We start from the raw sequence: 57,671 nt of genomic DNA, 5'->3' as shown, positions 1-57,671 counted from the left end.
ACCGTGCGGACGTGCATGCCCTCGAGGACGTTGCGGCTGGGCACGCCGTCGCCGTAGACACCGTAGAGCGAGCCGGAGGCGCCGCCGTGGAAGGCGCCGGTGTCGTCGGCCAGGTCGATCGTGAGGTGCTCGGGCCTGGCCGCTTGGGCCGAGCCGACGGTGGGTGCGGCGAGTAGGGCCGCCAGGGCCGCGACGGTGGTGGCACCGGCGCCGGCTCTTCTTCTGCTGCGTCTGGATCGCACTGAGGTCTCCGTGGGGTGATCCGTGCCGTCCGGGATTCGAACCGGTTCGATGGATATCGAGCCGGGCGGGCCTGGTGCCATGCCGTCAGACTCGGGGTGGCGCAGGGAAGATGTGGTGGCTGCGTCGAACCGGTTCGCCGGAAGCTAGCACCGGTGGAAATGGGCCAGCAATACCTCCGACGCGGACTGGCTGCCGTTTTCCCGAAGTGTGCGCCAAGTATTGACAGGCGACCCGCCCCCTCCTAACTTCCCTTCACGCGAACCGGTTCGACAACTGGCTCGCCATCGAACCGGTTCGAAGAAGGAGTCCCGTGAACATCGGTGAGATCGCCCGGCGGGCCGGTGTCTCGCGGAGCACCGTCTCGTACGCGCTCAGCGGTAAGCGTCCGGTGTCCGACGACACCCGGCAGAAGATCCAGCGGGTCATCGACGAACTGGGCTACCGGCCCAACGCCAGCGCCCGTGCCCTGGCCAACGGCCGGACCAGCACCCTCGGTCTGGTCTTCCCTCCCGCCGGCACCCACTACACCGGCATGCAGCTCGACTTCATCGGCAGCGTGGTGGAGGCCGCGGCGGCCTACGACTACGACGTGCTGCTCTCCCCGAGCGGCGCGGACAGTGACCGTTCGTTCCAGCGGCTGCTGGGCGAGCGGCGGGTCGACGGCGCGATCCTGATGGAGATCAGGCTCCAGGACGACCGGATCGATCACCTCGTCGCCGAGAACTTCCCGGCCGTCTGCATCGGCCGCACCGCGCAGCCGGACGGCGACTGGTGGGTGGGCCTGGACCACACCGCGCTGGCGGCGGCCTGTGTCGACCACCTCGCCGACCTGGGCCACCGCCGGATCGCCCTCGTGAACCGGCCCGAGCGCATGCTGCGCGCCGGCTACGAGTCGGCTCACCGAGGCCTGGACGGCTTCACCAAGGCTGCTGCCGAGCGGGGGCTTACCGCACGGACGTACAACTGCGGCGACGACGCACCCTCCGGCCAAGTGTGCGTGGAGCAGATCCTGCATGACGACCCGGCCACTACAGCGCTGGTCACGCTCAACGAGGCCGCGCTGGGCGGTATTTACCGCGGCCTGGCCGCGGCGGGCCGCCATGTGCCGCGCGACTTCTCCGTCACCGGGGTCGTGGCCGGCCGGTGGGCGGAGACGGTGACCCCGCAGCTCACCGCGGCGGACGTACCCTCGGAGCAGATGGGACGCCTCGCCGTCGAGTTGCTCGTCGAGCGGCTGGACCATCCCGAAGCGGCGCCGCGCCACCACCTGCTCGCCCCGCCCATCTCGCTGCGAGCGAGCACTGGCCCCGCCCACACCCAGCCAGCTGCCGGGGCCTGACCGTCACCCACTTCCCCCCACGTCCATAGCTCCGCTTCTTCACCGGCCGTGCTCGGCCGGCTGCTTCCCGACCCGCATCTTCGGCATGCCCTTGCCGAAAACACGAAGGAACGCGCCATGAACGGATCCACCGGACGGCGGCTCACCGCCGCGGCCCTGACCGTCGTCGCCATCGCCACAGGCACCACCGCATGTTCGTCCGGCGGCAGCTCGTCCGCGAAAGGGGAGAGCGGCGCCACCTACACCCTCTGGGACCCCTACCCTCAGTTCGCCAAGGACTCGGCCTGGGCGAAGCTGCTCGACGGCTGCGGCACCAAGGCCGGCGTGAAGATCAAGCGGACCGCGTTCGACACCAGCGACCTGGCGAACAAGGCGCTGTTGGCGGCCCAGCAGGACAACTCCCCGGACGTGCTCATCGTCGACAACCCCGTGGTCTCGACCTTGGCGGAGGCGGGGGTGCTGACCACCACGGCCGACAACAAGGTGGACACCTCGAAGGTCGACCCCAACCTCCTCGCGGCAGGCCAGTCGGGCGGGAAGACGTACGGAACACCCATCGGCGCCAACACCCTTGCCCTTTACTACAACAAAAAGGTTCTCAAGGCCGCGGGCGTCGACATTGCTTCGGTCAAGGACTGGCCGTCGCTGACGGCGGCCCTGGAGAAGGTCAAGAAAGCGGGCAAGAAGGGCATCACCTTCTCCGCGATCGGCACCGAGGAGGGCAGCTTCCAGTTCCTGCCGTGGTTCTGGGGCGCGGGCGCGAAGCTGACCCAACTCAACTCCTCGCAGGGTGAGTCGGCGCTGTCTCTGTGGAACGGCTGGCTGAAGAAGGACTACGCCCCCAACTCGGTGCTCAACAACACCCAGACCACCAGCTGGCAGGAGTTCGCCACCGGCGACTACGCCTTCGCCGAGAACGGCACCTGGCAGCTCGCCAACGCCGAGAAGACCGGAATCGAATACGGCGTACTCCCGATACCCGGCGCTTCCGGTGGCAACGCCGCGGCCCCGACCGGCGGCGAGTTCGTCACCGTCCCCGTCCAGGGCGACACCGGCCGCTACGCCACCACACGCAAACTGGTCTCCTGCCTGACCAGCACCGACAACCTCTACGCCACCGACACCACCCTGTCCTACGTGGCCCCCACCAGCGTGGTGCAGGACAAGCAGGTGGCGTCCGACGCCAAATTGAAGCCGTGGGTCGAGGCGGTCAAGGCGGCCCAGGGACGCACCAGCGACGACCTCGGCACCAAGTACCCCAAGATATCGGAGCAGATGTGGAAGGCGGTTCAGACAGCCCTCAGCGGGTCCAAGTCCCCGAAGGACGCGCTCGCTGCGGCCCAGAGCGCCGTCAAGTAACCGGAACACAAGGGTCGTTGATGAACCACACGACACATCTGGCGGACCGTGGGCCCCTGCTCGACCGGAACGGGGCGGCTACTACGGCCCCGTCCCCGGCCCGCACGGCGCCCCGCCGCCGTCTCACCTCCCAGCAGTGGGCCGCCTGGGCTTTCCTCGCCCCGGTCACCCTCTACCTCGGCCTGTTCTACGCCTATCCGCTGTACCGCAACCTCGACCTGAGCCTGCGCCATTACACCGTCCGCTCCTTCGTCCAGGGCAACGCCCCCTTCGCCGGCCTCGCCAACTACCGCACCGTCTTCGACGACCCCACCTTCGGCCCGGCACTCACCCACACCGTGGTGTTCACCGCCGTCTGCCTGTTCTTCCAGTACGCCATCGGCCTGGCCCTCGCGGTCTTCTTCAACCAGCACTTCCGGCTCTCCGCGACCCTGCGCGCGCTGTTCCTCGTACCGTGGCTGCTGCCGCTGATCGTGTCGGCCTCCACATGGTCGTGGATGCTCAACAGCGATTCCGGCATCGTCAATGCCGCCCTGCACGCCGTGGGCATCGGTCCGGTCAACTGGCTGACGTCACCGTCGTGGTCACTGACCTCGGTGATCATCGCCAACGTCTGGATCGGGATCCCGTTCAACCTGGTCGTGCTGTACAGCGGTCTGCAGGCGATCCCCGTGAGCCTGTACGAGGCGGCCGCTCTTGACGGCGCGAATGCCTGGCGGCGCTTCTGGCACATCACCTTCCCCCTGCTGCGCCCGGTCTCCGCCATCACCCTGCTGCTGGGCCTGGTCTACACGCTCAAGGTCTTCGACATCATCTGGATCATGACCAAGGGCGGCCCGGCCGACTCGTCCACCACCTTCGCCACCTGGTCCTACCGGCTCGGCTTCGGCAACCTCCTGCCCGCCTTCGGCCCCGGAGCGGCCGTCGGCAACCTGCTCGTCGTCGCCGCCCTGGTCTTCGGCTTGGTGTATCTCAGGGTTCAGCGAAAGCAGTACGCCTCATGACGACCATCGCGACAGCACTCCGCCCGCGCCGGGCCCGCCGGACCACCTGGTGGAAGACCGCCACCGGCCTCGCCCTCACCGCGATCATGCTGTTCCCGGTCTACTGGATGCTCAACGCGTCCTTCACCCGCGACCAGGACATGCGCAAGAGTCCGCCCGCCCTGTTTCCCGTGCACGGCACGCTGGAGGGCTACCGGAGTGTCCTGGACGACCAGTTGCCCTACCTCGGCACCAGCCTCGTCATCGGTCTGGGTACGGTCGTACTGACGGTGGCGCTGGCCGCACCCGCCGGCTACGCACTGGCCAAACTCCGCCCGCGCGGCGGCGGTGTACTCAGCTTCCTCTTCCTGGTCGCCCAGATGATCCCCGGCATCATCACGGCGATGGGCTTCTACGCCATCTACCTCAGCCTCGGACTGCTCCAGTCGGTGCCCGGACTGATCGTCGCGGACTCCACCCTGGCCGTCCCCTTCGCCGTACTGATCTTCACCGCGTTCATGTCCGGCATCCCCGACGAGCTGCTCCAGGCCGCGAAGACGGACGGAGCCGGACCCCTGCGCACCTTCTGGTCGATCGTCCTGCCCATGAGCCGCAACGCCGTCGTCACGGTGTCCCTGTTCGCGTTCCTGTGGTCCTGGTCCGACTTCGTCTTCGCCAGCACCCTCGCGGGCGGCGGCGCACACGAACCGATCACCCTCGGCATCTACCACTACATCGGCAACAACAACCAGCAGTGGAACGCGATCATGGCCACCGCCGTCGTGGCCTCGCTGCCCGCGACGGTGATCCTCGTCCTCGCCCAGCGGTACGTCGCCGCCGGCGTGAGTGCCGGAGCGGTGAAGGACTGACCCCGTCCGCTCAGCGCCGGTGACCCTGCTGAAGAAACGAGTACTGCTTGATGACCGCCGCCCCATCTGGCCCGGCCTTCTCCATCCACGACATACCGTTCAGCACGCACGGCTCCTGGTTCGGTATCTCGCCCGTGCTGGGCGAGAAGACGCGTGCCGACGATCTCCACCTCGTGTCCCACCAGAACGGCATGCACGCCGTCCTGCGCCTCGTCCCCGTCGATGCCACGACGGGCTTGCGGGTCGAGACCCGCATCACGGCGACACCGAGTCAGCTCAGCTGGACCCACGAGAGCGGGCACATCGACCTCGCCTACGAGTCACCGGACACGATCCGCCTGCGCGGCAAGAAGGCGGGCCTGTGCATCACCGCAGCGGCGCAGACGCTGACGCCCTTCACAGGCGCGTACTTCTACCGCGACCCGGTGGACGGAGCTCATGTCTTCACCTCGTACGAGACCGGCCGACGCTACCGGGTCACCATACTGTCCGGCCTCGTAAGCGAGGTCTCCGGCAGCCAGGCCCTGGGCGGCGCCGAACGTGGCCTTACCGTCACCGCGGAGGCGGGCGCCGTCTGGGAGGCGGCCGTCCAGGAACTCGACAGCGCACGCCGACCGTACACCGCATCGGCGACGTTCGACGAGGTCCTGGCCGCGGCGCAGCGAGCAGTCGGCGCCTTCACCGACGCGGTCGCCCCGTGGCGATCGCCCGGCACCCCGGCCGCCGAACTCGCCGCCTACGTCCTGTGGTCGGCCACCGTCGCCCCGGCGGGCCTCGTCACCCGGCCCGCCGTGCTGATGTCCAAGCACTGGATGGACAAGGTCTGGAGCTGGGACCACTGCTTCAACGCCCTCGCCCTGGCCCCCGGAGCCCCCGCGCTGGCCTGGAACCAGTTCGCTCTGCCCTTCGACCACCAAGACGAAAGCGGCGCCCTGCCCGACTCCGTGACCCACTCGGAAGTCCTCCGCAACTTCGTCAAACCGCCCATCCACGGCTGGACCCTGGCCCACCTGCGCCGACGGCTCTCCGAACCCCTGAGTGGCGCGCAACTCGCCGCCGCCTACGACATGTTGCGGCGCTGGACGGACTTCTGGCTCACCGCGCGCCGCGCACCTGGCGCCATCCTGCCCCACTACCAGCACGGCAACGACAGCGGCTGGGACAACTCCACCACCTTCGACTCCGAGCGCGTGGTCGTCACCGCCGACCTGGCCGCGTTCCTCGCCCTCCAACTGCGCGAACTCGCCGCAATGGCCACGGAACTCAGCCTCCCTGATGCGGCCCGTGACTGGTTGCGAGCCGCAGAGGCGACCCAGACCGCGATGCTTGACGAGCTGTGGACAGGAGAGCAGTTCCTCGCTCGGGGCGCCGACAGCGGCGACGCCTGGAGCAGCTCCAGCCTGCTCGACCTCATGCCGATCGTGCTGGGCGAGCACCTGCCCGAGAACCTGAGCAAGGCCCTGGCCGTCCGGGTCGAGGCACACCTCACCCCATATGGCCTGGCCTCCGAACTGCCCACCTCACCGCACTACCGCCCCGACGGCTACTGGCGTGGCCCGATCTGGGCGCCCGCCACCATCCTCATCGAGGACGGCCTGCGCCGCGCCGGCCACCACCGCCTCGCGGATGAGATCAGCGCCCGATTCCGCAGACTGTGCGAAACCCACGGGTTCGCGGAGAACTTCGACGCCCTGACCGGTACGGGCCTGCGCGACCGGGCATACACATGGACCGCCAGTAGCTACCTCCTCCTTGCCGAAGCCCATGAACTCCGGAACATGACACCCGTACAGAACGGCAGATAGAAGAGACAGCAGGGGGTGGATTCGCTCAGCTACTGCTGGGTTCCTCAAACGGTGTACACGTATCGGCGGCGTAAACGCCTGGTGGGCGGTGCGGGTCTGCCCCAGATCCAGGGTCGGGCGCGGGTGTTGAGCTGGGCTGTGGCCACTTCGGTGGCGTGGGTGTTGTGGTCGCGGTCGCCGAAGGAGCGTCCGGCCAGGGCGGTTTTGCGGAAGATGCGCCACCAGCCCTCTTGGAGGTTGAGCCAGCAGGCGCCGACCGGTATGAACACGTGCTGGATACGGGGATGTTCCTCGAGCCAGGTCCGGGTGGACATGCTGTTGTGGGAGGACAGATTGTCGGTGATCACTTAGATGTCTCCGACGGGGTTGGCGTCCTCGACCAGCTGGAGGAACTGCTGGTAGAAGCCACTGTTATGGGAGGTGGCCGTCATCGTGACCTCGTGGCCGTCCCGGACGCGTAAGGCGCCGTAGACCCAGGTTTTCTCCGGTCCGCGGGAGTACGGGTCCACGAGCGCGTGCGCCGCCGGCGCACCCCCTCGGCCAGCAGGATCCGACGTACCTGGGAGCGGCTGATCTCGATGCCCAGGTCCCGGGCCGCGGCGGCCAGTGCGTCCAAAGTCCACTCCGAGGGCCGTGGCTCGTCCGCGGCCCACATCTCGTTCGACGGCTGCACCTCCAGCCGACCCGGCGGCGTCAGCCTGACCAGGCCGACGATCCTCGAGCGCTCGGCCTCGGTGATCCTTCGCTTGCGTCCCTGTCCGCCCAGATCCTCCAGTCCCTCCAGCCCCGAGCGGTTGAAGCGGTGCAGCCAGCGGCGCACCGTCTTCTGACCGCACCGCAGCTCGTCGGCTATCTGCGGAACCAGCCACCGTCCCAGCTCAGCTCCACCATCCGGCAGCGCTCCACCACAACCTTCGGCGCCTTTCCGGCCGACGCCAGGCGGTGGACCACCGCTTGCTCACCCTCGTCACCGCCCGGCCGTGCCCTCAGCACCACTACCCAGCACCCGCCCCCGAGCACCCGCAACTGCCCCGCTACCAGCAGCTATACCCACCGAAAGAGGAATCCAGCAGTAGCCGACCCCAGCATGGTGGTCGACGCCCAGAGCCTGCACGCGGCCGCCGGAACGAGAGGACGAATTGGCTGCGGCTGGCATGACTACGGTGACTTGTCTAGCCCACTAATGTCAGGTTCCAAGCGGATAACACGGAGTGGTAGCCACATTCGCTCGCGGCGCGTAGCCGCGACCTCCGAGACTGCCGCTGAGCGACCACGCGGCGCGCAGACATGATCCGAGTTATCGGGTGGACTCTGTCAGCCACTGAACTGCGTCGATCACGCTGTCCACCACCTCGATCACCGGCTTGGATGCATCGATGATCGTCGCGCCACGGCTTTCGTAGATCGCTCGCATCCGAGGATTCCACCTCAGGGCCGCTGCGAGCTCTTCGGGATGTTGACCGAATGTGTTCGTAGAGCGGGTCACGAGCCGGTGGCGGAGGGTGTCCTCGTCGATCACCAGGCACACGATGAGGTCGAAAAGATCGCGGACGTCTGCCTCGTTCTCCGCCGACCCACACAAGAACGCGATTCGGAAACGAGACTCCTCGACGAGGGTCTCAACACGCTCACGGACGATCGCCCACCCGTATCGGTCGAGCCAGCCCCCAGGAACCGGATACGGAGGATCCACCACAACCTCGCCCTTACCCCGGTCGATCCAGCCACTGAAACCGTCCTCGTCGGCGTCGAGCGCAACGTAGCCACGCGCTCGCAACACCCCGCAGACCGTGGACTTACCAGCACCTGAATTGCCCGTCACCCACACCAATGTCACGCCGCCAGCGTAGACATGATCACCCCGGAATAGTGCTGTGACCGCGCAGGTTCGCCGGGTTGCGGTCAGGCTGCGGCTTTGAGAGGGCGTCCGCCCCAGCGGATGCCTTTCTCGCTTCGGATGCGGGCGCGTTCCTTGCGTTCGGCGGCCAGGACGTCGCGGTGACGGGCGGTGGCGTTGCGCCAGCGGAGGTAGGTGTGCAGGGCCCGGGTCTGTATGATGTGGTTGGGGTGGTGGGAGTTGGCGATGGTGAACTGCCGCAGCGGCCCGAAGTGCGCCTCGATCGCCTTGGTCCACGAGGCGTAGGCCGGGGTGAAGCACAACTCGACCTTGTTCTTCTCCGCCCAGCGGCGGATGTCGGCGCCTTTGTGGGCGGACAGATTGTCCAGGATCACGTAGACCGGAGCGCCGTCGGGACGGGCGGCGCGGATCGACTTCAGCGCTGCCAGTGTGTCCCCGGTGCCCTTCCCCCGGCGGTTGACGCCCGACAGACGGTCGTCGCCGACCGAGTAACAGCCGTGGAAGTAGCGCACCCCGTGGGTGCGGTGGTAGGTGGCCGACAGCCGGTCGGGGTGCCCTTGTTCGGCCCAGCCGGCGCCCGCGGTGGGGCGGATTCCGAGCGGGCCGAACTCGTCGAAGGCGAAGACCCGGTCGGGGAAGCGGTCCAGGACCTCGCCGCGCACCTCGCCTACGGAACCATCATCGGAGGCTTCTTCGCGTGGCCAGGCTGACCTCCCCCAGCCGACACCGTTGACGGTCTGCTACGCCGATCGGCCAGCAGGAGGCGGGCCGGGTAGCGTGGAATCCGGCCCAGGAAACCGGAGAAGAGCCCTCGTACCACAGTCGAGGCGGAAGGGTCCCCCATGACGCACCCGCAGGAAGCGCCCGCTGGCCCGCACAGCGCACCGGTCCCGGCGGATTCGGGGTCGGCCGGTGGGGGACCGGATATGCGAGGGCCGCGGCTGGCCTCGGTCGTGGTGTTCGTCCACGACCACGACGCATCTGCGGACTTCTACCAGGAGCTGCTGAACATGGAGGTCACAGTACGCACCGCCACTGCCGCCCTCCTCGTGGGCCACAATGGTTTCCAGGTGTATCTGCGCGCCGTCGGGCCGCACGCGCCCCACCCGGCAGGCCATGTCGGCGCGCAGTACGTGATCTGGACGGCGGACGGCCTCGACGACTTCCAGCGGTGCGAGCGCGTGCTCAGAGCCCGGTCCGGCCATGTGTACACAAGGCAGGCTGAGGGATTCACCCTTCTCGAGGGCATGGACCCCAGCGGTCTGCCGGTGCTGGTGGCCTATCCGGGGCCGGACGAGGTGGCACGGCTTGAGATCATCGCCCGCTACTACGTGTGACGCCGAAAGAAGCGGAGTACCCAGCTCACCAGGAGGTTCCTCCATGGCACGCAAGAAGACCGTGCACGTCCGCAGGGTCTACGAGGCTCCGGAGCAGGCCGACGGCACCAGAGTGCTGGTCGACCGCATCTGGCCACGGGGAATGACCAAGGAGAAGGCCCACCTCGACGAGTGGTGCAAACAGGTTGCCCCGTCCACGGAACTGCGCAAGTGGTACAGCCACGACCCGGAACGCTTCACGGAGTTCAGCCATCGCTACCGGGCCGAACTCGAAGATCCCGAGCATACAGACGCGCTGGCTCACCTGCGCGACCTCGCCAAAGACCGGACTTTGACGCTCCTCACCGCGACCAAGCAGCCCGAGATCAGCGAAGCCGAGGTGCTGGCCGAGCTGCTCCGAGGGTGACCACGGGTCCAAAGCGCACCGTTGTGTCAACGGAAACTTTGATCCCCCAGTGTCACAAGTGCGCGGCCACGGGCAAATGACCCGCTCAAAGTGCGGCCGGAGATGTTCAGCCAACTGCGCTGAACGTCCGCCGGTGTTCAACTGGCCCGGTCGGACTCGCTGAGCAGGTCGCCCAGGGGCACATCACTGTCGGCGAGATCCTTCGTGTCGGCGGCCGAAGGTCATCAGGGTGCGGATCGGGTCGGTGACGTCCCAGACATTGCTTGCGCGCTCGGTTGGTCGTCACAACGACTCCCTGTCCCGGTCACGTCGCCCACGCCTGCGACCGGCTGAGAGTGCCGTCTCTTGATTGCGTGATTCGAAGAACCTTGGCCGCGGCGCCGACTGGCGTGGGCAGTTCGGCAGGGCACCGGCAGACGCTGACCTGCTGCTCTGGAGCGTAGCCGACACCACGAGGCAGTTTCATTCACCCGCGCGGGTGATTCGACATGATTGCAGATCTTCTGAGGGTTGGTCATAGGTCTGTGACCAGCAGGTTCGTCGTTGGTGGTTGATCGGGGAGGGCTCGCGCCCTGTCATTTCGGCACCGGAACGTCCGAGCTGTGCTGACGAGTCGGGCCGACCAACGCGGACGCCGCCTGCGCGAGGCGCCCCACAGGACAGACGGATGTATGACTGCGCAGGTCACGCCGGTCTTGTACGCACCCTCAGAAGATCTGCACCCGTCACAGATGTAGGTCTCGGCCGTGCGGTGGCCCGAGTTCTTTGACGGCTGAGGCCGCTTCGTTCGGGCGGGCTCAGGCAGTGGCAGCGAAAGCGCCTTGCGCCCAGTCGGCGAAGCTGGTCCAGGGGATCTCCGGGTGGGCCGCGTGCAGGGCGGGGATGTCGACGCGGTAGCCCGGTCCGTTGAGGAACGTCCACATGGCGTGCATGTCCGGGTTGCCGATGGCCTCCAGCGGTACCTGCTCGTGCCGCACCTGCCGCCCCAGCGTCGCACCCAGCGCAGTGGCCATCTGCGCGGGGGTGGGCGCATCGCTCGCCAGCTCGATGCGCTGCCCGACGTAGCGGGCCGGATCGAGCATGACCCCGGCCGCGAAGGCGCCGTGGTCGTTGCGGTGCAGTTGCTGCAAGGGCCGGTCGGACGGCAGCGGCAGGTCGAGCACCCCGCCGGCGATCCGCCGCGCCCCGCCGAGGGCGTTGTCGAAGAAGTATGTCGGTCCCAGGATCGTGTACGGCACGTCGCCGGACGCCAGCTCGGTCTCGATGCGGGCCTTGCTGTCGAAGTGGGGCACACCGCTGTGCTGGTCGGCCCCCGCCACCGAGCTGAACACCAGGTGCGGGACGCGCTTCTCACCAGCCGCGGCCAGGATCGCCCGGCCCTGCGCCACCTCGGCGTCCACACCGGTCTCGAAGGGAGTGGTGAAGGCGAACACCGCGGCTGCCCCGTCCATCGCCGCGGCCATGGACTCTCGATCACTGAGCGAACCGGCGACCAACTCGACCCCCCGGTCGGCCAGCCGGCGTGCGGACGCCTTCTGCGGGTCGCGGACCATCCCCCTCACCCGCGCCCCACGAGCCAGCAGCGCGCCGGTCACGGCCCCGCCCTGCCCACCAGTCGCGCCCAGCACCAGAATCGGCTGATCAACCATCGAGAAACTCCTTCACAACAGGCACACCGGGCACCGTCGCGACCCGGTCACCTAGGACAATGACTTCAGTAAAGACATGATCCAGACCTCAGACGTGACACGAGGGCACCACACGCGGACCGCAGACCCGACGCGCGTGTCCACGCCCGACGGCAGCGGCCGGAACCGATCCAACGCGTGGCTGTGCTTCGCGGATGAGTCGGGCCGGTATCGGATGCCCGTCCAGTCGCCGTGGGGTCGCCATAAGGGGCGCCTGGGGTCGTGTAAATGAGCTTCTTGTTGATGTCGTACATCTTGGCTTTGGTGCCGGTGGACTGGTTCCTGTACCAGGATCCGCCGGTCCTAGCCGCGATCGGCTGCATGTAGCAGTCCGTAAACTTGAAAGCCAGGTTGGTGTAGTTCGCGCCCGCGTAGCCGCAGAAGAGTACTTCGGACAGTCGCCCGGCGCCGCCATGATGTGGGCGCCCGAACCCTGCTGCCCGCAGCCGAGGTGGTGGCCTCGGCTGTGCCGGCGGCCGAGGCCATGGCGAGTAGGGCGCCCGCCACAAGGGCGGTGCGACGGATCCGGGTGCGGCTCGTTGTGGGCCTGGTTGTGTGCCTCATCGGTCTCTCTGCCTTCCAGAGGTTCATCCGGTGCGCTCCTGATGCGTTACCGGGCTCACCCAGTCTCAGGGCACACAACACGCATCACCTTAGCGATACGTGCCAAATCGTTAGCGCGGAGTGCCAGAAACGAAAGATCATTCAGAGAAGGGCGGGAAAAAAGGAAAGGTCATTCACGCGAGGTCTTCCACGCACTTGAGTACTGCAGGGCCTGGTGTCGATAGTCGACAGGCGCAACACCGTAGGCAGAGCGGAAGGCGCGAGTGAAATCAGCGGGGCGGAGATGGCCCCAGCGGGCGGCAATGGCCCTGATGGGCACGTGACGCTGCACCGGATCGAATAGATCGCGGCGGCAGCGTTCCAGGCGCTGCTCGCGTATCGAAGCGCGGACGCTCGCGCCGTGTGCTTGGAAGAGCCGATGCAGTGAGCGGTCGGAGATGTGGTGGGCTGCCGCTATGCCGTCGACGCTGAGCATGGGGTCGCCGAGATGATCTTGGATGAACGAGGTGACGCGGGTGTACAGGGCTCGTTGCCGACTGTCGGCCGGAATCTCGTCTTCACGCTCCAAATGATGGGCGAGAACGGCAGCGGCCAGATCGAGACCGATCGTGCCGAGCCGAGGCGTGTCTGCGGGCGTGTAGCACGTGTGGTTGTCCGTCACACGGCCCAAGTAGTCGACCAACAACTGACCGATCCCTTTGTCGCCAGGCAACCGACAGGTGACCAGCTGGTCAACATGGCGAGCACTCACCGGTAGCAGGGCGATCGGGAACTGCATGAGCATTGCTTCGCCGATGGCGTACGACTCGAACGGCCGGGAACTGCCTAATAGCACCAGCTCCCCGGGCCGGACGAGAGTGCTGCGTCGATTCTGCTCAATGAAATGAGGGCCGGAACGGGGCACAACAATCTGCAGGCACTCCGGGTCGGAGACGCGGATAGACTTCGGTGTCCGTGATGTGGCTATCGATGGGTAAGCCACCGAAGAAACCTGCACCGGCCCCAATGACATTTCATCGGACCAGCCGCGGAACACGTCACTGTCCACAGCACGGAACGTTTTCGGCATGACTTCCCGCTGAGCCATCTCTGTCCAGGCGGCCAGAGCCTCTTGCCCAGGGAAGTTCTTGCTGTCGAAAACCCGTTCCATGATCCTCCCTCCGGTTTTGACGAGTAACGTGCACCGGCTTACCGGTCGGCGTCCCTTATCGACAGGGCCGAATCAGGCAACGTCATGGGTATCCACTATTTCTGGTCACCGGACAGGCTTTGGATCGATCCGACGGTGAGGGTGGTCAAAGCCGCCGAGGCACTGCGGCCCGGTGGCGCCCTCGCCGTGGTCGCCACGCAGCATGTGGCGGGCGGCAGCGAGGAGTTCTTCGTAGAGGTCCAGGACCGCTACGAGCGTTTCGATCCGGCCACCCCTGCGGGGCTGCGGCCTCCTGCCGTACAGGATGTCGACACCTCGGACCACGTGGACGAGGTCGCACGCAGCGGCCGGTTCGGCCCTGTTGTCTTCCGGCGCTACGAGTGGGACCTGATGTACACCACGGCGGAGTACCTGGAGGTGCTGCGGACCTACTCCGGTCATCGGGCACTGCCGCCGCAGGCCCGGGAAGGGCTGCTGGGGTGCATCGCCGGGCTGATCGACGGGCGGTACGCAGGCCGGGTCACCAAGCGGTATCTCATGGAGCTGCGGGTGTCACGAACAGTCCCACGTTGACGACCTCCACGATCAGCTCCTGATCGGGCCCAGGCAGAGTCCGCAGCATCAACTCGCTTCTGCGGCGGCTGGATGACGAGAACCGCCCCGAGATGACAGGCACGGCGTCTGCTTTGGACAGCGGTGAGGCCGGCCCCCTGCCTTGGGAGGGGGTGACGGCCCCTCAGGGGAAAAGGCGTGGGTGTTTGTCGTACCGGTGATCTAAGGTCGCGTTGTTCTCTGGGGAGGGGATGACGCGTGGTGCGTGGGGGACGGTGGGCTGTGCTGTGCGCGGCCGCGGTGCTGATGCTGGCGGGGTGCGGGCAGCGGGCGACGCAGGCCAAGCCCGGGTTCGAGAGCGCGGAGAAACTGCCGGAGAAGCTCGGAAAGGACGGCACCACCATCCTGGTGGGCGATCCGGACGCGAAGATGACCGTGCACCTGTATGAGGATCCGCGCTGTCCGTACTGCGAGAAGTTCGAGACCACCGGCGGTTCCTCGCAGTTGCGGGAAGCGATGCTCGACCGCCGGACGAGAACTGAGTACACCCTGGCCTCCTTCCTGGATGACCGGGTCGGCGGCAGCGGGTCGAAGAAGGCGGTCAACGCACTGCGCGCCGCGCTGGAGCAGGGCAAGTTCGTGGAGTACCACGAGGTGCTCTACGCCCACCAGCCCGAGGAGAGCACCGACGGCTACACCGACGCCTATCTGCTGGAACTGGCCGGCAAGGTCGAGGGCCTGCGCGGCCCGGAGTTCAACACGGCCGTGAAGAACATGAAGTACCGCTCCTTCGTCACCGCCTCCCAGAAAGCGTATGAACGGGCCGGGGGAGCGAAGGACCCCGAAGGACCGGGAACGCCCACCGCTGCGATCAACGGCAAGCAGATCCCGACGGAGTACAACGGCCTGCTCTACGACAGCGATGCCTTCGCTGAACTGCTGCAGAAGATCTACGCCAAGCCCTGGGAGTGGGAAGAGACCTCCTTGTGAACCATCGCGTCACCACCGGGGTGTGGTGTGGCCGCGCGAGCGGCTTACTGATGCGGTGCTCCAGCCGCATCCGCGAAGGAGACGGGCGGATGACCCACTGAACCGACCGGGCGGGACTCCAGCCTCCGGCCGCACCACGCTGACCGCCGGTCGGCGGTCTGCGTAAAGCCCCCTCAAACGTAAGGATGTTGATGAGACGCAATTCCCTCACCGGTTTAGCTGCAGTGTTCGTCTCGGCTGCGGGTCTGGCCGCATCGCTGCTGGGCGTCGGCCCAGCCGGTGCTGTTGCTGCTTCCGGGCGGCCGGTGATCACTCTTGACGCGCCGACACCGGCGGCCTTGCCGGCTGCTCCTGCCACGGCAGGCGTGTATTTCGACTTCCACACCAAGACCAAGAACCTGACGGCTGACGATGCGACTCTGACCGTGGATGCCCGGGGGCTGTCGAAGGTCGCCAAGGTGGCGTTCTCGAGCAACTGCACCGCCCATGGCCTGGTCGCCACGTGCTCGGAGTCGTTCGAGTCGGGCTCCAACCCGAACATCGGCCTCGGATCCATGACCCAGTTGACCCTGACCGCACTGAGGGGCAGCCGGTTGGGCGCTACGGGAACGTACAAGATCACCGGCCGGTCCGCGCATGCGCAGATCACGGGGGGCACGGGATCGGTCACCGTGGGAGGGCCGTCCTTCGGCCTCGACCACCTCGCCGACCACACCAACCTGAAGGTCGGCAGCAACGTCGCCGAACCGGTCCGGTTCACCAACGTGGGCAACCGTCCGGCCCGCGGCGTGCAGACCGTCCTGGCGGCCTCACCCGGCCTGGACTTCGCCGACCACTACTCCAACTGCAAGTACGGGTTCAACGGAGCGATCCACTTCGCGGAGTGCTACCCCAAGGGCGCCATCAACATCGGCGAGACTGCCGCCCTGGCCGCCCCGGTCCGTCTGCACGTGGGCTCCACTGCCCTCAACACCTACCTCGACGCACTCACCGCGCCTCTCGGGCAGCCGGGCTGGCCGGACGGCCAGGGCATCAAGTGGACGTGGGGCAAAGCGTCCGCGCCCGCGCTCAAACTGAAGGTGATCAAGGCGGGCCGGCGGTCCTCGGTCCCGGCAGGCTCCGTCTCCCTGCCGCAGACGGGCAGCGTCACCGACTACTGGATCGCCACCCTGAGGGCCCGCAACACGGCCGACTTCGCCGTCTCCGGCGCGAGTGCTCAAGCCGCGGTGGGCAAGAGCGCGACCCTCGCCTTCCACCTGACCGCCAACGGTCCGGCGACCCTGTACGACCGCAGCGGCGGTGAGGGAGTGCCCACCGCCTGGGTGACGCTCCCGCCCGGCACCACAGCCGTCGGCCATTCGGCCAACTGCGCCCCGTGGCAGGAGAACAACCCGACCGCCGAGGCCAAGGGACCGTACGTCTGCACCCTGCCGGGCATCATCGTGCCCAAGGGACAGGTCACCAACTTCTCCTTGACCGTCCGGGTCGACGACGTGGTCACGCACGCCAAGGGCGGCGTCCAGCTGGTCTGGGGCCCGGACCCGGCCGACTCCCACCGGCCCGCTTTCGATCCGAACAGCCGCAACGACTCCGCCGTCCTCACCATGAACTGAGCCACGGCCCACGGGCGGTGCCGGGCTGCTTCACCCCGTCATGGCCGAACGACCCCTGTGCGAGCCGGGGAAGCTGCCCGACTGTCCCCAGAGCCGCCGCATAGGTCACCTGGGCCTGTCGAACCGAACACCCGGGTCGGGGGCAGCAACAACTCGGGTGGCGCCCGGAGTCCACCGCCCCGGTCCGTGACGTCAAGACGCCCCCCCAGAACCACCTGTTCTGGGGGGGTGCCTCTATGTTCTTCGTCAAGCGTCTGGGCAGCCTCTGCCCGGGGTTCGATCTTCTCTGTGGGGCGTGAGACTGTCTGGTCGTGCCAGAGATGACGAGTGGGTTGGAGGCAGCCTTGGCTGAGGCGTCGTCTCCTTCGTGGACCCAGCGTGTTCGTGCCGGGCGTGACCTTGCTTCCTTCGCTGATGTTTCTGAGGCTGCGGAAGCGTTGGTGGGGCTGCTGCTGGACGTCGAGGACACGGCGGTGACCCGGCAGACGGCAGAGGCTTTGACCCGGGTGGGGACGGTGGCCGCCATAAGGCTTATCGCTCTCGCGGTTGCCGAGGCTGACGACAACCAGGCCGAGTGGCTGCAGACCGGGGTGCATGACGCGCTCGTGGGACCGGGCGGTGTGCCGGACGTCGCAGCGGCCTGCGGGAAGCTCGCCCGGGACCCGGAAGAAGCTGTCCGTCGGGGGGCCGCAGATATCTCGGCATGGGCAGACGACCCATGGTGTTGATCTGCGTCAGCCTTCCTGTGGACTGGTTCATGCAGCCGTCGCCTGGGGGACGCGGGGTTCGTAGAAGGTGCCGTCGCGGAGCATGGCGAACAGGACGCTGATGCGTTGGCGGGCGAGGCGGAGGAGGGCTTGGGTGTGGGTCTTTCCGCGGGCCCGGCATCGGTCGTAGTAGGTGCGGGAGGCGGGATCGGCGTTCATGCAGGCGAAGGCGGAGAGGAACATGGCGCGTTTGAGCTGCCGGTTTCCGCCTCGTGGTGCGTGTTCGCCGTGGATCGAGGTGCCCGACGACTTCGTGGTCGGGGCAAGTCCGGCGTAGGAGGCGAGGTGGGCTGCGGTGGGGAAGCTGGTGCCGTCGCCGACGGTGACCAGCAGGACGGCGGCGGTCCTGACGCCGACGCCGGGCATCGATGTCAGGACCGGGGAAAGAGGGTGTGCCTCCAGCAGGGCGTTGATCTGGGCTTCCAGGGCCCGGCGTTGTTCGTGGACCGCGGCGAGCGAGCGGGCCAGGGAGGGCACGACGATGTCGAGGGTGCCGGTCCCCGGGACCACGACGGTCTGTTCGTCCAACGCGTCGAAGACGTCGTCGATCAGCCGGGCGGCCATGCGCGGGGCCTTGGGCCGGATGAGCTCGACGAGCCTGCGGCGGCCGGCTTTGCGCAGGGCGGTCGGGGAGCCGTAGCGCTCCAGCAGCCAGGTGACGGCCTGGTGGTCCAGACGCGGGCCCAGGACGCGTTCCAGCGACGGGTGGAACTGGGTGAGCAGGCCGCGTATCCGGTTGGAAGTGCGGGTGGCCTCGGCGGCAAGGTCCTGGTCGAAGCCCACGAGCACGGTCAGTTCGGCGGTGATCTCGTCGGTGAGTTCCAGCGAGCGCAGGGTGTGCGGCAGGGTGCGGGCGGCGTCCGCGATGACCGCGGCATCCTTCGCGTCGGTCTTGGCCTCGCCCGGGTAGAGGTCGGCGATCCGGCGCATGGCCAGTCCGGGCAGGTAGGCGACCTTGCAGCCCGCGTCCCGGGCCACGGTGAGCGGGAGGGCGCCGATGGAGGCGGGCTGGTCCACGATCACCAGGACGGTGCCGAACTTGGCCTTGAGCTTGTCGAAGACGGCCCGCAGCTTCGGCTCGCTGTTGGGCAGCTGCTTGTCGAGGACCTTCTTCCCGGCCGGGGTGAGCCCGTGGCCGTGATGAGCACTCTTGCCGACGTCCAGGCCGAGGAACACGCCCACGTCTTCGGGGTCGAACATCGCGCCCTTCCCAGGGTGTTGAACGTGCCGGCCTCGGCGGTGGTGTCGTACGCGCGCATCCACGTTATGCAGACCTGCCGCCCGCGAGCTGTCCGGCATTGCGCCGGACCGGGCGGTGGCCGGACCTCTCATCAGCGTCTCCGACGGCACCTCCCAGGCCCGGCGACACCACCCCCCAGGTCATGCCTTCGACAGGGGGCAAAAGTCATACCGGGCCCGGAGGCCAGCGGCCCTCTTGCAGGACCGCGAAAAACATAACGGGGCGTGCTTGGTGCTCTATTTCTTGGCGAGGCGGAGCTGGTTGACGCACCGCAGGTCCTGCCGGTATTTCACCGAACCTTGCCGGTACCAGAACCGGCATTGCGACGTGTCACCCGTCACCGGACCGGTCACCCTGAACCAGACCATGTGAAAACTGTTAGCCGGTTTGTGGGCTTTCACGGTGAAAGTGCTCGACCGCTCCGGCAGGCCGGTGATGTCATCGCTCGGTGACTTCACCAGGCGCACACCGATTCCGTATCCGCCGGTGTCGTAGACGCTCACCACTTTGTAGCCGATCAGCTCCAGCCCCTTCGGCAGGTTGACGAACTGGGCCTTGGTTATGGTCACCGGTTCACCGCTGGCGTTGGTCGCTTGGGGCAGGTTCAGCCAGTACTCCTTGCCGCTCCGCAGCTGGTCGTACTCCAGGTCGGCCTGCTCGAGCAGTCCTGCACCCAGCGCGTGACCCTTCCGTGCACCTGTGTCATCTGGTCGCTGCGGGACCAGCCAGGCTGCCAGGGCCGCCGCCACGATCAGGGATGCGGTTCCGGCGATCAGCCAGCCGCGCCTACTTGGAGTAGAAGACACCAGCGTGCCCACTGCTGAGCGACCCGTTCTTGCCCCAGATCCGGTGCTTGCCGGGCTGGTTTCCGAACGTGATCCTCTGCCTGTGGTTGCTGTCGTAGCCGGTCTTCGCACCGAGCGAGATACCGAAGGCGCTCACCGCGCCGCCGAACTTCACGGAACTGCCGTGAGCAAGCGAAAGGGTGCCACCACCCCCCTCAAGGTAGGTCCGGTTAGCCTTCGGGGCCTTATTGAAGTTCGCCGACCCGTCCTTCGACGACACGTCCTTGCCGAACTTGCCCGCCGCGCCGTCGGCCGGAATGTGGTATCCGCTTGCCTCGATCTTGTACCAGGTGGCGCGCACCGAGCCGGAGCACCAGTGTTGGTACTTCCACTTCTTGTAGAGGATCGGCACCTGGTACTGGTGCGAGTACTTGGACTTGTTGGACCAGCCTACGGTCATGTCGTTGCTCTGCGACAGTTCCTTGGACGCACCTGTAGTCCAGTTGCCGCTGCTCTTGACCGCGGTGTCGATGCTGCTGGACATCGAGGATTCGTATTCGAACGTTGACTTCGCGTCCCAGTTGGCGTGCGCTTCGCCGACGACCGTGTACTTCGTCGAGCTGTCGATCTTGGTTTTGGTGTCCCAGCAGTTGCCGGAACCCATGGGCACGATGGGCGGGCGCACCGCTTCGGCGCTGACGTCGTGGCCGTTGACCAGGTACGGATTGTAGTCGGCGGCGAGGGTGCTGTTGTCGCTCTGCCACATAGGGACCGTGTCCGGGGCCGGAGCCGGGTCGGCTTCGATCTTCGCGGCGAGGGTGCTGCTGTCCGTGGACCCCGCGTAGGTGTCCTGCGTCGTGCCGGACAGGGTGTTCGGGGCGAGCAGCGTGCTGTGCCCGTCGTCGCTCTGCCCGGACACCGTCGCGCTCTGCTGGACCGGGCGGTGGAGAGGGTGTCCACACCGAGCACCGGGGTGTTTCGTGGTGGTGGTGACGCCTTCGGCGGTGGCTTGCAGGTTGAGGATGCCGCCGTTGTCGTCCGCCTGCTGCACGTCGGCCGGGAGCGTGCCCGGGAGCGTGATGGACCAGGTGCCGTCAGCTGCGGTCGTCGCCATGCCGAGGAACGGCACCTGGGTCTCGCCGGTGGCGTCGTCGCCGAGGTCGTTGGCGGTCAGGGTGACTGGAAGGCCCGCGGCGGGCTGCCCGTTGCCGAGGGTGAACTTGCCGGTGACCGTGTTCGACGGGGTCTGGGCGGCCTCCTCGGGTGCGTCGACAGCCTCCGCCCCTCCGGTCTCGTCCGGCGGGGTGGCGAAGTAGGGTTGCACAGAGGGGGCTGGGTCCGCGAGGCATGGTCCAGCGTCCGCCATGATCGTGCCGACGATTCCGGTGCGGACCTCTGGATCGAGCTGAGTCCACGGTCCGGTGGAGTATTTGGCGATCTGACTGGTGGTGTCGGGATCGCTGGTGGTGGTCTGCGTGTCGACGACCCCGCTGCCCGGGCTCCAGGCCTGACTGACGTCGGTCAGACCAGTGGCCACCACGCCCGCGCTCTGAAGGCGTGCAGCGACGGTGCCGATAATCGGGGTTTCGGTGTAGCTGTACTGGTTGATGGTGCCCGTGCTGGTGAGCGCGTAGACGGTGGAGTTCACCATCCACACGTTCGTGGCATCGAACAGGGCCGCGGTCGAGGTCGCGGTTTCGGAGATCTTGGTGAGGGTGCCGTTGCCCGTCGTCGGAGCGGACTGCTCGTAGACCTCGAGCGAGTCCGCGGCGTTGAGTACGAACACCCGGCTGCCGTTGGTCCAGATCCGCTTGGCGTTCTGCCACGCCAGGCTGTAGGTCTTCACCGGAGTCAGCAGAGCCCCGCCGGTGGCGGTGTTGTCCTTGTAGGACTTGACCTGGCCGCCAGAGGTGGCCTCGTAGATGATGCCGTTGCCGCCGCCGGTGAATATCTTGCTGGGGGTCGGCAGGTTCGCCGTGTATAGGGTGTCGATCAGCGTGTCCGTGGTGCCGCTCTGGGGTCCCCAGTCCATGTACTTGTGCAGCACGCGCGGGGCCGCGATGTTTCTGGTGGCGTTCGGCTCCCACACGTAGGTCGGTACGGAGGTGAGACAGTCGGCGGCCGCAGTCGGCTGTGCGCCGGCCAGCGGAACCACGATATTCCCGGCAAGGGCAGCGGCGATCATGACCGCGTGCGCGCGGCGGGATATCCGGACTCTCATGGAGTCCCTTTCTGCGGTGCATGAAGATGGACGCCCAGCAGGGCTCTGACCTGCTGGAACACCCGGATTTGATCACATGTGAAGAACCTGTGTCACTGAAGTCTTTGCCGAGTCGGATCTCCTGGAGGGCGGATCCGGTAAGGCGGCGATCGTGGCACGCAGACAACTTACCGACAGGTAAGGGCAGTTGATCGATCGCTCTGGGTGAATGGGCGAGTGCGTTCCGTTACCAGAATGTGTCCCCGGCGTGTGCCCGCCGGAACAGGTCTGCCTGCTCGGTCTGCATCGGCGACAGGACGGGCGCCTGCAATTTCGCGTTGCCCATCGCCGCACTCTGCACCAGGCGTTGATCCCGGGGCACGCCACCTCCCGCGCGACCTGCTCGTGGCCTTCCGCCGTCCCCGCGCGCGGGGACGGCGGAAGCGTACGGCCGCGCTTGTGGTAGCCGTGGTTGCGCATGGCGGCGCGCCAGCTCCAGACCGAGAGTGAACAGCAGCACGTTGAGGCTGGCTGGGTGGACAGGACCACCGGGGAAGAAGCCAGCCCGTTCACGAGCTGGCCCGCCTATGGCGCGAATCGCGGACATGCGTCTGCGACCCGCAGCCTGAACACAGGCCCTGACCGCGAGCCCACCACGCCCCGACGCACCATCAGACAGTCACGTACTCAACAACGTGACAACGCCCTCCTCCGGCCTCGCGTCCTTCGCGTTCGACCCCGACTCGGGACGGTTGAGCCTGCTGGACCAGGTGTCCACTGTCGCAGCGGGACATGAGGGTCTGAACGAACCGGCCGAGGTGAGGGTCCACCCGGGCGGCGAATTCGTCTACGTCAACAACCGCGGGGAGGACTCGCTCGCCTGGTTCCGAGTCGCTGACGACGGCAGGCTGACCAGGCTGGGGCACGTCCGCCTCGCCCCATCGGTGCACCCGGGCGTCGCGGCCCGCAGCTTCGCCTTCGACCCGTCGGGCTCGTTCCTGCTGGTCGCCGACCGGTCGGCCGACCTCGTGCGAGCGTACGCGGTCGACGGGGCCGACGGGGTACTGTCGCCGCTGGCAGAGGCACATGTTCCACAGCCCGCGTTCGTCGCGTTCGCTGAATTGCCCGGCTGATCCGCGGTCACCGATCGAGGTCGACCGGCGCTTTTGTTTCGTGGTCGATGCGCCCGCGTCGGCCGGTTCCCGGGCTCATGCCCGGGAACCGGCCCGTGTTCGTCAGCGCGTGCCGTGCCCCTTACTGGCCGAAGCCGTAGGCGAACAGGTGGCCGGTGCCCGTCGAGCCCGTCACCGGCAGCGTGATCGACGCCACCTGCTTGGACGCGTCGAGCGGGACCTTCGTGGCGAAGACGTAGGTCTTCACGGTGTCCCGACTTCCGTTACCGGTGTTCCGGTAGGCCGTCGTGACCGCCGTCGTGTCACTCGGGAGCGGCTTGCTCGCCCCGCCGTTGAGCGTCCAGTCCGAGAAGCCGATCGTCGCCTGCGAGGTGGTCCCGTCGGTGTAGGTGACGGTCAGCGTCCCCGTGGTCCCGCTGCCGTCGGTCGGGGCGTTGGCCGCCGCGCCCAGCAGGCCCAGCGACGCGCCCGATGTGCCGGCCGGCATCGGAATGGTCTGACCGGTCATCTCCATGTTGTCCGGCTGGCCGGATGTCACCGTCGGCCAGGTGTAGGAGATGCCGTCGGCCGTCACGGTGGAGCCGCTCGGGACGCCCGCCGCCGACAGCGCGTCCTGCGAGTACGCCCAACTGCCGCCGTCGAAACCAACCGAGAAGTGGGCACCGTCGGGGTAGATGCCCTCGTTGGTGGCGTACGGCCACAGCGCACCGGTCTTGGCCACGGCCACGCGGAGCTTCGCCTCGCCCAGTGCCGCACCACTGCTGTGGTCGGTCAGCGCGAAGGCGACGGGGTACGTCCCCTCGCTCGTGCCCGCCGTCACATGGACCTTCGCCTCGGCGCTGCCCGAGGCGGGCACCGTCACCGAGCCGGATGCGGTGTCCAGCGTGACGCTGGAGGGCGCCGTCGCCTTCCAGTCGACCGTCACGGCCTTGCTGCCGAGATTGGTCAGGACGAGCGTGCCGTCACCGGACGCGCTCGGCTGGAGCACCAGACCGTCGCTGGAGGGACCGGTTGCCGCCAGCACCCGGTCGCCGCCCGTGGTGTCCGACGGTGGCGCCGCCGACGGGTCGGACGCCCAGGACTTGTCGGGCTCGGTGCCCAGCGTGAAGTCGACCGTGCTCGCGCCCTGGAACTGCTGGTAGGTGAGCCAGGAGGTGTTCCACGTCTTGCCCTTGACGTTGAGTGACTGGACATATGGCGCGTGGGTCCCGGCCTGCGGAGCGTTGATCTGCACCGTCTTGCCGTTGCCGAAGGTCACCTTGGCCACCGGGAACACCGGGCTGCCGAGCACCAGGGTGTCCGTGCCCGGGGTCTCCGGGTACATGCCGAGCTCGGACCAGACGTACCAGGAACTCATCGCGCCGAGGTCGTCGTTGCCGAACGAGCCGACCGGAGCGTTGAAGTACAGCTTCTGCTGGGCGTCGCGGACGGCTGCCTGGGTCTTCCACGGCTGTCCCGTGTAGTTGTACTCCCAGGGGATCTCCACGCTCGGCTCGTTGCTCAGGTCGGCGTCGGTGGCGCTGGGGTGTGCGATGTTGTCGAGCAGACTGTCCAGGTAGGACGAGTACGCCTTGGCACCGCCGCGCGCCTGGATGAGCTGCTTCAGGTTGAACGGGATCATCGGCGTGTACTGGGCCGACGAACCCTCCACGAAACCGTTGGAGGTGCCGGGGGTGAAGCCGGCCGCGAACTGGCCGTCCTTGTTCTTGCCCTGGATGTAGCCGGTCTGCGGGTTGAAGATGTTCATCCAGTCCTGGGCCCGCGTGGCGAACTTCTCGTAGATGTCCGTCTTGCCCAGCGACTTCGCGAAGGCGGCGATGGCGTAGTCGGCGGAGTCGTACTCCAGCTGCGTGGAGACCGGGCCGTAGAAGTTGCAGCAGCCGTAGCTCTCGTCCAGCGGGAGATAGCCCTTCGCGTCCCGTACTGACTGGCCGGGCCGGTTGTTGTTCGTGACGGTGGCCTCGTGCTGCAGGGCGGCGAGCGCCTTCCCGGTGTCGAAGCTCCTGGCGCCGAAGGCGTACGCGTCGGCGATGATGGCGGCGCTCGGGTCACCGACCATCACATAGCTCTCGCCGTTGTTCGAGGCCCACTTGGGCAGCAGGCCCGTCTCGTCGTAGCCGTTGAGCATCGAGGTGACGATGTCACTGGTGACCTTGGGCTCGACCATCGCCATCAGCTGGGTCTGGGAGCGGTAGGTGTCCCAGGCCGAGTAGTTGGCGTACTGGGCCTGCTGACCCTTGGCCAGCTTGTGGACCTGGTTGTCCATGCCCATGTACTCGCCGTTGTGGTCCGAGAAGACGTTGGGGTGCAGCAGCGCGTGGTAGAGCGCGGTGTAGAACTGCACCTGCTGGTCCGAGGACCCGCCGCCGATCTGGATCTTTTTCAGCACCGCGTTCCAGGCGTCGTGGTTCGCCTGCTGAACGGCGTCGAAGTTCCAGTTCTTGATCTCGGTGGTGAGGTTGTCCGCCGCGTTGGCGTCGTTCGTGTACGAGATGCCGACCTTCGCGCCCACCGTCGTGTTCGAGGAGGTGTCGAAGGTGAGGTACATGCCGTTCGCGCCTGTCGTGGGGGGATCGACGGCAGCCTTGCTCGTGGAGGACGCTCCCGACCTCGCGTCGGTGCTCGGGGCAGGGGACGGAGTGCTCGAGGAGGTGCTGCCGCTCTCGTGCACGGTCGGGGACGGCCGTGCGGGAACGGTGAAGTGCTTCTCCTTGAGCGCTTTCGACGAGTGCGTCCCCAGGGACTGCTGGACCTTGCCCGCCTTCAGCGACTTGGCACCGGGGTTGATGGTGCTGCCGACCCAGGTGCCGCTCGCGGTGAACGCCTGGTCGAACTTGATGTCGAAGTGCAGCGTGTACCTGTTGCTCGCGCCGCAGAAGTGACCGCTGTCGATCGAGCCGCGGATCTCCTTGCTGTTCACGACCTGGACTCGGGTTCCGTCCACCGGGGTGGCGCCTCCGCTGAGCTTGAACAGCAGGTTCGCCTGCCGGCCCGCGGGGAAGGTGAAGGTGCCCAGGCCGGCACGGGTGGTGTCGGTCAGCTGGGTCTTCACGCCGTTGGCGTCGGTGACCTTGTAGGACCCGATGCCTGCCTGCTCGTCGTCGTGGCTGAAGCCGACGGACGCATCGCCGAGGTTGCCCGTCAGCGCTCCCGTCACCGGCAGGATGGGCAGGTCGCCCGCGACGGAACAGCCGGGTCCCGAGATGTGGGTGAGGCTGAAGCCGGAGATCTTGCTGTCGTTGTACTCGTAGCCGCCGCCGTAGGCGCGGCTGGGCGTTGTGTCCGGACCCCACTGCACCATGCCGAACGGCATGTCGGGGCCAGGGAAGGTGTCCACCAGACCGGACGTGCCGATGAGGGGGTTGACGAGGGACGCGGCGTCCTTCACCAAGGCCGGCGTCGCGGCGCTCGCGGCGTGGGCGCCGCCGATCGCCGGGAGTGGGAGTGCGACGATGCCCAGGACGGACACCACCGCCAGGCGTTGGCGGAATCTCATTCGGTCTCGTGGCACCGTAGAACGTCGAGGTCTGACCATCGGTTGCCTCCGCAGCGGTGGGCGCTTCGCACATCGGAGCTGACGTCCTCGGGGAACGGAAAACGTCAGCGGCGGGCAACGGCGCCGGTCGCTCCGACGGCCTGACAACGTTGCCATGTACGAGAGTTGAGTGAAACGCGAGTGCTTGCGGCCTGTCAACGAGGCCAACAGGACTTTCTGCGTGCGAAGTTCACCAGTGGGTGCTTTGAGTGTCGTGATACTGGAGCACGCCAGTGGTCACGCTCTCCGGGCTGGGGAGCGGCCCCGGGCTCCCGGCGGATCCGGCGGTCAGCCACGACAGGCCTGCACACGCGGGTCCCGGCGGCCGAGGACGCGGACCTGCCCCCTTCGCCGGACCAGCCAGGAGCAGGGCCGAGCCTTGAGGGAGTTGCCGTCCCTCGGCGAAGGCTCCTTGCGCCCGCAGCCACGAGTACGCCACCAAAGACGCGGGCAAACACGGTTGTTCCCGTCGCGACGGGCGTCATCCAGGGCCTGTCCCGCCCTGCCCTGCCCGACGCACGCCCGCCCTCCAGCGTTTCACTCCTTCGCAAACGCGTCGGGTGGACGGCGCCTTGCCCAGGACGGTCGCAAGGGGGCGTGGACGATCAAACGGTACGAACGTGGTCGTCCATGTTCCGTGCATCGTCCAAAGCGCTGGAGTCACGGAGGCGAAGTCGGCGCACGGGTTGCCGGCGGTGTCCCGCCGCGCACTGCTGCGTCCACCGCCGGGATCAGTGAGCGTGTGGTCGGGCAGTCGTCGGTGAAGCCGCCGGTGCAGGCATCGCCGTCCCGGTCGCCTACCAGGCCCGCCGACACGGGCCACATCGAGCACCAGATCCTCAACCTCGGTGATCACGTCCTGTCCGGTCTTCTCGGCGACGACTTCGGTGCGACCGCGTTACAACGCGTCCCGGCCGCCCGGGCCCAGCGCTTTAGACCCGGGGAACATCAGCGCCGGTTGAGTTCTCCTCGGGTTGGAGATCCGGCCCTGTGGACTGGCCGCGGATGCCGCGGCTGGAGAGGAGCGCTTCGGCCGTTATCGCCCACTTACTACTCGACGTCACCACCAACTACGGGCCAGAGCCGAACGATTTACAGGTGGGCGGGATCGCTGCGCTGATCACCTCGCATACGAGGAAATGGGGACGGGCGCCCCGGTCAGCCGATGGGCCTGCGATGCGAGCGAACTCGTCTTACAGGATGGCGATGGGGGCCGACCAGGGGACCACGGACTGTTGCCAGGGCATCGGTATCCGCTGCCGGGAGCACGCGTGTCAGACTCCGCCTTCTCCCTTGGCCCCTCCGGGACGTCCGCGAGCACGGACGCATCGGGAGGGAGACGAGGATGCCACGTCATCAAGGCGTGAAGGACGACATCATCCATCTGCACTCTGCGGGGGTGGACTTGGGCAAGCGGTTCCTGCTCGCCTGCGTACGTACCCCGTCTGCGAAGCGGGCCGGCAGCTGGTCGTTGGAGACCGAACGGTTCGGCACCACCGCTGGCGAGATACGGCGCCTGCTGTCCTGGCTGGTGGATCGTCAGGTCGAGGTGGTGGTGATGGAGGCGACCTCGGACTACTGGCGAGGCGTCTACTACCGGCTGCAGCCGCACCTGAACCTGATGCTGGTCAACCCCGCCCACCTGAAAGGCATCCGGGGCCGCCAGACCGATCCCAACGACGCGGCCTTCCTCGCCCGGCCCGGGGCCTCGGGGATGGTGATGGCCTCCTTCGTGCCGCAGCGGGACATCCGGCAATTACGTGATCTGACCCGGCGCCGCACGGAACTCGTCCGGGCCGCTGGCTGGGAGGCACAGCGGCTGGAGAAGAAACTCGAGGATACCGGGATGAAGCTCTCGGCGGTCCTCAGCGATGTCGCCGGCACCAGTGGCCGGGCCATCTTGGAAGCCCTCATCGTTGGGCAGCGTAATCCCGGTCGCCTGGCCGACCTTGCGGTCGGCCGGGCCCGCAACAAGATCCCCGCCCTCATCGAGGCACTGGACGGAGAATTCACCGACCACCACGCGTTCATGGTCCGGCACTACCTGGACGAGATCGACCGCTGGAAGCAGGTCATCACCGGGTTCGACGCCCGGATCGCCCGGCTGCTGGCCGACCGCGAGCAGGACCTGGCGAGCCTCGTCACCATCCCCGGGATCGGCCGCCTGGGAGCTGAGATCATCATCGCCGAGACAGGCGGCGACATGACCCAGTTCGCTTCCGCGCACCACCTGGCCTCCTGGATCGGAGTCTGCCCAGGCCAGAACGAGTCGGCTGGGGTGAGCCGGTCTGGCCGCACCCGCCCCGGCAACAGCAACCTCAAACGGCTGCTCGGAATCGCGGAAGCCAACAGCCTGGGCCTGACCATCCGCTTCGAACCCATCACGGCCTGACCGACTGACCCACCCACTAGCCATGAGGCCCACAGCGGCTACGTCGGGCCGACTGTGAGAACGGCGGAGCCCTATCCCAACGTCCCCCGTAATCATGGGTTTCACACGACGGCAGCTATCCGAAGATCATTTCTTCCTGGGGCAAACTCAACTGGCATACGCCGGGTCCGGGGATTGGGGTCAGCTCTGCGGGTGGCCGGCGCTCGGGCAATCAAGATCCTTGATGAATCGTGGACGATCATCCCCAGTCACGGACGGGCTGCGCTAGACTGCCGGTTATGTCCCGTGCTGACTCGGCGTTATTCGCTGCTGGCCATGGATTTTATCAATTTGCGATATCGCGTAGCTCCTTTGATCGAAGCCTCTACTATAATCTGTTGCTGCAGCCGTCGCTCGCGATCCCAGACCATTATTTTTTGCAGGGCCGCTGGCTTGGTGATCACCTTGCCGAATACTCTTCTCGGGACTCGTGGATAGAAATCGGCCTTCGAAACGGGTTCGTCACGCCGTACTTCCGTCGGGAAGGAAGCAGCCTGTCCGAGCTGCTCGCTTTCATGGAGGGCTCCGACCGCCGCGGCTTCAGTGTCGAGGCGCAACGCATCGCGGAACGAATTGATAGGACACCCTTCACAGCGAGCCATTGGTCCTCTGTGGACAACTCGGCGTTATTCGGGGCCGCGTTGACGAGCTATCTTAACGCAGAACAGGCGCCCATGTTGGAGACGGGACTGGACCCGGACGACTTCGTCGGGTTCTGGAACCGCAGTCGCGAGTGGATCGGCCAAGAACTCGCGATTACGTCGGAGCGGTCGAGTACCCTGCTCGGCTCGGAGGGAATTCTGCTCAGTCAGCTGATCCAGGTCTCCGGTGAGCGACTTCTGGGCGATGACTTAGGGCGGATCGAAAGCGTCAGCGAACTTCTGTTCCGGGTGAAAACCCAGGTCGGCGCGACCGCCGAACGCGACTTGCGGGTCTATTACACCTGCGCGTGTGAACTCTACAATCGAAGTTTGGCGAACACCATTCTCACGGCTGGCAACAGCCCACGATGGGAGCCGTTCGTCGCTGCCATGGATCTGTGGCGCAACAACCTGTTGTCAGGAGAGGCGGATGCGGGCGGGGTCGTCGGCCACCCGGACGAACTGATCGATGTGTCCATTCGCCTTCCTCGGCCCGCTCATCTGCGGTTGGTGAGCGGTGATGTTTTGCTCACTATTCGACGCTCGCCTGCCTGTGAGCGCTACTTCGAAGCCCTCTCTCACTGGAGGAGAGCACCCACCGACCAAATACTGCGTGATGAACTCGTCAATTCCCTCCGCAGGTATTCGGGTGAGATCACGAAGCACGTCGGCAAGGAGGTCGGAGTTCTGGGTTTTCGCCCGCATTTCATCTCGAAGGTCTCGGACGTCAGCGAAATAGTGGAGAAAGTCCCGGGCGTTGTGCAGGGGTTTCTGGCGGTGGGCGCAACGGCAGGAGCGGCAGCGGCCGGCACTTCGTCGCCCCTCATTCCGGCCGGGTTGTTTTCGCTGTTCTGTCTCCAGATGGCCACAAAATACGTCTCGCCCTCCGAATCGGCAAAAGTTTTGATCTCTCCTCGCCTGGGTGCACGAATGCGTGCCGACATCACCATCAGTCACCGATAGTAAGCAACTCATTTCCTCCGCACGCGGAAGCGCTGCTGTAAGCAAAGAAACCTCGAGGTCGATGGATCTAGTTCTCGTACGGCACGCAACCAGCACGCGTTCGAGGGTGGGCGTTTGGGGCAGGCTGTACGATGCTCCCTTGGTCGAGGGGTTTGAAGAGCAACTCGCGGAGACTCGAGCTGCGTTGGAATCCCTGGAAAAATCGAAAGTATACTCTTCACCACTCTTGAGATGCCTGGAGAGTGCGGCCTTCATATTTCCTCAGAAGGCCGTTCAAATCGTCGAGGAGTTCCGTGCTTACCATTCGGGCTTCTTCGAGGAGAAGACTGAGGACTTCATTCGTGAGCATAACCTCGAATATATGAGCCTGTCCCATCGGGACCGATTCCTGCGGCCGCATTTCGACGAGGAGAGCATGGAGGCGCAAGCATCGCGAGTCGAAAGAGGAATACTTAGGGTGCTTGGTGAGGGCGCCCCGATTTCAGTGATCGTAGCGCATTACAGCACGATCAACATAATCGCCCACATCGGTTCACTGAACTGGGAAGCCGATACGTATGCGGATGGTACCTACGACGTTTCGGAGGGTGCGTTCATCCGGAAGACGGTGGACCCTCTGGTTGTTCTGGCGGGTATCAGGGATCGAATCGGCCGAAAGAAGTCGGGTCCTCCCGGCGTGTGAAAGGAGAGCTGGAAATGCCTGAGGGAGGGCGTTCGCTCGGAGATTTTGTCACCTTCGAAGGCTACGACGGCGCGGGGAAATCTTCCCTGATCAGCGGTGTCCGCGAAATGCTGGCGCATAAGAGCATTCATGTCGTTGGCCGCAAGACCGAACCTGAACTGGTCGAGATATCCAGGGTGGTGGAGCGTGAGGACCTTCGACACCGCGGGAACGTGGAGGTGTTGTTGAGGATTGCGCTGGAAATCGAAAGAGAGAGCATCATCACTCGATCGCGCCTCAATAACGACATGACCGTCTGTGACCGTGGTGTGATCAGCCTGATCTCGTGGTTCGACTACCTCGGAGTGCCGAGAGATCCATGTGAAAGGCTGCTGCAAGGTCTCATGGACTATCACAGCAATGCGCTCACGGTCGTCTGCGCCGCCGACTTCGACACATGCTGGAAGCGCATCTCGAGCAGGAGCGAGCAATCGCGGAAGGAAAAGCTCGGGAAGGATGTGAACAGTAAGTACTTCGCCATGTACGAGGCGAATGTCCTGCGCTATGCCGAGACGGCAGCGGACGTCGTGTTCGTCGATACCGTTGGTTTGGACCTCGCTGAATCAACGTCGCAAGTCGTGCAGGCGCTTCAAAGCCGTGGTCTGACTCGGCAGCTGTAGTTCTTGATCGTTGACGGATTCGTGCTGGTGAGCGGCCTGATGGGGTGCCCGCGGGAACGAGTACGGCCACCGCGATGATGATCGTCTGTGACAACAGATCAGGACGCGGTGGCCGTGGGCGCCACGATAGCCGGTGGGGTGTGGAGCGAGTGTTTCAGGGCGGCGATGGCGGCGGTGGCCGCCTGCTTCCCGCGACGGGAGTCGCGGCTGCTGGCCAGGGACATGGCCGAGGCGATGCTGACGGGGCTCGAGACCCGCAACTGCTGGACGCTCGCTGAGGCGTTGGGGCACGCGTCGCCGTCCCGGCTGCAGCACTTCTTGTCCCGCGGCGTGTGGGATCACGACGCCGTGCGCGACCGGACGGCCACCTGGGCGGCCGGTGAACTCGCGGATGACGACGCCGTGTTGATCGTGGACGAGACGGGGGACGAGAAGTCCTCCACCGACGCCGTCGGGGCGGCAAGGCAATACTCCGGTGCGCTGGGCGGGATCGGTCTGTGCCAGGTCGCCGTCCATCTCACCTACGCCTCCGCACGTGGCCATGCCCCGATCGACCGGGCCCTGTACCTGGGCGCCGACTGGGCCGCCGACGAAGAACGCCGCCTGCTCACCCACGTCCCCGACGACGTGGACTTCGCCACCAAGCCCGAACTTGCTGCCGCCATGCTCACCCGGGCCCGACAGCTGGGCCTGCGTGCACGCTGGTTCGCCGGCGACGAGGTCTACGGCGGGCGCGAACTGCGCCGCAGTGCTCGCCGGCTCGGCTTCGACTACGCCCTGTCGGTCCGCGCCGATCACCAGGTCACCACCCCGGGTGGCCGCTTCACCGCGACCACCCTGGCCGCACGGCTGCCCCGGCGGGCATGGATGCGGATGCTCACCGGTCACGGCCTGAAGGGCGACCGCCACTACGACTGGACCTGGACCGACATCCAGAGCGACGACGCCCCCGACACCGAGGACGACGGGACATCCGTCCTGGTCGTGCGCCGACACCGCTTCACCGGCGAACTCTCCTTCTACCGCTGCTACTCCACCCGACCCGTCACCCTTGCCGGCCTCATACACATCATCTGCACCAGATGGCAGGTCGAAGAGGACTTCCAGCTGGCCAAGGGCGTCACCGGACTCGACCAGGGCCAGACGACCTGCTGGAACTCCTGGATGCGTTGGACCCTGATCAGCATCCTGGCCACCGCCGTCCTGGCCGTCACCCGCGCCCGCACCGCGACCACCACCATGGCCGTCGGCCTCATCCCGGTCAGCGCACGCGAGCTGCTGACCATCCTGCGGGCAACCACCCTGCCCCCGCTCCGCCACGACATCGGCCATGTCCTGCACTGGTCCGCCTGGCGACGCCGTCACCAGGCCATCGCGCAAGCCTGCCACCGGCGCTGGAACAACGTCACCGCCGCCGCGACCACATGACACCACCATGACGATCAAGAACTACAGCTGCCGGGTCTGAGCCACCCTTGACGTGGCTGAGGTCGGTAGGGGGGGCATTGTCGGGGTCCGGGTGTGAGTAGTCGGCGTCCAGAAAGTGCCGCTGAGATTGATCTTGGTGGAGTTGGTCTACTTCTCCGGCGCTTCGAGCTGACGGGGCACGGCGCCGACGCGCAGTGTCAGCGGTCATGCAATTCCCCGGGATCTCCATGATCAGCGTCACGTAATTCCCCACCTGGGCTGGGGCCGTGACGGGCCGCCCGACGGCTGAGTGTGCGGCTGGTCCGGTCGGTCAAGGGCGCCTTCGGCGGCGCTACGCGCTGGCCTCGCGGCCACCCTGGACAGCCCTGACCAGCCTGAACGACGGTCTGGCTATCGAGCGCGCTGGGCCCCGGTTCTCCGGATGACAGAGCCGCACTCCGCGATGGTCTGCCCGACCCCTTCGGGATGAATGGGTCCGGTCTGGTAGGGGCTGACAAGCAGCACACTCTCACCGCTGTCTCCGAAGGTCGGCTGGTGGCTTCCGCGGGATGGCTGCTGCGGGACATGGCCTTTGATGGATTGCCGCGACGCGTCGCGGGGTTGGGCGATGTGGTGGTGCACCTCGCCTATCGAGGCCAGGGCGTCGCCCGGACGGTGATCAGTGTGGCGGTCGAACACGCACGAGCGGCCGGCGCCGAGACGATGATTCTGCTCTGCCGCCCGGACCTGATCCCGCTCTACACACAGCTGGGATGGCGCCGGCTCTCCGTGCCCGTCACCGTCCAACAGCCCGACGGCGAAAGGACCTCGCGACTGACCACCATGATCTACGACCTGGCCAGCCTGCCTCATCCAACCATCAGTGTGGACCTGCGGGGCCTGCCCTTCTGATGTGCTGAGCAGGATTCACCGTGTGGTCCGGCTGCTTCGGCAAAGGGGCGTCCGCCCCGGCGGATGCCCCCCCTTGCTGCGGATGCGGGCGCGCTCGCGGCGTCGGGCAGCCAGCACGTCGGGGTGGCGGGCATTGGCGTTGGGCTCAGGTGGAGCCAATAGACTCGTTCACAGCAGGCCCCGAAGATCGCTAATCGGGGCCAGAAAATTCGTTCCTCTGGGGCCAGAAGACTCGTTCGAAGCCATCCCTCCCTGCTGCGGGGCCCGCGCGGATGCCGCAGGAGCACGCTGACGTTCAGACCTTTAGCGCCACGCCGCCCAGCTGGGGTACGACCTCGGGCTCGGTTCCGGGCCCGGGCCGCCACAACGAGCAGGACACGAGCTTGGGCTCCACGAGCGTGAGCCCGTCGAAGTACTGGGCGATCTCCTTGCTGCTGCGCGCGGTGACCGGCGGTGTGGCGTTGGCGTTCCAGAACTCCATCGCCTCGAGTTGAAGGGCGCCGCCGAGTTCGGGCTCCGTGGTGGGGTGGGTCAGGATGAGAATGCTGCCGGGGGCGAGCGCCTGAACGAGCCGACGGGTGATGGACTGCGCCTCGGCACCGTCGAGGACGAAGTTCAGGATGCCGAGCAGCATCAGCGCGCACGGCTTGCCGAAGTCGAGTGTCTGCCCGGCGATACGCAGGATGGCGTCCGGGTCGTGCGTGTCTGCGTCGATGTAGTCGGTGGCGCCGTTTGGGGCGCTGGTCAGCAGGGCGCGGGCGTGCGCGAGTACGAGGGGGTCGTTGTCGACATACACGATCCGCGACTCGGGCGCGATGCGCTGGGCGATCTCGTGGGTGTTCTCCAGGGCCGGCAAGCCGGTGCCGATGTCGAGGAACTGGCGTATACCGTGCTCCTGGGCTGCAAAGCGCACCGCGCGGCTCAGGAACTCCCGGTCGGCACGGGCGATGTCGCGGATGACGGGGATCATCTGGGCGACGTGATCACCCACCCGCCGGTCGACCTCGTAGTTGTCCTTGCCGCCCTGCCAGTAGTTCCAGACACGGGCGTTGTGCGCCGTCCCTGTATCGAGTCGCGCCCCGGTGGCGTCGGCGGCCTGGTCCTTGCTCACGTCTATCTCTCCTCACCCGCCCAACAATCAAATAGGCCTGGGCAGTTGCGGCAACGGCCGCAGTACGTCGTGTCGTCGTGCCGGTCGGCGTCATTCTGCCGACGCCGCCATCACCACGTCCCGGAAACCGGCCGAACAGGGGACCTGCCCGCCCACGTCGTCGCACGACGCGCGTGACCTCTACGATGCGCGGGTGGTTTCGTATGCAAAAGATCCCCGCCGCATCGCCATGGCGGATGCCCTGGTCCCGCTGCTGCGCCGATCACTTGACCGCACGGCGGCCCCGTCGACCCGCTCCGGGCGGCCCTCCCCGCGATCTTGGTGGCAACACCCCTGCCTTTGCGGACAGCTATCGTGCTTCGTCTCAAGACGCGCGTGTGGTCGGCATTCGATTTGGCGAGTTGAGCAGGGTAGGCGCCGGCTTCGCCATCGCCCCCACAGCGAGGTAGCCGTCTCTGCCGGCACAGCTACCACGCTGACGGGTGCTGTCAGACCCCGCGCTTAGCATCCGCTCGTGAACCTCGAATCCCGCCCGCCCTACGGAGTGGCTTTGCCGCCCGGACGCATGATCGCCTCGGATGAAGGTGATGGCGACGCGCAGCCACTGTGGCTGAGCGACAGCCCAGCCTCCGCCGACCTGTGGTCGCAGTTGCGCGCCGAACACGCCACCTCCGGGCTTTGGCCGCTTCTGCTCGACTCCCTGGACCCGCGCGACCCCGCGTTCCGGCCCTGGGCCTGCGGCGAACTGTCCCCCGAGCGCATGTCCTCCCCAGCGGACCACGACCCCGAGGCACTCCTCGCCCGCTGGTGGCACGACTACACCGCCACGGACGGGGACGACGACCTGCTCACTGCCAAGGAGCGCATAGCTGTCACCGCCCCCTTCGGTCAGACCTGGCCCGGAACCGCACCCAGCCGGGCACTCTTCGCGGACCCCGATGGAATGGCCGAGCAATACACGCGAGCCTTCCTGGTCCAGAACCCGCACGTACGCCTCGGCCTTGTCTCAGCACCGCGCGGAGCAGACGCTCTCACCGCCTGCGGATGGGACGGCCCCCTCAACTACGACAACGACACGGCCACGTTCTCCGCCGTCGTACGCGACTGGGAAGAGCGCTTCGGCGCACGTGTCGTCGGCCTCGGATTCAGCACCCTCCACCTCAGTGTCGCCGCACCCCCGAACGGACTCGACGACGCCCTGACCATTGCCGCCGAGCACTTCGCCTTCTGCCCCGACAACATCTGGCAAGGCGCACATCCCACCTTGGCCGCGTGTGCCGAGCACCTCATCGATCTGAACTGCTGGGAGTTCTGGTGGGACTGACCCTGGATAAGGACCGGTTCTGGCGCCTCGTCGACCAAGCCCGCCGCCAGGCCGCCGACCCCACGGACACCGAGGAAATCGCCGCCCGCGCCAGCACCCTCCTCGCCAGCCTGGAACCGACCGAGATCATCCAAGCGGAGCAGATTCTGTGGGACTTGATGACCGCGTCCTACCTGAGCCCCCTCTGGGCCGCCGCTTACCAGATCAACGGCGGCTGTTCCGATGACGGCTTCGACTACTTCCGTGGTTGGCTCATCGCCCAGGGCCGCACCACCTTCGAACAGGTCATCAACGACCCGGACAGCCTTGCCGACCTCCCCACCGTCCAACAAGGCGCCGCCAAGGGCAGGGACCTCGAGGGCGAGGCAATCCTCACCATCGTCTGGAACGCCTACCAGACCGCCACCGGCAGCGAGCTGCCCCACAAAGCGTTCACGATCCGCTACCCCGACCTCGACCCCGAGTGGAACTTCGACTTCGGCGACGACGAACGCATCGCCCACCGGCTGCCCCGCATCGCGGCCCTGTACCCGGCCGGACCCGCCGGGCAACGATCACGTTCGTGACGGGCAAGGATCTACATCGACAGAGAAACAGCGCAGGTCAAGACCTCTCGGGAACACCCGCAGGCTACCGGTACGCCCTGGCTTTGATGTTGTTTTGGGCTTTCCCCCGTGTACGGCTCGGGCTCTGTGGTGTGCTCTCGCCATGGGTGATGTACAGGTCGCCGATGTTCCGGCCGGGCCGGTACGGTCCCATGCCTGCGCCTGGACGACCTTGCGCTGCTTTCGGGATCGAGGAAGAGCTGTATGACTGTGGTGGAACTGCCGCGCCCCGGCCGCCCCGAGCGGTCGCGGCTCTTTCCCGACCAGGCAGAGGCAGCGGAGCGGCTGGTACGGCATCTGCGGCGTGCGGGCACGCGCGGGCTGTATGTGTCAGCGACAGGGACCGGCAAGACACTGGTGTCGATCCGGGTGGCGGACGAACTCGGCGCGCGGCTGGTGCTGTTCGTGGTGCCCACCTTGGACCTGGCGGCGCAGACCGCGCTGGCGTGGCGCCGGGACGGCCACGGCGAGCACATGGTGATCGTCTCCTCGATGGACACCGCCGGCCGGGAGGATCTCGTTGCCGCCCGCGTCATGTCGACCAGCGACCCGCATGCGCTGGGCGGGCTGATGTCGGTGGTGGGGGAGGGGCACGACCAGATCCCCGCTGTGACCGTGATCTGTACCTACGACTCTCTCGACAAGATCGAACAGACGCAGAGCACGGGGTACGCGGTGCCGCCGTTCGACCTTGCAGTCATGGACGAGGCCCACCGGATCGCCGGCCGGGCCGACAAGAAATGGGCGGCCGTCAACGACGCGCACCGGATCGTGGCCGACCGCCGCCTCTGCATGACCGCCAACCCCGCGCATCTTCGCCGCCCCCGAACTGGCCGAGTCCGCCGACACCACCCGCCCGCGCCGACAGCACCACGGCGCCCACGAGGCGGACGCGTTCGTCAACTCCATGGACAACGAGCAGATCTACGGGAAGAAAGTCTTCGAGTACCCGCTCGCCCAGGTCGTCGAAGACGGCCGCGCCGCGGACTACCGCATCGTGGTGCCCACCCTCACCGACACCGGCCTGCGCAGCCGTCTCAACCTCTCCGCCCCCGGCACCGTCCCCGGTGAAGAAGCGGACAGTGCGCTGCGCACCACCGCCCTGCACCTGGCCGTCCTGCGCGCGATGACCGAACACGGCCTGAAGAAGGTCCTGGTCTACTTCACCCTCGTCTCCGACGCCCGCCTCTTCGCCCGCGAACTGTCCCACACCCTGCGCCTGCTGCGCACCACCGACCCCGGCTTGTGCCCGGACACCGCCCCGCAGCTGTTCTTCGCCCACGGCGAGCACACCCCCGCCCAGCGCGACGACATCTTCGCCGCGTTCGCCGCCGCAGACTGCGCGATCCTGGCCAACTCGCGCCTGATCGCCGAGGGCGTCGACATCCCCAGCGTCGACGCCCTCGTCTTCGCCGACCCCACCCGCAGCGTCATCCGCTGCGTCCAGGCCCTCGGCCGCGCCCTGCGCCTGGACGTGTCCGGGAAGACCGCGAGCCTCATCGTCCCCGTCTACGTTCCGCCCGGCGCCGACGGCGAAGACATCCTGGGCACCGCCTACGAACCCGTCTGGGCGATCGCCACCGCGCTGGCCAGCCACGACCATCGCATCCTCGAACGCCTGCCGGACAAGGCCAACCGCCTCCCGCGCGAGACCAGCCAAGTGATCGAACGCCGCTGGCACTTCGACTTCACCGTCCACCCCGAACGCATCGCCCGCGCCATGGACCTGGCCTCCTTCGACCCCCGCGACCAGACGGTCTCCCGCTCCCGCCGCCTGGGCCTTGCCGCCGCCCAGTCCTACCGCGACCAGTACGGCCACCTCGACGCACCCGCCGACCACGTGGACTCCACCGGCTACGCACTGGGCACCTTCATCACCACCATGCGTGACGCCGCGACAGCCGGCCGCCTCGACGCCGACTGGAGGGCCGAACTCGACGCCCTCGGCATGATCTGGGACAAGCACGACGCCGCCTGGCGCTCACGCCTGACCGCAGCCGCCGACTACCACCGCACTCACCACCACCTCGCAGCCCCCGCCACCACCCCTCTCGGCGCCTGGCTCGCCGAACAGCGCCACCACGCCGCCAAGAACACCCTGGACCCGGCCCGCGCTGACGCACTGACCGCTCTGACCGCCGACTGGCGCCTGCCCCACGGCGCCGACTGGCACCGTAAATACCACGTGCTGCGCGCCCACCTCGCCGACGGCACAGACCCGGCCGCCCTCACCCGCGACACCCTCCTGGGCGGCGTGAAGATCGGCTCCTGGCTCCACCGCCAGCTCACCACCTGGCACGCCCTTGCCTCCGGCCAGCAGCTGATGACCACCCTCGGCCTCACCCCCGAGACCAACCCGCTCGCCCCCGCCCGCCGCCCCCGCCGCAGCTTCGAACAGACCGTCCAGCTCCTGGAACTCTTCCTCCACCGCGAACGCCGCGCCCCCGCCGCCCGCGAGACGATCCGCGTCGACGGCGAAACGGTCAAGATCGGCGCCTGGCTCGCCAAAACCCGCACCAAACAGCGCGCCAAGCAGCTCCCCGGCGAACACGCCCGCCTGGTCGCAGCGTTGTTCGACGGCGACTGGACCGCCGAGGGCACGCCTCCCGCAGCCCTCGACTGAACGCGTACCGCCGCGGCGGGCACCGGGCTGCCCAGCTCGCTGCCGGTCGAAGCGGAGCAGCCGCACCCCGCGCAGACGCTCGCCTGTGCGGGGTGCGGGGTGCGGGGTGCGGCCTGCGCGGCGAGCCGGCGGACAGGCCAGGGCCGGGCAGGCATCCCGAAGGGACTCTCCGGGGCTACTCAGGGCCGGGTGGTCTGCTGTGCCGCGAGCCAGGCCCGCTCCAGCGGGAGGTGGGGACCGCAGCCGTTGGGGCAGCTCCCGTCCTTGGGGTCGTCGTCGGTCACGTCGAAAACGTGCAAGCAGTCCCTGCACATGCTGAAGTGGACCTCGTTGCAGCCGCTGAAACAGTCCGGGTCGGAGCAGGTCGCATCGCTGGGGCAGTCGTCGCGGACGACGCGTGGTGTGGCGGCCCACGCCTGGTACTCGGGTGTGTCGTGGACATAGTCCAGGTGGGGGCAGTCTTCCGGGCAGTCCCACGAGGAGATGTGCAGGGCGCACAGCGGTGGTTCAGGGCTGGCGCAGATGGCCTCGATGGCGCGGGCGGCTTCGAGGTATCGCTCACCCGTCCTGGCCATCCGCTGGCGGATCGCGGTCTTCCGGGCGTGGTCGTGAGGCATAGGGGCTCCGGGGCGTGAGATACGGACTCAAGCGCGCGGCGCGGAGCACCTGGGTGAACCGGCGAAGCCGTTGTCACAAAACCAGCGCGGTGGCTTGGCAGGGACCCTACCAGCGGCGGAGCTCGGCGCCATGCGCCGCGATGATGGGGATTCTTGAATTCGGGTCTGGGCGGAATTTCGTGACGGTCACGATCGCGTAGTCCTTGGCCAGTGTGTTTGGCAGTGGGAATGCCCTGGTCATGGGGGATCTGTCCGCGTTGAAGGACGTGCTGTTCCCGAACGCCGTGGGGATGGTGCTGGACCGGTTGTCCGAGGTAGGCGGGGTCATTGTGGCCGAAGCCCGCAGCGCCGTAACGGAGTTGAGGTGCCCAGACTGCGCGACTGCCTCGCGTCGGGTGCACAGCCGCTACGGGCGGCGGCTCGCCGAGTATCCAGTCGGCGGGCGGCGCGTGGTGGTGAAGCTGGAGGTCCGGCGGTTCTTCTGCGATGCCGCCGGATGCGGGCGGCGCACGTTCGTCGAGCAGGTCCAGGGTCTGACCACGCGCTATGCCCGAGCGAGCCCCGGAGTGAAGAGGCTGTGGCGGTCCGTTGCACTCACGGCGGGAGGCCGGCCGGGGATGCGGCTGTGCCGCTCGCTGGCCGTTCCCGCCGGCCGGGCCCGTCTGCTCGGCCAACTGCACGCGCCCGACGTACCCACCCGGAGCCCGCGAGTGCTGGGCGTCGACGACTTCGCCTTCCGGCGCTCTCGCACCTACGGAACCATCCTGCTCGACGTCGAGACGGCCACGCCCATCGACCTGTTGTCCGACCGCACCAGCGAGACGCTCGCTGCCTGGCTCACCGCACATCCCGGCGCCGAGATCATCTGCCGGGACCGCGACAGCGGTTACAGTCGCGCGATCAAGGAGGCAGCACCGGATGCCACCGAGGTGGCCGATCGCTGGCACATGCATCAGAACCTGTCAGCCGCGGTCGAGAAGACATGCCACCAACACCGCTCCTGCCTGCACAAATACGCTCTGGACGACGTTGACGCACCTGCGCCGCCTACCGCACCGCCCGCGGCACTGCTGCCGCTGACCCCGCCGCTCGACAACATCCCCGCAACCCCGCTCATGCAGCGGGTGACCGAACGGCATGCGGAGATCCACCGATTACGCGAGGCGACATGGACGATCAGCGCCATCGCCCGCCGGTTCGGACTGGACCGCAAGACCGTCCGCCGCTACCTGACCACTGATCTTGAGGTACTGATCGCCTCGGCACGCGACCGCCGCCCCCGCCAACTCGACTCCTGTCGGCCCTACCTGCAACAACGATTCGTTGACGGCTGCACCAACGCCGCCCAGCTCTACCGCGAGATCCACGAGCACGGCTACCGCGGCAACCATCAGGCCGTCCGCCTCTACATCCGCACCCTGCGCGGCGGCACCGCCGCGGCCGAGCCTCCCCGCCCCATCCCCACACCCTGCAGGATCACCTCATGGACCATGAGACCGCGCGACGGACTCAGCCGTGAGGAACAAGACCAGCTCGACGAGGTGCGCATCGCCTGCCCGGACATCGCTACTGCCTGCGACCTGGCCCGCGTCTTCGCCGGCCGGGTCCGCGACCGGCGAGGGCATCTCCTCGCCGACTGGGTCCGCGAGGCCGAGACCAACGGGCCCGGGCCCGTGCGGGGCTTCGCCGTTCGGCTTCCTCCGCCAGGACTGGGCCGCCGTCCTCGCCGGCATGACGCTCGACTACAGCTCCGGAGTCGTCGAAGGGCACGTCAGCCGTCGGGCAGCGGCAGGTAGGACTGGGAACAGGCGGAGGCGTGCGCGGTGCCGCTCACCGTGATGATGAGGCCTGCGGCGGCTATGCCGAGGGCGGTGGTGGTGGCGGTGACGCGGCGCAGAGGTCGCATGTGGGGTCTCTCGTCTCGGCCTGGAGATCATGTTCCGGGCGGCTGACGGTATGACAGCACCCGCCGGATCTATGCGGGTGGACGCAGGCGGTGAACATGTGGTGACCTGCACCTTCTCCATACCAGGGCGTGGGCGAGCCTTGCCCAAAGCCGCAGTTTCGCTTGGGACTTGAGCCGAAGAACGTGGCCGCGGCGAAGGACTCAACAGTCTTGGGCACCTCGCCGGCACCCTGCCGCTGATCTAGTGACACGGCGGGAACCCGCGCATCACACCGCAACGGCGCTCAGCCGGGAGGCCCGCGAGTAGTCCTTCCGTGCAGTGGGCGGAACGGCTGACACCGTACGGCCACGACACCCTCACCTACGGCCAGTCCCGCCCCCGGGCCGAGCCCCCGCCCGGAAGGGAGGAAGCAGACCGGTAGGTGGTGGAGCTGATCCCGTCGCAGATGGCTGCGCCGCGCGTGTTCCCCGAGCCGGAGCCCGCGCAGGACGATGCGCCGCCCCCGATCGAGGCGGCCCGTGTCCAGCGTCGCCGCGAATCGGAGGCCGCCCGGGCTCTTGCGTTGCGGAGGGCCCGGGCGGAGCGTGCCGCCCGGCAGGCCGGCACGTCGGCTGTTGCTGCCGATCCTGCCCCGCTGCGTACGACGGCGTGAGCACGTCGATCGTCTCTGAGGCCAACGAAGTGGGTGGCACGATGAGTTGGGACGAAAGGTGGGGTTTCGTGCCTGGTGACAGGCGGCAGATTCAGACGGCTGTTCTGGGCGGTGCGGACTCGGAGGAGCCGCTGATGCTGCCATTGGAGGCGATCGAGTTGGATGCCTTCCGTCGCCGTCATGAGCACGACACGTTCTGGTGCGGGCTGCTGCTCGGAGGCTGTGGGCTTCAGCTGACCACCAAGCTGTACACCGACCGCGCCTGTTCCCTGTCAAGTTCCGCGTGTCGGGCTTCCATGGTCTTCCCTGTCCCGCCCTCACATCTGGAGTCCCACCCTGGTTCGCACGATCGAGGTTCGATGTGATCACCCCGACCGGGCTCCGGCACGTCAGCTGCGGGAGCCCAGGCGGTTGCGAGGGGAGAAGGGTCGGCATGCGAACCGTCCTGAACAGGCGGGCTGCGGCTCACGCACGTTGAGCGATCCCGCGCCGCCCCCGTTGCGCGACGTACCCCAGCAGTCCCCACCCTGCCGCGGCGACCAGCAGCCACACCACGGCGACGGAGGGCAGGTCGTTCCCGAAGAATCCGGTCGCCAGCGACAGGGCCAGGGGCGGCAGCAGGTGGCTGAGCAGCGCGGTCCAGCGCGTAGAGGTGTTCGCCGTCCGCCGTGACATGATCGCGGCGAGTGCTGCGATGATGACGTAGGCGGCGAAGTTCGCACACAGTACACAGCGCACGCTGGTCGGCAGCTCGTCGTGCCGGTGCTCCACCGATGCGCCCAGGCCGGCCGCCAGAGCGGTGAGGGCGCCGTTGGTGAGGCAGTGCAGGAGCAGCACCAGGCGCGGTGGGAGGGCGGCCTCACGCAGGTTGGGCACCCCGCCGTATCCGTGTACGAGGGAGAGCCTCCAGATGGGCACCAGCAGGAGGAAGCCGGCGAGCCCGAGCGCTCGCAGGGTGTGATCCCAGTTTGCTTCGGGGCCCACCATCACGAGCTGGGCGACGCCCTCGCCGAGCACGATGATGGTGAACAGGCCCAGCCGCTGGCCCAGGTGCACCGGGTCGACGCGGGCTTGTCGGCGCCTCGGGCGAGGCTTCCGTCTCGTAGACCGCGACCGGTATGCCGTGGACGTGCAGGACGCGGGCCAGCGTGAGTCCGCCGAGCCCGGCTCCGATGATCGTGACGTGGTGCATGACGCCCCTTTGCTCTTGCGGCTGGCGTCGGCCGACCAACACGTTGGCGCACTGTTCCAAAGTGGGACGACCGTACGCCACTTTGGTACGGCGCACTAATTTGGATCGCTGCACCAAATGTGGCACCGTCGAGGTATGACGACGCGAGCGCGCCGACCACAGCGGCGCAACCAGGTGCTCTCCCGGGAGCGGATCATCGGCATTGCGGTCGAGATGCTCGATGCGGGCGGCGAGAGCGCGCTGACCGTCCGGGCGCTGACCGAACGGCTGTCCACCGGTTCCGGGGCAATCTATTACCACGTGGGCACCCGTGACGAGCTGCTCGACACGGCGACGGAAACCGTGATCGGCGCGGCGCTGGCGACCCGGCCCGCCGGGGCTGCGGCCACACCCGGGGATGAGATCCGTGTCGTCGCACTGGCCCTGTTCGACGCGATCGCCGCACATCAGTGGCTCGCCACGCGGCTGACCCTCCAGATCATCCGGAATCCGGTCGGCCCGGTGACGGTGGGGATCTTCGAGCGGATCGGCGGGCAGATGGGCGCCCTGGGCGTGCCGCGAGCCTCCTGGTTCGACGCGGCCTCGACGCTCGTGCACTACATCCTCGGAGCCGTCAGCCAGAACGCCCGCATCGAGGGGGACACTTCAGGGATCGACCCCAGCGGGGATCGCGACGAGTTCTTCGACGCGGCGTCGACGGCATGGCAGGGGCTCGACCCGCAGACTTACCCGTTCATGCACGCCATCGTCGGCCAGATGCGAGAGCACGACGACCGCGAACAGTTCCTCACCGGCATCGCCGTCATCCTCGACGGCCTCACCCATCTGCGCTGACCCGGCCGATCTGGCCGGGTGACCCCATCGTTCGTTTCTCGAAAGGACACCTCTCATGCATGACGTCGTGATCGCGGGCGGCGGCCCGGTCGGTCTGTTCCTGGCCGGCGAGCTGGCCCTGTCCGGCTGCTCAGTTCTGGTCCTTGAGCGGGACCCGGAACTCACCTCGCCCCTGAAGGCATTCCCGCTCGGGCTGCGGGGCCTGAACGCCGGGTCGGCCGAGACGCTCTACCGCCGCGGCTTACTGGAAGCGACAGCGAATGCTTCCGGAGTCAACCCGGAGAAGGTCGGCGCGGATCCGGAAGTGGTCGAGGCCCCCGACCCTCGCGAGCTGAGCCATTTCGCGGGCATGACGCTCGACGCGGCCGACATCGACACAGCAGCCCTCCCGTCTAGGCTGCCCAGCCCGGCGATGGAGGGGTTCATGACGAGCCTGGAAGCGGTCGGATCGGTGCTGTCCGAGCGGGCTACCGCGCTCGGAGTCGAGATCATCCGGAATGCTCCCGTCACGGCCGTGGCGCAGGACACCGAATCTGTCCTCGTCACGGCAGGCGGCCAGGAGTACCAGGGGCGCTGGCTGGTGGGCTGCGACGGCGGGCGCAGCGCCGTACGTCAGCTCGCCGGCTTCGAATTCGTGGGCACCGAGCCGCTGTTCACCGGCTACGTCGCCAAGGTCACCTTCGCCGATCCCGAGCAGCTGCCGCTCGGGTTCAACCTGACGCCGAACGGCATGTATCTGCGTACGCCCCTCGAAGGGCACCTGGGCATGATGGACTTCGACGGCGGCACCTTCGACCGCTCTCAGCCGCTGACCCGCGAGCACCTCCAGACGGTCCTGTGCCGTATCAGCGGCACCGACGTGACGCTGAGCGAGGTCCATCTCGCCTCCAGCTTCACCGACCGCGCGATGCAGGCGCCGACGTATCGCGAGGGCCGGGTGCTGCTCGCCGGCGACGCAGCACACATCCACTCGCCCCTGGGCGGCCAGGGCCTCAACCTCGGCATCGGCGACGCCGTCAACCTCGGCTGGAAGCTCGCCGCCACCGTGCACGGCTCCGCTCCCGAGGGCCTGCTCGACACCTACACCACCGAGCGGCACCCCGTCGGCGCCGCCGTCCTCGACTGGTCCCGCGCCCAGGTCGCGACCATGAAGCCGGGCCCCAACGCCCCCGCGCTGCGTCAACTCGTCCACGATCTGATGAGCACCACCGACGGAACGACCCACGTGTACCGAAAGACGTCGGGGCTGTTCAACCGCTACGACCTGGGCAGCGAACAGCCCCTCATCGGCCGCACCGCCCCGGACTTCCGCTTCGAGGACGGCACCCGCCTCGGCGAACTGCTGCGCCAGGGGCAGGGAGTTGTGCTCGACTTCAGCACCGACCGTGCGCTGCACGTCGCGGCCAAGGGGTGGGCAGGCCGGATCCACTACGCGGTCGGCCCGGCGCGCAACGACCTCGGGCTGGGTGCCGTGCTGATTCGGCCCGACGGCGTCGTGGCCTGGGCGAGCGAGCCCGCCCCGGATCGCGACGCGTTCGAGCAGGCGGCTGCCCAGTGGTTCGGCGCGCCGCAGAGCTAGAACGAACGGCGGCTCCCCGGCCCCGTTCCAGGAGCGGTGCCGTTCCCCCGCTGCGGATCGACCTCCCCTGCGCCGGAGCATCGGTCTGGAAGCGCAAGACCGCGAACGAGGCCCAGGCCCCTCCACCGCATCAGGCAAGGCCGCCTGCCACCGAACTCGTCGAGCACCAACACCCTCAAGCACCGCCGCAATACCCGACAGCCGAAGGGCAACGACCGTGAACAGCGCCGTCAACACCCCCTCCAGTTCCGAAGGTTCGGCCCCGCACACAGTTGCATGGGTTCGCACCTGGGGCGCCTCCCCGCAGGCACCGGACAACTCCGTCAGCTGCATCGAGCCCTTTGAGAATGCGACGCTGCGGCAAATCGTCCGCATCACAGGCGGCGGACACCGCATCCGCATCCGCATCAGCAACGAGTACGGAACCGCACCGCTGACCATCGGCGCCGCCCGTGTCGCCATCACGGACACCGACGACGGAATCCAGTACGGAAGCGATCACGCGGTGACCTTCAGCGGCCAGCCGAGCGCCACCGTGCCGGCGGGCGCGCCGATCCTCAGTGACCCCATCGATCTGCGGACCGCCGCGCTGTCCCGGCTGACCATCAGCCTCTACCTGCCCGACCGAGTCGACACCGCAACCTGCCACGGGACCTTCCACACGCTCGGCTGGCTCATCCCCGGCGACGCGACCGCCCTCGTGTCGCTGCCCGCGGACGCCGCCCCCTTGCCAGCACAAGCCCTGATCACGGCCGTGGAAGTACAGCCTGAGACAGCGACCCAGGCCATCGCCGTAATCGGCGACTCCCGCGTCGATGGCATGGGATCCACCCCCGGTACCGACCGACGCTGGACGGACAGGCTCGCCGAACGCCTGGCAGCCCGCGGCGGACAGGCACGCTGTGTGGTCAGCCAGGGCATCAACGGCAACCGCATGCTCACCGACGGCATCGGCACCGCCGCCCTCGCCCGCTTCGACCGCGACATCCTCGCTACGCCCGGCCTCGGCCACGTGGTGATCGCCGTGGGCAACGACCTCATCTTCTCCTTCGCCCCACGCACCGAGGAGACCGCCGGATTCCTCTTGATGTTCCCCGGCTCACCCGTCGGCGTCGACGACATCATCGCCGCCCACCTCCAGCTGGCGGCACGCGCCCGCGCGCACGGCGTGAAGGTCTACGCCGCGACCATCGCCCCCTACGGCAGCTCGGAAATGTACTCAGCCGAGGGTGACAAGGCGCGCGAGCAGGTCAACGCATGGATCCGCACGAGCGGCACCTTCGACGGCGTACTCGACTTCGACGCCGTCTGGCGCGACCCCGCCGACCCCACCCACATCCGCAGCGGCCTGCACATGGGTGACAACCTCCACGGCAGTGACGCGGGCTATGCCGCCCTCGCAGAATCCATCGACCTCTCCCTCTTCGACTGACCTCTGACCGAGGCGGCTTCTGAGCGACCTCGCGGCAGAAGGAGCGTCCCCCTGGACGCACCCGACAACGCCGCGGCGTTCGGCACATGCGGTGATCGCACACGCCGAACGCCGTGGCGGGCCGTCAGGAGTCGCCCAGTCAATCGTGCTGTAAGAAGGTCGCCACCGCCGGGCCATACGGGCTCGGCGGTTCCACGAGCACGGGACGGGGCGGAGCGGTCTGCTTGCTGTGGCCCCGGCTCTTGTGCGGTCAGCGGACGGTGACGGCCTCAGCGGGGTCTGTCTCGTCCGCGAGCGTGGCCCTGGTCGGCGGCTGCGCCATCGCCGCCGTGACCGCCACTGGCGCCCTGGTCGGCGCCCTCACCCAGGGTATGGACGGCCTGAAAGTCGTCCGCATCGGCGCGGTCGCCCTCGTGGCCGGAGCCGCCCTGATGACGGCATCGGTATCGGCCGAATCGCTGTGGCTCTTATTCACCGCCAGCGTCGTCGTCGGCATCGACTTCGGTGGCGCTTTCCAGGGCGGACTCCGCCCCATCCTGGCCGAAACGCCCACCGCCCGACGCGCCGGGGCCCTCTCCACGGTCTACATCGTCAGCTACTTCGCCCTCGGCCGTCCCGCGGTCATCGCCTGCATCCTCACCCCAACACTCGGGCTGCACACCGTCGTCGGGGAGCGCCGCGGCTGATGCGGCACGAGCAGGTGGCACGCCGGCACTGGGTCAAGAGGAACTGCCCGCGCTGCCAGGCCGTGGCAGGCAAGAACTATGTCGCCAACGCCCGGATCGGTACAGGCGCGGTGTCGAAGATCCCCCACTACGAGCGGATCGAGCCCATCCTGGCGGAACGCAGAGCCAAGGCGGAGCGCCGACGGCGGGCACCAGGGGCGTATGACATTGCCTGCCCGGATTGCGAAAGGCCGCCGGGCGAACGCTGCGCCTCACCAAGTGGCGGCGTGCATCGCGCACGTGTTGAGCGCGCGCGGGAGGCCGGTCGGTAGATCCGCCGCGTCCAGACACTCCGTTAGAGCACGGCCTGCTGAGCGACACCGAGGCCACGGATGTGGGAACTGACGTGCCCGAGCAGAGTCGCTCAGCATCGACGCGCACCGGCGGCTGTACGGTCGACGCTTCCGGGCGTCGCCTACATCTGACCGGGAGATGAGATGCCGAAGTCGCGGAAGCGCCGCACCGCACGTCCCAGGAATCTGCGTAAGGACCTTCACCGAGCTCTCGCGGCTCCCTTGCGCAACCCACGACCAAAGCACCCTGGCTACGACCAGATCTGCCCGGACGGAGTCCTGATTGAAGAGTTTGGTGAGGAAGGCGCGGTCTGGCTGCAGGAGGAGTACGGCCGCCCTCTGACACTTGCCGAGTTCCGGTTGGAACACAGCATCCGCACGAACGAGTTTCTGCTGGACGATCCGTTCAAGGGACCGGACGTCACCACCGCTGAAGAGATCAGCAAGGTGGTCGAAATGACAGCCATGGTCATCCTGGCGATGGCCGAGCAGCAGGGGGTCCTCACCGATGAGCAAGCCCATGAGGTCGCGGACATCAGGACCATGGCTCCCGTCAATCACGCGGCCGAGGGAATCGACGTTGTACGCGGCGCCTTCCAAGACGGAGGATTCTTCCTCAACGACCGCGGCATGTGGGACTTCAGCGGCGCGGAGGAACAACATGGCTGACACCCCCGCGTCCGGTTCCTGCCTTCGAAGACGGGACAGCACCCGGACAGGCGGATCAGGTCGCGGAGGTGTCGCTGTTCGCGAGTCGCTCCAGGCGGCGGAGCAGCAGTTCTGCGCGGACGAGTGCGGCGATGGCGGTGACCGTGGCTGCGAGCATGACCAGCCAGGCAACGGCTTGCCACGTTGATTCGGTGCGGAACACGTACGGCGTGAACACCGTCATCACGATGGCGAGCACGCTGATCGCGGCCAGCCAGACGAGTCTCATCAAGGTCTCCTCGGGCGTTGTCAGGACGGGTCCGTCGGTGTCTTCTTCGAGCGCGGGGTGTCGAGCAGTTGCGGGGACACGGCTGGCGGCAGGAACCAGAGCCTCGTCATGCCGATGGTCGTCAACGTCGTGGTGGGGACCACCGCGGTGACGTCGCGGACCTGGGCGGCGATGATGCCGGCGGCCAGGGACAGGGCGGCGACGAACACGATGAGGAACCACCCGCCCCTGCGCCCGGCCAGGAACTCCTGGGTGTGGAAGACGGTGTACCACCAGGACACAGCGGCCAGCAGGGTGAAGCTGAACGCGGCACCGGGCACCACGATCGGCAACCAGAAGCGCAGGTTGTCGCCTTCGGGCAGGTAGTCGGCCCACTGGTCGGCGGCATGGTGGAGGAACCACAGGTACAGCGGAATGCTGACCACGGCGTAGATCCACAGCGTCAGCCGCAACGCCCATTCAGCGGGCGTGACCTGCTTCTTTGCTTGGTTCGCCATGGTCGGCACGGTACTGAGCTGCTGGTGGCCGCAGCATGCCTTCACGAGAACTGGCCACGAAAGAGGACAAAACACCCAGGCAGCGGTGGGCCCGTTCCGAGGGCGTGAGCCGCATCGGGGCACGATACCGCCGGATCCTGCGGTACCGCAGTGTCTTACCGGGTGGCGTCCCGCCCGGCGCGTCTGTGGCAGCCGATGTCACCCGGTGGGCTTGCCTTCCCGTCTTGGCGCTGTCCGGACCGGTGTCGGCGTCTACGGTCGGCGCACGCGCACAGGGGCACACGCTGGGGGAGCGGGATGAGGAACTGGGAGAGGGCACTGGCGGTGCTGGAGGCGCTGTGCGAGCGCGGTCAGGCGGCCGGGCACGGCTGGACGCAGAACTCCTTCCGCCGCATCAGCAGCAGGTGGACGCCCTGGAGAACCAGGGCCTGGTGGAGCTTGCCTGCCGGGAGGACCGCGCGGAGCTGTCGGCTCTGGAGGGGCGGCCCGTGCGGTGGGCGGTCCGGCTGACGCCGTATGGCCACGACACCCTCGCTTACGGCCAGTCCCGCCCCCGGGCCGAACCCTCGCCCGGCGAGGCAGCCTTGGACCGGCAGATGGTGGAGCTGATCCCGTCACAGATGGCGGCCCTGCGTGTGTTCGTCGTTCTCGCTGATCAGCTCCGGGTGCCGCCGGCCGACGGGCTGGCGGAGCAGGTCAGGGCGGCCTCGTGTGATCACGGGATCAAGCGGTGGCGGCTGCATCTGACACAGGAGCAGATGGGGTCCGTGGCGTACGGGTTGTGGCTGCACCGGATGACGGGCTCTGCGGCGGAAGCGAACCGCTTCGGCCGCGAGTACGGCGTTGTGTACAGCCCGGGGTGGCCGATCGGTAAATGAGTAGCGTGTTGTCATGGGCGTCGGGACACTGCCTCGGTGACCCGTACTGCACTGTCTCAACTGCTGCGCCCACGCGCCCTGGAGCCCGGAGACCTCGTCGTTGTCGCGGCGCTGTCCGGGCCGCTCGACGCCAGATACGCGCCCGATCTCGAACGGGCCGTGGCCGAGATCGAACGGATGGGAATCCGTGTACGTCTCGCGCCGCTCCTCGAAGCCGGACGGCACCGCTGGTGGAGCGCGGCGCGGCCGGACGAGATCGCCAAGGAGTTCAACGGTCTGCTGCGTGATCCCGAGGTGCGCGCGATCGTCGCGCACGACGGTGGCCATACGGTGTTCGGATACCTCGACCTGATCGACTTCGACGTGATCAGGGCCGACCCCAAGCCGATCCTCGGCTACAGCGACATCTCACTGCTGCACCTGGTGCTCTATGCGCGCACGGGTCTGGTCGGGTTCCACGCCGACCCGGCCACGCCCGGTCTCGGAGGGCACTGGCAAAGAGCGTCCGCGGCCCGCCGGGAGGAGCTGGGGAAGCTGTACTCGGCGCTGCTGACCGACACGGAGCCGATCGGTGCGCTGCCCGCCGGTCCGTCGTGGGAGTGCTGGCGTGCCGGGCGTGCCGAAGGTCCGCTGATCGGCGGGGTCATCAATCGGATCGTGCTGGCGCAGGCGACGCCTTTCGCGCTGCCGCTCGAATGCTTCGACGGCGCGGTGCTGTTCTGGGAGGAGCTGGGCGGCCAGGCATCGTACGTGTGGAGCTATCTGCAGATACTGCGGCACAGCGGGATTCTCGACCGGATCTCCGGCATGGTCGTGGGCGTTCCGGAGGCGATCGACGGACTCGACTCGCCCGACGGCTCTCCGACCCTGGCCGAGATCGTCCTCGATGTCCTCGGTGACCGCGACATCCCGGTCCTGGGCAACGCCGAAGTCGGGCACGCAGGCCCGAATCTGCCGATGCCGGTCGGTATCCGTGCCGCCCTCGATGCAGAGGAGCGGACGTTGTCGCTGCTCGAACCGGCGGTACGACCGCACGCGATGACGGGACCGGTCGGCTGAGCAACGCGGAACAGTGAGCCGACTGCCTTGGTAGCCCAGGGGCCGACTCACGCTTTGGTGATCGCCGCCTTGGGCCGTTTGTTCGGCCTGTAGGAGGGGCCGCTCATGACCACCTGCTGGCTCGTGTTGATCAGCCTGTCCAGGAGCGATTCGGCGACGACCTGTTCGCGAACGCCGTCGGCGTACACGAGCCAGTGGGAGACGTTCACTCGGACAGTGTACGACTGCCAACAACACTGATGATGCGGCGACTTACCCACAAACCTGCCCACCAGGCCATGCCGACGATCCGACCGGACCACGACATGATGGCCACCATGAGTACCGAAGTTTTGGTGGGACTGATTGGACTGTTGGGTGCTCTGGTGGGTGCCGGAGCCGCGTTCGCCGGCGTCGTATACCAACAGCGACATCAGGCTCACCAGGCTCGACGTGATCGGAGGGACTCCGCAGCTGAGGACGCAGCGCAGTCCATCCTGACGAATCTTGACGATATTCCGGGGACCTGATCACAACCTTGATCCGAAACGAGGAGAACCCGGCAGCCTCAGAAGAAACGCGACTCGGGCACGAGCACCTGTCAGAGCTGCAAAAACTCGTCCGCAAGGCAGTACACCGGATCCCGAGTCCGGAACTGCGCAACCGGGTCTTGGACGCCACCCACCTTTGCTTCGGGCCGCTTGCCGCCAGCCACGACTTCCCTTCCCGACGTCGTTCCTGGGCTCGGGCGATGTGCAAAGAGACGCAGGAAGCCCTGGGGTGCTATCTGCGGCTAGAGCCCCTCCCCGAGGAATCGCCATTCTTCAGGCTGGCACGTGATGATCACGAGCGGCGTGTGCACCTGCACAACAACCCTCACCGTCTCGGCAATCAGCAGTAGAGACACTTCTGCCATGTGTGCTTCAGGAACAGGCTCTTCAGGACGCCGAGGACTGGGTCACTGCTGGGTGCCGGGGCGCTGGCGGCGGCCGATGACCAGGGCGTGCCAGCGCTCGTGGGTGGCAGGCTCGCTGTCGACCCAGCGCGCGACCGACGCCGTCTCGAGGGGAAGGCCCGCCATGAAGTGCACGATGTCGGCGTAGTAGGCGTAGTAGGCGTAGTCGTTGTCACGGGTGGCCGCGTGCAGCCGGGAGATCGAGGCGTTGACTTGGTCGTGGTCGTCGCGGACGGCGTGGTGAAAGACGACGGCGAGTTCGAGCAGGAGCGCGGCGGCGGTGATGCCGCTGGCCGTGACCTCACCGCGCGGGCGGTCGGCGCAGTCGGCGAACTCCCCTCCGGCATCGCCGGCGTGGCGGACGAGGGCGGCGACCTGGGCGGTGAGCGTCGTGGCGCGCTGGTCGAGTCCGGCGAGGAGCTGTTCGCGAGGGCGATCTCGCCGTCTGCGCGGGCACGGTTGGTGAAGGCGAGGGTGAGGGCGAGGTGGGCCTGGGCGATGGCCTTCTCGCCGAGGTTGCCGTGCTGTTCGGCCTCGGTGCGGGCGGCGGTGTATGCGGCGGCCTGGGGCATGTCGCCGTGGGCGAAGTGGATGTCGCCGAGGACACGGTGGCCGCGGCCCGGCCAGCCGAGGGTTTCGGCGGTGGCGAGTGCGGTGGGGAATTGGCTGGCCGCTCGCGCGAGGTGGGCCAGGGCGCAGGCGGCGTCTGGGGCGTACCGGCCGCCGCTGGCGGCGACTTGCTGCATGCCGTCGCGGGAGGCGGCCGACTGGCCGAGGTCGCGGTGTGCTTTGGCTCAGCTTGTTTCCGCTGAAACCGTGTCCCTCGCAGGTCATGTCTCCTTGGGCGTGCGGGCGTCGGCCTGGCGGTGTCGCGTTTGCAGGCGGGTTTGTGTTGCCATAACTGGTCCTTGAAGTTCGCTCGGTGGGATGGTGGCGGTGAGCCTGAGCACAATAGGTGTCGTATTTGCACGACAACTGTCGTCATCCGGGTCCGGCCTCCTTGCGCAGGTGCTCTTGGTCCAGTTCCGCGGGTCGCCGGGAAGCGGCGTTGTCGGTGGGCTCTGCCAGGGTGTGCGTCGTGGATGAACTGGTGGAGCGTGTCGACGATCAAGATCGTGTGCTGGGGGTGGTGGTCAGCCGCCGGCAGGCCATCCGGGAGGGTTGGCTGCACCGGGTCGCCGTGACGGTGTGTCGTGATGAGCGTGGGCGGATCCTCGTCCATCGGCGGTCGGAGCGGCTGTCGCGCTTCCCCGGGTTCTATGAGGTCGTGGTCGGTGGCGCCGTGGATGTCGGTGAGTCCTATGAACAGGCCGCCTCGCGGGAGCTGGCCGAAGAGCTGGGCATTCGTGTGCTGCCGCGCTTGCTGTTCACGTTCCTCAACCGCGGCGGTTTGAGCCCTCACTGGCTCGGCGTGCACGAAGCCGTGGTGCCGGACGCCGTGGTCGCCGATCCTGATGAGGTCGCCTGGCATGGCTGGCTGGCCGAGCCGGAGTTGCGGTCGGCCCTGCTGGAGTGGCGCTTCACCCCCGACAGCCACGAAGCCTTCAGCCGGTATCTCGCGTTCCGGACCGCGCGGTCCTGACCTTGCCCGCCTTGCGGGCTGGGACGCCTGCTTGAGGCCAACGCGCCTTGTGCGAGGGGCTGTTCGTGATAGGGAGTACGGATGCTTGGTCGACTCCCTCTCGTTGAGCAACTCGATGGCTTGCGGTCCGTGCTCTCCCAGAACGAGGTCCTGACCGGCGTGCTGACCAGGGCAGCGACGATGGAGCTGCCCGGCTGGTATGTGACGGCGGGTTGCCTTTTCCAGACGGTGTGGAACGTGGTCACCGACAGGCCCCCGACCAGCGGCATCAAGGACTACGACATCTTCTACTTCGACGGCACCGACCTGTCCTGGGAGGCGGAGGATGCCGCGATCAAGGCAGGGCAGGAGGTGTTCGCCGGGCTGCCGGCCGAGGTGGAGGTCCGCAACGAGGCCCGCGTGCACCTCTGGTACGAGCAGAAATTCGGCGTGCCCTGCCCGCCTCACGAGTCCACCGAGGCGGCGATCGACTCGTTCGCCGCGACGACGTGCTGTCTGGGGGTGCGGCTGGACCCCGACGGTGGGTGGCGCGTCTATGCGCCCCACGGGCTCTCCGACGTGTTCAACCTCGTGGTCCGGCCGAACCCGGTCCTTGCCCCGCGGGAGGTCTATGAAGCCAAGGCAGCGCGCTGGAGAGACGAGTGGCCGGAACTCACCGTGCTGCCGTGGCCGGGCTGACGCTCGGATGCGGGTGGTCATGCGGCGAGTTCCTCTCCGGCGGGCCAGTTGTCCTTGACGGCCGCCCTCAATGGCTGCGACATCCATGCGGGGCGTCGCAGGTAGGTGCTGAGAGCGCGGTCGGCTGACAAACGGCACCCCTTTCCCGGGAGTCGGTGATCTTCGGAGTTGTCGACAACTGGCTCGCTCCGTCTCAGGCGGGTGTGGTTCAACGCGGAGAAGGGCTTCGGCTTCATCGAGCAGGACGGCGGCGGCCCCGACGTCTTCGCCCACTACTCGAACATCGCCAGCCAGGGCTTCCGTGAGCTGCAGGAAGGCCAGAAGGTGAAGTTCGACGTCACGCAGGGCCAGAAAGGCCCGCAGGCGGAGAACATCACTCCCGCCTAACGACGCACGAAGAAGACCCGGTCAATACATCCACCGGCCGGGTATGCGTCGGTCTTCGCCCCGCCTCCAGACCTGTACGGTCCGGACGGCGGGGCGTCGTGCATTGTCGAGCCTGCGGCAGTCACCGAGGTGTCGAACCCGTCGTCATGTTCCGGCAACATCTGCGCGCGCTCCATGATCGGCTGCCACTGTGGCCCACACATTTACTGCACTGTCTTGGGGGGGCCTCGAGTGCGCCGCTTCATCCTGCCCGTCTCCGCCGTCTTGTTGACCGTCGCCTGCAGCAGCGGCACACCGAGGCCGACGCTTACCGCCCATGACCCTGGTGGCCCCGCAACGCCCACCCATTCCGCGGCTACGCCCGCCCGCAGCGCGCCTCGTACAGCGAAGCCGAAGCCGTCCGCGTCGACGAAGGACTGCCCGCCCACGCGGGACATCATTGTTTGGGCGAAGGTGCCTGACGTGCCCGCCGGTGCACAGGAGTTGGGGAACTACAACGCGGCGACGTGCGAGTCCACGTTCAAGTGGCTGGAGCAGACCTCCCCGAAGGAAGCTGGCGACTGCCTCGAAGCGGCGTGGGCGAGCCAGAAATGCGGCCTTGAGCGCGAGGCAGGGTGGACCTGTTCACGGGGTGTCTCCTCTTCGCGAGGTGGGGCGCCGGGGACGCTTCGGGCAGCGCGGGCCGCATTCGTAGACCTCGACGCTCAGGTCGTAGGCGCCGCTGGACCCCGTCGCGCGGCCGGCGGACCGGGCCCCGCGGGTGAGCCGCTTCCGGCACCAGCAGCAGTCCCACCCCGAGTACTGAGCGCGGGTCAGATCGGCGACCCGGGGCGGCTTCCGTTTCCAGTAGGTCATCGGTCGGCGAGCGGGACCAAGCCGTACCGGATCTGGCAGGGATGGCACGCGAACCGCTGGCGGCCCGTTCCCGGGCCGGATCCCGACTCTTCGATCTGGATCAGGCGGACGTCCCGCGTGACCCCTTTATGCCAGGCGCAGTATGCGTAGGCCGTCGGGGTGGTGGGCGCGCTCTGGGTCTGCGTAATCTCTGCCATGTCGACTCCAACCAGTCGTCCACGCCCGGGGCCGTTCGCGCGGCCGCCGGGGTTCATACGATCTGGCCAGGATCTTGTGACGGACGGTGTCGACTCGATCCACCACCGGTAATCTCACGGTGAGATGGCTTTCCATCCCGCCATGGAAACCGGGGGCCGCACCATGCCGACCGCACTCGAACCGATCGAACTGCCCGACTGGGCATGGGAGTGCGCCGAGGTCCGCCAGGCCCTCCGCGCCCGCGACATGGGTGCCGTGTTCCGCCAGGTGCAGCAGTACGCCGGGGCCAGCCAGTTCCGCATCGCCGTGGCCACCGGGATGACGCAGGCCCGCATCAACGAGATCATCAACAGGCGCCCGCGAGGTGTCCCGCCTCGACGTGTACGAGCGGATCGCTGACGGCCTCCACATGCCTGACGACGCCCGGCACCTGCTCGGCCTCGCCGCGAGCCGAGAGAAGCGCTCCGGCGGGCCAGCCTTCGACCTCGCCGCGTTCCCCGAGGTGGTCCGTGTGTACGCGGCACAGAACTCGGCGGCCGACGAAATCCAGCAACAGGCCCGCGAGGCAAAGGAACTGGACGTCCTGGCCGTGCGCGGCCTCGGCCTGATCGGGCTGAACGACAGCCTGCTGCGCGCCTGCCTTCCCCGCGACCAGGGCGGC

54 protein-coding genes and 5 pseudogenes (2 of these 59 only partly in view) are annotated in these 57,671 nt (G+C 67.5%); 38 read left to right on the top strand and 21 right to left on the bottom strand.

Annotated elements, in window-relative coordinates:
* Positions 1-242, bottom strand: partial view of a cellulosome protein gene (locus OG568_RS50605; RefSeq protein WP_329536884.1) — the start only. It extends 2,449 nt beyond the left edge of the window; only the first 242 of its 2,691 coding nucleotides appear in the window; it begins with the start codon at positions 240-242; its stop codon lies beyond the left edge, outside the window.
* A 311-nt stretch (positions 243-553) separates the two neighbouring features.
* Here OG568_RS50605 and OG568_RS50600 point away from each other — a divergent pair, with 311 nt between their 5' ends.
* The 5 genes from OG568_RS50600 to OG568_RS50580 all read left to right on the top strand — a co-directional run bounded on the left by OG568_RS50600 (position 554) and on the right by OG568_RS50580 (position 6,598).
* The gene (locus tag OG568_RS50600; protein WP_329536883.1) at positions 554-1,582 is read left to right on the top strand and encodes a LacI family DNA-binding transcriptional regulator; all 1,029 of its coding nucleotides are present in this window, start codon (positions 554-556) and stop codon (positions 1,580-1,582) included.
* Between the two features lie 117 nt (positions 1,583-1,699).
* Positions 1,700-2,941, top strand: coding sequence for a sugar ABC transporter substrate-binding protein (locus OG568_RS50595; protein ID WP_329536882.1), 1,242 nt, complete (start codon positions 1,700-1,702; stop codon positions 2,939-2,941).
* 20 nt (positions 2,942-2,961) lie between these two features.
* Positions 2,962-3,945, top strand: coding sequence for a carbohydrate ABC transporter permease (locus tag OG568_RS50590; RefSeq protein ID WP_329536881.1), 984 nt, complete (start codon positions 2,962-2,964; stop codon positions 3,943-3,945).
* On the top strand, positions 3,942-4,793 hold the full coding sequence (locus OG568_RS50585) for a carbohydrate ABC transporter permease (RefSeq protein WP_329536880.1): 852 nt from the start codon (positions 3,942-3,944) through the stop codon (positions 4,791-4,793). Before OG568_RS50590 ends, OG568_RS50585 begins: the two co-directional genes overlap by 4 nt.
* A gap of 50 nt (positions 4,794-4,843) precedes the next feature.
* On the top strand, positions 4,844-6,598 hold the full coding sequence (locus OG568_RS50580) for an amylo-alpha-1,6-glucosidase (protein ID WP_329536879.1): 1,755 nt from the start codon (positions 4,844-4,846) through the stop codon (positions 6,596-6,598).
* A 44-nt stretch (positions 6,599-6,642) separates the two neighbouring features.
* Here the strand turns inward: OG568_RS50580 and OG568_RS50575 are convergent, their stop codons facing one another.
* The 5 genes and pseudogenes from OG568_RS50575 to OG568_RS50555 form a co-directional block, all read right to left on the bottom strand.
* Complete coding sequence (locus tag OG568_RS50575; protein WP_329536878.1) at positions 6,643-6,945, bottom strand: transposase; 303 nt, start codon at positions 6,943-6,945, stop codon at positions 6,643-6,645.
* Positions 6,946-7,107 carry a hypothetical protein gene (locus OG568_RS50570; RefSeq protein ID WP_329536877.1) on the bottom strand — a complete coding sequence of 54 codons (162 nt, stop codon included), beginning with the start codon at positions 7,105-7,107 and terminating at the stop codon, positions 6,946-6,948.
* Positions 7,108-7,202: 95 nt separating this feature from the next.
* Positions 7,203-7,439 (bottom strand): annotated as a pseudogene (locus OG568_RS50565) (helix-turn-helix domain-containing protein); the annotation flags it as partial.
* Between the two features lie 456 nt (positions 7,440-7,895).
* Entirely contained in the window at positions 7,896-8,435 is a 540-nt protein-coding gene (locus OG568_RS50560; RefSeq protein ID WP_329536876.1) for a hypothetical protein, read from the bottom strand.
* Between the two features lie 65 nt (positions 8,436-8,500).
* A pseudogene (locus tag OG568_RS50555) lies at positions 8,501-9,106 on the bottom strand (transposase); the annotation flags it as partial.
* 276 nt (positions 9,107-9,382) lie between these two features.
* Here OG568_RS50555 and OG568_RS50550 point away from each other — a divergent pair.
* On the top strand, positions 9,383-9,793 hold the full coding sequence (locus OG568_RS50550) for a VOC family protein (protein ID WP_329536875.1): 411 nt from the start codon (positions 9,383-9,385) through the stop codon (positions 9,791-9,793).
* A 43-nt stretch (positions 9,794-9,836) separates the two neighbouring features.
* Positions 9,837-10,199, top strand: coding sequence for a DUF488 domain-containing protein (locus OG568_RS50545; RefSeq protein ID WP_329536874.1), 363 nt, complete (start codon positions 9,837-9,839; stop codon positions 10,197-10,199).
* 797 nt (positions 10,200-10,996) lie between these two features.
* Here OG568_RS50545 and OG568_RS50540 read toward each other — a convergent pair.
* Together OG568_RS50540 and OG568_RS50535 are read right to left on the bottom strand one after the other, a co-directional pair.
* Complete coding sequence (locus OG568_RS50540; RefSeq protein ID WP_329536873.1) at positions 10,997-11,848, bottom strand: NmrA/HSCARG family protein; 852 nt, start codon at positions 11,846-11,848, stop codon at positions 10,997-10,999.
* 772 nt (positions 11,849-12,620) lie between these two features.
* Entirely contained in the window at positions 12,621-13,601 is a 981-nt protein-coding gene (locus OG568_RS50535) for a helix-turn-helix domain-containing protein (protein WP_329536872.1), read from the bottom strand.
* Between the two features lie 120 nt (positions 13,602-13,721).
* Here OG568_RS50535 and OG568_RS50530 point away from each other — a divergent pair.
* The 4 genes and pseudogenes from OG568_RS50530 to OG568_RS50515 all read left to right on the top strand — a co-directional run.
* Positions 13,722-14,174, top strand: a pseudogene (locus OG568_RS50530) (class I SAM-dependent methyltransferase); the annotation flags it as partial.
* 237 nt (positions 14,175-14,411) lie between these two features.
* Positions 14,412-15,143 carry a DsbA family protein gene (locus OG568_RS50525; protein ID WP_329536871.1) on the top strand — a complete coding sequence of 244 codons (732 nt, stop codon included), beginning with the start codon at positions 14,412-14,414 and terminating at the stop codon, positions 15,141-15,143.
* 338 nt (positions 15,144-15,481) lie between these two features.
* Positions 15,482-16,756 (top strand): hypothetical protein, encoded by a 1,275-nt coding sequence (locus tag OG568_RS50520; RefSeq protein WP_329536870.1) that lies wholly within the window; start codon positions 15,482-15,484, stop codon positions 16,754-16,756.
* A gap of 320 nt (positions 16,757-17,076) precedes the next feature.
* On the top strand, positions 17,077-17,484 hold the full coding sequence (locus OG568_RS50515; RefSeq protein ID WP_329536432.1) for a hypothetical protein: 408 nt from the start codon (positions 17,077-17,079) through the stop codon (positions 17,482-17,484).
* Between the two features lie 27 nt (positions 17,485-17,511).
* On the opposite strand, the gene OG568_RS50510 is transcribed toward OG568_RS50515, so the two are convergent.
* The 3 genes from OG568_RS50510 to OG568_RS50500 all read right to left on the bottom strand — a co-directional run bounded on the left by OG568_RS50510 (position 17,512) and on the right by OG568_RS50500 (position 21,769).
* Entirely contained in the window at positions 17,512-18,723 is a 1,212-nt protein-coding gene (locus OG568_RS50510; RefSeq protein ID WP_329533076.1) for an IS110 family transposase, read from the bottom strand.
* A gap of 276 nt (positions 18,724-18,999) precedes the next feature.
* Positions 19,000-19,581: a hypothetical protein gene (locus OG568_RS50505; RefSeq protein ID WP_329536869.1), complete on the bottom strand. Its 582-nt coding sequence runs from the start codon at positions 19,579-19,581 to the stop codon at positions 19,000-19,002.
* Entirely contained in the window at positions 19,550-21,769 is a 2,220-nt protein-coding gene (locus tag OG568_RS50500) for a hypothetical protein (RefSeq protein ID WP_329536868.1), read from the bottom strand. Before OG568_RS50500 ends, OG568_RS50505 begins: the two co-directional genes overlap by 32 nt.
* 674 nt (positions 21,770-22,443) lie before the next feature.
* On the opposite strand from OG568_RS50500, the gene OG568_RS50495 reads away from it, so the two are divergent.
* Positions 22,444-22,881, top strand: a complete 438-nt coding sequence (locus OG568_RS50495) for a lactonase family protein (RefSeq protein ID WP_329536867.1) — start codon at positions 22,444-22,446, stop codon at positions 22,879-22,881.
* 121 nt (positions 22,882-23,002) lie between these two features.
* Here the strand turns inward: OG568_RS50495 and OG568_RS50490 are convergent, their stop codons facing one another.
* Positions 23,003-26,377 carry a GH92 family glycosyl hydrolase gene (locus tag OG568_RS50490; protein WP_329536866.1) on the bottom strand — a complete coding sequence of 1,125 codons (3,375 nt, stop codon included), beginning with the start codon at positions 26,375-26,377 and terminating at the stop codon, positions 23,003-23,005.
* Positions 26,378-27,761: 1,384 nt separating this feature from the next.
* Between OG568_RS50490 and OG568_RS50485 the strand changes: the two genes are divergently transcribed.
* From OG568_RS50485 to OG568_RS50460, 6 genes are all read left to right on the top strand, one after another.
* The gene (locus tag OG568_RS50485) at positions 27,762-28,808 is read left to right on the top strand and encodes an IS110 family transposase (protein ID WP_329536865.1); all 1,047 of its coding nucleotides are present in this window, start codon (positions 27,762-27,764) and stop codon (positions 28,806-28,808) included.
* 377 nt (positions 28,809-29,185) lie between these two features.
* On the top strand, positions 29,186-30,451 hold the full coding sequence (locus OG568_RS50480; protein WP_329536864.1) for a hypothetical protein: 1,266 nt from the start codon (positions 29,186-29,188) through the stop codon (positions 30,449-30,451).
* A 61-nt stretch (positions 30,452-30,512) separates the two neighbouring features.
* Positions 30,513-31,133, top strand: coding sequence for a histidine phosphatase family protein (locus tag OG568_RS50475; protein ID WP_329536863.1), 621 nt, complete (start codon positions 30,513-30,515; stop codon positions 31,131-31,133).
* A gap of 14 nt (positions 31,134-31,147) precedes the next feature.
* Positions 31,148-31,792, top strand: a complete 645-nt coding sequence (locus OG568_RS50470; RefSeq protein ID WP_329536862.1) for an AAA family ATPase — start codon at positions 31,148-31,150, stop codon at positions 31,790-31,792.
* Positions 31,793-31,879: 87 nt separating this feature from the next.
* Positions 31,880-33,220: an IS701 family transposase gene (locus OG568_RS50465; RefSeq protein WP_329533973.1), complete on the top strand. Its 1,341-nt coding sequence runs from the start codon at positions 31,880-31,882 to the stop codon at positions 33,218-33,220.
* Between the two features lie 465 nt (positions 33,221-33,685).
* Positions 33,686-34,111 (top strand): GNAT family N-acetyltransferase, encoded by a 426-nt coding sequence (locus OG568_RS50460; protein WP_329536861.1) that lies wholly within the window; start codon positions 33,686-33,688, stop codon positions 34,109-34,111.
* 295 nt (positions 34,112-34,406) lie between these two features.
* Here OG568_RS50460 and OG568_RS50455 read toward each other — a convergent pair whose 3' ends face one another.
* Positions 34,407-35,222 (bottom strand): SAM-dependent methyltransferase, encoded by an 816-nt coding sequence (locus OG568_RS50455; RefSeq protein WP_329536860.1) that lies wholly within the window; start codon positions 35,220-35,222, stop codon positions 34,407-34,409.
* Between the two features lie 514 nt (positions 35,223-35,736).
* Here OG568_RS50455 and OG568_RS50450 point away from each other — a divergent pair.
* From OG568_RS50450 to OG568_RS50435, 4 genes are all read left to right on the top strand, one after another.
* Positions 35,737-36,546: a DUF4253 domain-containing protein gene (locus tag OG568_RS50450; RefSeq protein ID WP_329536859.1), complete on the top strand. Its 810-nt coding sequence runs from the start codon at positions 35,737-35,739 to the stop codon at positions 36,544-36,546.
* Entirely contained in the window at positions 36,537-37,112 is a 576-nt protein-coding gene (locus OG568_RS50445) for a DUF4240 domain-containing protein (protein WP_329536858.1), read from the top strand. Before OG568_RS50450 ends, OG568_RS50445 begins: the two co-directional genes overlap by 10 nt.
* Positions 37,113-37,355: 243 nt before the next feature.
* Positions 37,356-38,222 (top strand): DEAD/DEAH box helicase family protein, encoded by an 867-nt coding sequence (locus OG568_RS50440; RefSeq protein ID WP_329536857.1) that lies wholly within the window; start codon positions 37,356-37,358, stop codon positions 38,220-38,222.
* A 55-nt stretch (positions 38,223-38,277) separates the two neighbouring features.
* Positions 38,278-39,774, top strand: coding sequence for a helicase associated domain-containing protein (locus OG568_RS50435; RefSeq protein ID WP_329538247.1), 1,497 nt, complete (start codon positions 38,278-38,280; stop codon positions 39,772-39,774).
* A 179-nt stretch (positions 39,775-39,953) separates the two neighbouring features.
* Here the strand turns inward: OG568_RS50435 and OG568_RS50430 are convergent, their stop codons facing one another.
* On the bottom strand, positions 39,954-40,391 hold the full coding sequence (locus OG568_RS50430) for a hypothetical protein (RefSeq protein ID WP_329536856.1): 438 nt from the start codon (positions 40,389-40,391) through the stop codon (positions 39,954-39,956).
* 239 nt (positions 40,392-40,630) lie between these two features.
* On the opposite strand from OG568_RS50430, the gene OG568_RS50425 reads away from it, so the two are divergent.
* Entirely contained in the window at positions 40,631-42,187 is a 1,557-nt protein-coding gene (locus OG568_RS50425; protein ID WP_329536855.1) for an ISL3 family transposase, read from the top strand.
* On the opposite strand, the gene OG568_RS50420 is transcribed toward OG568_RS50425, so the two are convergent.
* Entirely contained in the window at positions 42,163-42,297 is a 135-nt protein-coding gene (locus OG568_RS50420; RefSeq protein ID WP_329536854.1) for a hypothetical protein, read from the bottom strand. The genes OG568_RS50425 and OG568_RS50420 overlap by 25 nt on opposite strands.
* A 422-nt stretch (positions 42,298-42,719) precedes the next feature.
* On the opposite strand from OG568_RS50420, the gene OG568_RS50415 reads away from it, so the two are divergent.
* The gene (locus OG568_RS50415; protein WP_329536853.1) at positions 42,720-42,950 is read left to right on the top strand and encodes a hypothetical protein; all 231 of its coding nucleotides are present in this window, start codon (positions 42,720-42,722) and stop codon (positions 42,948-42,950) included.
* On the top strand, positions 42,947-43,315 hold the full coding sequence (locus OG568_RS50410) for a hypothetical protein (protein WP_329536852.1): 369 nt from the start codon (positions 42,947-42,949) through the stop codon (positions 43,313-43,315). The genes OG568_RS50415 and OG568_RS50410 overlap by 4 nt, the downstream gene beginning before the upstream one ends.
* 100 nt (positions 43,316-43,415) lie before the next feature.
* Here OG568_RS50410 and OG568_RS50405 read toward each other — a convergent pair whose 3' ends face one another.
* Together OG568_RS50405 and OG568_RS50400 are read right to left on the bottom strand one after the other, a co-directional pair.
* Complete coding sequence (locus tag OG568_RS50405; protein WP_329536851.1) at positions 43,416-44,006, bottom strand: low temperature requirement protein A; 591 nt, start codon at positions 44,004-44,006, stop codon at positions 43,416-43,418.
* 22 nt (positions 44,007-44,028) lie between these two features.
* Positions 44,029-44,142 (bottom strand): annotated as a pseudogene (locus OG568_RS50400) (NAD(P)-binding protein); the annotation flags it as partial.
* 135 nt (positions 44,143-44,277) lie between these two features.
* On the opposite strand from OG568_RS50400, the gene OG568_RS50395 reads away from it, so the two are divergent.
* From OG568_RS50395 to OG568_RS50375, 5 genes are all read left to right on the top strand, one after another.
* Complete coding sequence (locus tag OG568_RS50395) at positions 44,278-44,976, top strand: TetR/AcrR family transcriptional regulator (protein ID WP_329536850.1); 699 nt, start codon at positions 44,278-44,280, stop codon at positions 44,974-44,976.
* Between the two features lie 55 nt (positions 44,977-45,031).
* Complete coding sequence (locus OG568_RS50390; protein WP_329536849.1) at positions 45,032-46,555, top strand: FAD-dependent monooxygenase; 1,524 nt, start codon at positions 45,032-45,034, stop codon at positions 46,553-46,555.
* A gap of 217 nt (positions 46,556-46,772) precedes the next feature.
* The gene (locus OG568_RS50385; protein ID WP_329536848.1) at positions 46,773-47,987 is read left to right on the top strand and encodes an SGNH/GDSL hydrolase family protein; all 1,215 of its coding nucleotides are present in this window, start codon (positions 46,773-46,775) and stop codon (positions 47,985-47,987) included.
* A gap of 296 nt (positions 47,988-48,283) precedes the next feature.
* Positions 48,284-48,673 (top strand): hypothetical protein, encoded by a 390-nt coding sequence (locus OG568_RS50380; protein WP_329536847.1) that lies wholly within the window; start codon positions 48,284-48,286, stop codon positions 48,671-48,673.
* A gap of 476 nt (positions 48,674-49,149) precedes the next feature.
* On the top strand, positions 49,150-49,674 hold the full coding sequence (locus OG568_RS50375; RefSeq protein WP_329536846.1) for a hypothetical protein: 525 nt from the start codon (positions 49,150-49,152) through the stop codon (positions 49,672-49,674).
* Positions 49,675-49,729: 55 nt separating this feature from the next.
* Here the strand turns inward: OG568_RS50375 and OG568_RS50370 are convergent, their stop codons facing one another.
* Both OG568_RS50370 and OG568_RS50365 read right to left on the bottom strand, forming a co-directional pair.
* Positions 49,730-49,942, bottom strand: coding sequence for a hypothetical protein (locus tag OG568_RS50370; RefSeq protein WP_329536845.1), 213 nt, complete (start codon positions 49,940-49,942; stop codon positions 49,730-49,732).
* A gap of 20 nt (positions 49,943-49,962) precedes the next feature.
* Positions 49,963-50,439, bottom strand: a complete 477-nt coding sequence (locus tag OG568_RS50365) for a hypothetical protein (RefSeq protein ID WP_329536844.1) — start codon at positions 50,437-50,439, stop codon at positions 49,963-49,965.
* Positions 50,440-50,777: 338 nt separating this feature from the next.
* Between OG568_RS50365 and OG568_RS50360 the strand changes: the two genes are divergently transcribed.
* The gene (locus OG568_RS50360) at positions 50,778-51,317 is read left to right on the top strand and encodes a DUF6417 family protein (RefSeq protein ID WP_329536843.1); all 540 of its coding nucleotides are present in this window, start codon (positions 50,778-50,780) and stop codon (positions 51,315-51,317) included.
* 36 nt (positions 51,318-51,353) lie between these two features.
* On the top strand, positions 51,354-52,376 hold the full coding sequence (locus OG568_RS50355) for a S66 peptidase family protein (protein ID WP_329536842.1): 1,023 nt from the start codon (positions 51,354-51,356) through the stop codon (positions 52,374-52,376).
* A gap of 47 nt (positions 52,377-52,423) precedes the next feature.
* Here OG568_RS50355 and OG568_RS50350 read toward each other — a convergent pair.
* A pseudogene (locus OG568_RS50350) lies at positions 52,424-52,537 on the bottom strand (ATP-binding protein); the annotation flags it as partial.
* Between the two features lie 776 nt (positions 52,538-53,313).
* On the bottom strand, positions 53,314-53,436 hold the full coding sequence (locus OG568_RS50345; RefSeq protein WP_329536841.1) for a hypothetical protein: 123 nt from the start codon (positions 53,434-53,436) through the stop codon (positions 53,314-53,316).
* A 359-nt stretch (positions 53,437-53,795) separates the two neighbouring features.
* Between OG568_RS50345 and OG568_RS50340 the strand changes: the two genes are divergently transcribed.
* The 6 genes from OG568_RS50340 to OG568_RS50315 all read left to right on the top strand — a co-directional run.
* Complete coding sequence (locus tag OG568_RS50340) at positions 53,796-54,122, top strand: hypothetical protein (protein WP_329536839.1); 327 nt, start codon at positions 53,796-53,798, stop codon at positions 54,120-54,122.
* A 266-nt stretch (positions 54,123-54,388) separates the two neighbouring features.
* Positions 54,389-54,892, top strand: a complete 504-nt coding sequence (locus OG568_RS50335) for an NUDIX domain-containing protein (RefSeq protein WP_443077923.1) — start codon at positions 54,389-54,391, stop codon at positions 54,890-54,892.
* 81 nt (positions 54,893-54,973) lie between these two features.
* A complete protein-coding gene (locus OG568_RS50330; protein WP_329536837.1) occupies positions 54,974-55,570 on the top strand; it encodes a nucleotidyltransferase family protein in 597 nt (198 codons plus the stop codon).
* 201 nt (positions 55,571-55,771) lie between these two features.
* Positions 55,772-55,957, top strand: coding sequence for a cold-shock protein (locus tag OG568_RS50325; RefSeq protein WP_443077968.1), 186 nt, complete (start codon positions 55,772-55,774; stop codon positions 55,955-55,957).
* A gap of 1,194 nt (positions 55,958-57,151) precedes the next feature.
* Positions 57,152-57,409, top strand: a complete 258-nt coding sequence (locus OG568_RS50320) for a hypothetical protein (RefSeq protein ID WP_329536834.1) — start codon at positions 57,152-57,154, stop codon at positions 57,407-57,409.
* A gap of 10 nt (positions 57,410-57,419) precedes the next feature.
* A protein-coding gene (locus OG568_RS50315) for an XRE family transcriptional regulator (RefSeq protein WP_329536833.1) crosses the window boundary here: on the top strand, positions 57,420-57,671 show its start. It continues 354 nt past the right edge of the window; 252 of the gene's 606 nt are visible here — the first part of the coding sequence; its start codon is at positions 57,420-57,422; its stop codon lies beyond the right edge, outside the window.

It is taken from the genome of Streptomyces sp. NBC_01450, from assembly GCF_036227505.1.
GTDB lineage: Bacteria > Actinomycetota > Actinomycetes > Streptomycetales > Streptomycetaceae > Streptomyces.
Note: the sequence above shows the minus strand (reverse complement) of the source record. Positions and strands in the feature narration are given on the sequence as shown.

Coding starts and splice junctions, on each gene's coding strand:
- OG568_RS50470 (WP_329536862.1), top strand. CDS start 31,148: ATGCCTGAGGGAGGGCGTTCGCTCGGAGATTTTGTCACCTTCGAAGGC.
- OG568_RS50585 (WP_329536880.1), top strand. CDS start 3,942: ATGACGACCATCGCGACAGCACTCCGCCCGCGCCGGGCCCGCCGGACC.
- OG568_RS50330 (WP_329536837.1), top strand. CDS start 54,974: ATGCTTGGTCGACTCCCTCTCGTTGAGCAACTCGATGGCTTGCGGTCC.
- OG568_RS50485 (WP_329536865.1), top strand. CDS start 27,762: ATGCCACGTCATCAAGGCGTGAAGGACGACATCATCCATCTGCACTCT.
- OG568_RS50370 (WP_329536845.1), bottom strand. CDS start 49,942: ATGAGACTCGTCTGGCTGGCCGCGATCAGCGTGCTCGCCATCGTGATG.
- OG568_RS50545 (WP_329536874.1), top strand. CDS start 9,837: ATGGCACGCAAGAAGACCGTGCACGTCCGCAGGGTCTACGAGGCTCCG.
- OG568_RS50435 (WP_329538247.1), top strand. CDS start 38,278: ATGACCGAACACGGCCTGAAGAAGGTCCTGGTCTACTTCACCCTCGTC.
- OG568_RS50420 (WP_329536854.1), bottom strand. CDS start 42,297: ATGCGACCTCTGCGCCGCGTCACCGCCACCACCACCGCCCTCGGCATA.
- OG568_RS50320 (WP_329536834.1), top strand. CDS start 57,152: ATGGAAACCGGGGGCCGCACCATGCCGACCGCACTCGAACCGATCGAA.
- OG568_RS50365 (WP_329536844.1), bottom strand. CDS start 50,439: ATGGCGAACCAAGCAAAGAAGCAGGTCACGCCCGCTGAATGGGCGTTG.
- OG568_RS50475 (WP_329536863.1), top strand. CDS start 30,513: ATGGATCTAGTTCTCGTACGGCACGCAACCAGCACGCGTTCGAGGGTG.
- OG568_RS50395 (WP_329536850.1), top strand. CDS start 44,278: ATGACGACGCGAGCGCGCCGACCACAGCGGCGCAACCAGGTGCTCTCC.
- OG568_RS50425 (WP_329536855.1), top strand. CDS start 40,631: ATGGGGGATCTGTCCGCGTTGAAGGACGTGCTGTTCCCGAACGCCGTG.
- OG568_RS50515 (WP_329536432.1), top strand. CDS start 17,077: ATGACGAGTGGGTTGGAGGCAGCCTTGGCTGAGGCGTCGTCTCCTTCG.
- OG568_RS50375 (WP_329536846.1), top strand. CDS start 49,150: ATGCCGAAGTCGCGGAAGCGCCGCACCGCACGTCCCAGGAATCTGCGT.
- OG568_RS50460 (WP_329536861.1), top strand. CDS start 33,686: ATGAATGGGTCCGGTCTGGTAGGGGCTGACAAGCAGCACACTCTCACC.
- OG568_RS50540 (WP_329536873.1), bottom strand. CDS start 11,848: ATGGTTGATCAGCCGATTCTGGTGCTGGGCGCGACTGGTGGGCAGGGC.
- OG568_RS50390 (WP_329536849.1), top strand. CDS start 45,032: ATGCATGACGTCGTGATCGCGGGCGGCGGCCCGGTCGGTCTGTTCCTG.
- OG568_RS50490 (WP_329536866.1), bottom strand. CDS start 26,377: ATGAGATTCCGCCAACGCCTGGCGGTGGTGTCCGTCCTGGGCATCGTC.
- OG568_RS50500 (WP_329536868.1), bottom strand. CDS start 21,769: ATGAGAGTCCGGATATCCCGCCGCGCGCACGCGGTCATGATCGCCGCT.
- OG568_RS50440 (WP_329536857.1), top strand. CDS start 37,356: ATGACTGTGGTGGAACTGCCGCGCCCCGGCCGCCCCGAGCGGTCGCGG.
- OG568_RS50595 (WP_329536882.1), top strand. CDS start 1,700: ATGAACGGATCCACCGGACGGCGGCTCACCGCCGCGGCCCTGACCGTC.
- OG568_RS50590 (WP_329536881.1), top strand. CDS start 2,962: ATGAACCACACGACACATCTGGCGGACCGTGGGCCCCTGCTCGACCGG.
- OG568_RS50430 (WP_329536856.1), bottom strand. CDS start 40,391: ATGCCTCACGACCACGCCCGGAAGACCGCGATCCGCCAGCGGATGGCC.
- OG568_RS50550 (WP_329536875.1), top strand. CDS start 9,383: ATGCGAGGGCCGCGGCTGGCCTCGGTCGTGGTGTTCGTCCACGACCAC.
- OG568_RS50510 (WP_329533076.1), bottom strand. CDS start 18,723: ATGTTCGACCCCGAAGACGTGGGCGTGTTCCTCGGCCTGGACGTCGGC.
- OG568_RS50580 (WP_329536879.1), top strand. CDS start 4,844: ATGACCGCCGCCCCATCTGGCCCGGCCTTCTCCATCCACGACATACCG.
- OG568_RS50535 (WP_329536872.1), bottom strand. CDS start 13,601: ATGGAACGGGTTTTCGACAGCAAGAACTTCCCTGGGCAAGAGGCTCTG.
- OG568_RS50345 (WP_329536841.1), bottom strand. CDS start 53,436: ATGGCGGGCCTTCCCCTCGAGACGGCGTCGGTCGCGCGCTGGGTCGAC.